The sequence below is a fragment of the Streptomyces sp. A0592 genome, assembly GCF_004795115.1.
Taxonomy (GTDB): domain Bacteria; phylum Actinomycetota; class Actinomycetes; order Streptomycetales; family Streptomycetaceae; genus Streptomyces; species Streptomyces erythrochromogenes.
This window is the reverse complement of the sequence record NZ_SSBM01000038.1, coordinates 1-54,606: the sequence shown is the minus strand read 5'-3', so window position 1 is coordinate 54,606 and position 54,606 is coordinate 1. Positions and strand designations below refer to the sequence as shown.

The 54,606-nt window shown below is 70.9% G+C and carries 51 protein-coding genes and 3 pseudogenes; 26 read left to right on the top strand and 28 right to left on the bottom strand.

Annotated features, from left to right (window positions below; all coding sequences use genetic code 11):
- The first annotated feature begins 622 nt into the window (after nt 1–622).
- The 3 genes from E6U81_RS41400 to E6U81_RS41390 are packed head-to-tail and all read left to right on the top strand — an operon-like array spanning nt 623 to nt 1,904.
- Nucleotides 623–1,087 carry a hypothetical protein gene (locus tag E6U81_RS41400; RefSeq protein WP_240804161.1) on the top strand — a complete coding sequence of 155 codons (465 nt, stop codon included), beginning with the start codon at nt 623–625 and terminating at the stop codon, nt 1,085–1,087.
- Nucleotides 1,084–1,611: a hypothetical protein gene (locus E6U81_RS41395; protein ID WP_240804160.1), complete on the top strand. Its 528-nt coding sequence runs from the start codon at nt 1,084–1,086 to the stop codon at nt 1,609–1,611. Before E6U81_RS41400 ends, E6U81_RS41395 begins: the two co-directional genes overlap by 4 nt.
- Before the next feature lie 11 nt (nt 1,612–1,622).
- Nucleotides 1,623–1,904 (top strand): hypothetical protein, encoded by a 282-nt coding sequence (locus E6U81_RS41390; RefSeq protein WP_240804159.1) that lies wholly within the window; start codon nt 1,623–1,625, stop codon nt 1,902–1,904.
- A 70-nt stretch (nt 1,905–1,974) separates the two neighbouring features.
- On the opposite strand, the gene E6U81_RS33385 is transcribed toward E6U81_RS41390, so the two are convergent.
- Both E6U81_RS33385 and E6U81_RS33380 read right to left on the bottom strand, forming a co-directional pair.
- A complete protein-coding gene (locus tag E6U81_RS33385) occupies nt 1,975–2,637 on the bottom strand; it encodes a response regulator transcription factor (RefSeq protein WP_136233752.1) in 663 nt (220 codons plus the stop codon).
- Nucleotides 2,634–3,761: a histidine kinase gene (locus tag E6U81_RS33380; protein WP_136233751.1), complete on the bottom strand. Its 1,128-nt coding sequence runs from the start codon at nt 3,759–3,761 to the stop codon at nt 2,634–2,636. Before E6U81_RS33380 ends, E6U81_RS33385 begins: the two co-directional genes overlap by 4 nt.
- Nucleotides 3,762–3,958: 197 nt before the next feature.
- On the opposite strand from E6U81_RS33380, the gene E6U81_RS33375 reads away from it, so the two are divergent.
- Nucleotides 3,959–4,381, top strand: a complete 423-nt coding sequence (locus E6U81_RS33375; RefSeq protein WP_136233750.1) for a DUF6223 family protein — start codon at nt 3,959–3,961, stop codon at nt 4,379–4,381.
- Between the two features lie 25 nt (nt 4,382–4,406).
- On the opposite strand, the gene E6U81_RS33370 is transcribed toward E6U81_RS33375, so the two are convergent.
- Nucleotides 4,407–5,678 carry an APC family permease gene (locus tag E6U81_RS33370; protein WP_136233749.1) on the bottom strand — a complete coding sequence of 424 codons (1,272 nt, stop codon included), beginning with the start codon at nt 5,676–5,678 and terminating at the stop codon, nt 4,407–4,409.
- 194 nt (nt 5,679–5,872) lie between these two features.
- On the opposite strand from E6U81_RS33370, the gene E6U81_RS40180 reads away from it, so the two are divergent.
- Nucleotides 5,873–6,040, top strand: coding sequence for a hypothetical protein (locus E6U81_RS40180; protein WP_168714803.1), 168 nt, complete (start codon nt 5,873–5,875; stop codon nt 6,038–6,040).
- A 15-nt stretch (nt 6,041–6,055) separates the two neighbouring features.
- Nucleotides 6,056–6,187, top strand: a complete 132-nt coding sequence (locus E6U81_RS41815) for a hypothetical protein (protein WP_276615834.1) — start codon at nt 6,056–6,058, stop codon at nt 6,185–6,187.
- Between the two features lie 5 nt (nt 6,188–6,192).
- On the opposite strand, the gene E6U81_RS33365 is transcribed toward E6U81_RS41815, so the two are convergent.
- From E6U81_RS33365 to E6U81_RS33350, 3 genes and pseudogenes are all read right to left on the bottom strand, one after another.
- Entirely contained in the window at nt 6,193–6,396 is a 204-nt protein-coding gene (locus E6U81_RS33365; RefSeq protein WP_136233748.1) for a hypothetical protein, read from the bottom strand.
- 127 nt (nt 6,397–6,523) lie between these two features.
- Nucleotides 6,524–7,135 (bottom strand): hypothetical protein, encoded by a 612-nt coding sequence (locus E6U81_RS33360; protein ID WP_136233747.1) that lies wholly within the window; start codon nt 7,133–7,135, stop codon nt 6,524–6,526.
- 383 nt (nt 7,136–7,518) lie between these two features.
- Nucleotides 7,519–8,470: pseudogene (locus tag E6U81_RS33350) on the bottom strand (ArsR family transcriptional regulator).
- Nucleotides 8,471–8,555: 85 nt separating this feature from the next.
- Between E6U81_RS33350 and E6U81_RS33345 the strand changes: the two are divergent.
- The 3 genes from E6U81_RS33345 (at nt 8,556) to E6U81_RS33325 (ending at nt 13,234) form a co-directional block, all read left to right on the top strand.
- The gene (locus E6U81_RS33345) at nt 8,556–9,629 is read left to right on the top strand and encodes an acetylhydrolase (protein WP_136233746.1); all 1,074 of its coding nucleotides are present in this window, start codon (nt 8,556–8,558) and stop codon (nt 9,627–9,629) included.
- Nucleotides 9,630–10,487: 858 nt separating this feature from the next.
- Nucleotides 10,488–11,876: a VWA domain-containing protein gene (locus E6U81_RS33335; protein WP_136233745.1), complete on the top strand. Its 1,389-nt coding sequence runs from the start codon at nt 10,488–10,490 to the stop codon at nt 11,874–11,876.
- A 1,091-nt stretch (nt 11,877–12,967) separates the two neighbouring features.
- Nucleotides 12,968–13,234, top strand: coding sequence for a hypothetical protein (locus E6U81_RS33325; protein WP_206310084.1), 267 nt, complete (start codon nt 12,968–12,970; stop codon nt 13,232–13,234).
- Nucleotides 13,235–13,586: 352 nt separating this feature from the next.
- On the opposite strand, the gene E6U81_RS41810 is transcribed toward E6U81_RS33325, so the two are convergent.
- The 4 genes from E6U81_RS41810 to E6U81_RS40175 form a co-directional block, all read right to left on the bottom strand.
- Nucleotides 13,587–14,747, bottom strand: coding sequence for a M23 family metallopeptidase (locus E6U81_RS41810; RefSeq protein ID WP_206310083.1), 1,161 nt, complete (start codon nt 14,745–14,747; stop codon nt 13,587–13,589).
- Nucleotides 14,748–15,012: 265 nt separating this feature from the next.
- Nucleotides 15,013–15,612, bottom strand: coding sequence for an STAS domain-containing protein (locus E6U81_RS33315; protein ID WP_136233741.1), 600 nt, complete (start codon nt 15,610–15,612; stop codon nt 15,013–15,015).
- Between the two features lie 243 nt (nt 15,613–15,855).
- On the bottom strand, nt 15,856–16,101 hold the full coding sequence (locus E6U81_RS33310; protein ID WP_168714802.1) for an ANTAR domain-containing protein: 246 nt from the start codon (nt 16,099–16,101) through the stop codon (nt 15,856–15,858).
- Nucleotides 16,098–16,301, bottom strand: a complete 204-nt coding sequence (locus E6U81_RS40175) for a hypothetical protein (protein WP_168714801.1) — start codon at nt 16,299–16,301, stop codon at nt 16,098–16,100. Before E6U81_RS40175 ends, E6U81_RS33310 begins: the two co-directional genes overlap by 4 nt.
- Nucleotides 16,302–16,725: 424 nt before the next feature.
- On the opposite strand from E6U81_RS40175, the gene E6U81_RS40170 reads away from it, so the two are divergent.
- Nucleotides 16,726–17,370, top strand: a complete 645-nt coding sequence (locus E6U81_RS40170) for a transposase (protein ID WP_168714800.1) — start codon at nt 16,726–16,728, stop codon at nt 17,368–17,370.
- Here the strand turns inward: E6U81_RS40170 and E6U81_RS33300 are convergent.
- Both E6U81_RS33300 and E6U81_RS41380 read right to left on the bottom strand, forming a co-directional pair.
- The gene (locus E6U81_RS33300; RefSeq protein WP_136233738.1) at nt 17,297–18,010 is read right to left on the bottom strand and encodes a hypothetical protein; all 714 of its coding nucleotides are present in this window, start codon (nt 18,008–18,010) and stop codon (nt 17,297–17,299) included. The two genes, E6U81_RS40170 and E6U81_RS33300, sit on opposite strands and share 74 nt — an antisense overlap.
- A 102-nt stretch (nt 18,011–18,112) precedes the next feature.
- A complete protein-coding gene (locus E6U81_RS41380) occupies nt 18,113–18,793 on the bottom strand; it encodes a transposase (RefSeq protein WP_240804158.1) in 681 nt (226 codons plus the stop codon).
- Nucleotides 18,794–19,014: 221 nt separating this feature from the next.
- On the opposite strand from E6U81_RS41380, the gene E6U81_RS33290 reads away from it, so the two are divergent.
- Complete coding sequence (locus tag E6U81_RS33290; RefSeq protein ID WP_136233737.1) at nt 19,015–19,593, top strand: hypothetical protein; 579 nt, start codon at nt 19,015–19,017, stop codon at nt 19,591–19,593.
- 697 nt (nt 19,594–20,290) lie between these two features.
- Here E6U81_RS33290 and E6U81_RS33285 read toward each other — a convergent pair.
- Nucleotides 20,291–20,716: pseudogene (locus tag E6U81_RS33285) on the bottom strand (hypothetical protein); the annotation flags it as partial.
- A gap of 373 nt (nt 20,717–21,089) precedes the next feature.
- On the opposite strand from E6U81_RS33285, the gene E6U81_RS42010 reads away from it, so the two are divergent.
- The 9 genes from E6U81_RS42010 to E6U81_RS33240 all read left to right on the top strand — a co-directional run bounded on the left by E6U81_RS42010 (nt 21,090) and on the right by E6U81_RS33240 (nt 30,242).
- Nucleotides 21,090–22,040, top strand: a complete 951-nt coding sequence (locus E6U81_RS42010) for a hypothetical protein (protein ID WP_346766191.1) — start codon at nt 21,090–21,092, stop codon at nt 22,038–22,040.
- Complete coding sequence (locus E6U81_RS33270; protein ID WP_240804157.1) at nt 22,037–22,390, top strand: transposase; 354 nt, start codon at nt 22,037–22,039, stop codon at nt 22,388–22,390. Before E6U81_RS42010 ends, E6U81_RS33270 begins: the two co-directional genes overlap by 4 nt.
- 138 nt (nt 22,391–22,528) lie before the next feature.
- A complete protein-coding gene (locus tag E6U81_RS33265) occupies nt 22,529–22,669 on the top strand; it encodes a DUF4259 domain-containing protein (RefSeq protein WP_136233735.1) in 141 nt (46 codons plus the stop codon).
- Between the two features lie 600 nt (nt 22,670–23,269).
- Nucleotides 23,270–23,641, top strand: coding sequence for a hypothetical protein (locus E6U81_RS40640; RefSeq protein WP_206310082.1), 372 nt, complete (start codon nt 23,270–23,272; stop codon nt 23,639–23,641).
- An 82-nt stretch (nt 23,642–23,723) separates the two neighbouring features.
- A complete protein-coding gene (locus tag E6U81_RS33255; RefSeq protein ID WP_136233734.1) occupies nt 23,724–23,927 on the top strand; it encodes a hypothetical protein in 204 nt (67 codons plus the stop codon).
- Between the two features lie 29 nt (nt 23,928–23,956).
- The gene (locus tag E6U81_RS40165; protein WP_168714799.1) at nt 23,957–24,106 is read left to right on the top strand and encodes a hypothetical protein; all 150 of its coding nucleotides are present in this window, start codon (nt 23,957–23,959) and stop codon (nt 24,104–24,106) included.
- Between the two features lie 470 nt (nt 24,107–24,576).
- Nucleotides 24,577–25,086: a hypothetical protein gene (locus E6U81_RS33250; protein WP_240804156.1), complete on the top strand. Its 510-nt coding sequence runs from the start codon at nt 24,577–24,579 to the stop codon at nt 25,084–25,086.
- A 51-nt stretch (nt 25,087–25,137) separates the two neighbouring features.
- Complete coding sequence (locus tag E6U81_RS41805) at nt 25,138–27,765, top strand: tetratricopeptide repeat protein (RefSeq protein ID WP_206310081.1); 2,628 nt, start codon at nt 25,138–25,140, stop codon at nt 27,763–27,765.
- Between the two features lie 512 nt (nt 27,766–28,277).
- The gene (locus E6U81_RS33240) at nt 28,278–30,242 is read left to right on the top strand and encodes an acyl-CoA dehydrogenase (RefSeq protein ID WP_136233733.1); all 1,965 of its coding nucleotides are present in this window, start codon (nt 28,278–28,280) and stop codon (nt 30,240–30,242) included.
- A 668-nt stretch (nt 30,243–30,910) separates the two neighbouring features.
- Here the strand turns inward: E6U81_RS33240 and E6U81_RS33235 are convergent.
- Entirely contained in the window at nt 30,911–32,461 is a 1,551-nt protein-coding gene (locus tag E6U81_RS33235; RefSeq protein ID WP_136233732.1) for a hypothetical protein, read from the bottom strand.
- An 88-nt stretch (nt 32,462–32,549) separates the two neighbouring features.
- On the bottom strand, nt 32,550–33,554 hold the full coding sequence (locus E6U81_RS33230) for a WYL domain-containing protein (RefSeq protein WP_136233731.1): 1,005 nt from the start codon (nt 33,552–33,554) through the stop codon (nt 32,550–32,552).
- 98 nt (nt 33,555–33,652) lie between these two features.
- On the opposite strand from E6U81_RS33230, the gene E6U81_RS33225 reads away from it, so the two are divergent.
- A complete protein-coding gene (locus tag E6U81_RS33225; protein ID WP_136233730.1) occupies nt 33,653–34,894 on the top strand; it encodes an FAD-dependent monooxygenase in 1,242 nt (413 codons plus the stop codon).
- Between the two features lie 86 nt (nt 34,895–34,980).
- On the opposite strand, the gene E6U81_RS33220 is transcribed toward E6U81_RS33225, so the two are convergent.
- The 9 genes from E6U81_RS33220 to E6U81_RS33180 form a co-directional block, all read right to left on the bottom strand.
- Nucleotides 34,981–36,618 (bottom strand): sigma-70 family RNA polymerase sigma factor, encoded by a 1,638-nt coding sequence (locus tag E6U81_RS33220; RefSeq protein ID WP_168714798.1) that lies wholly within the window; start codon nt 36,616–36,618, stop codon nt 34,981–34,983.
- A gap of 439 nt (nt 36,619–37,057) precedes the next feature.
- Nucleotides 37,058–37,432 carry a hypothetical protein gene (locus E6U81_RS40630; protein WP_206310080.1) on the bottom strand — a complete coding sequence of 125 codons (375 nt, stop codon included), beginning with the start codon at nt 37,430–37,432 and terminating at the stop codon, nt 37,058–37,060.
- 43 nt (nt 37,433–37,475) lie between these two features.
- The gene (locus E6U81_RS33210; protein WP_136233728.1) at nt 37,476–37,829 is read right to left on the bottom strand and encodes a hypothetical protein; all 354 of its coding nucleotides are present in this window, start codon (nt 37,827–37,829) and stop codon (nt 37,476–37,478) included.
- Between the two features lie 187 nt (nt 37,830–38,016).
- Nucleotides 38,017–39,471, bottom strand: coding sequence for an SDR family NAD(P)-dependent oxidoreductase (locus tag E6U81_RS33205; protein WP_240804155.1), 1,455 nt, complete (start codon nt 39,469–39,471; stop codon nt 38,017–38,019).
- Between the two features lie 230 nt (nt 39,472–39,701).
- On the bottom strand, nt 39,702–41,438 hold the full coding sequence (locus E6U81_RS33200) for an immunity 49 family protein (RefSeq protein WP_136233755.1): 1,737 nt from the start codon (nt 41,436–41,438) through the stop codon (nt 39,702–39,704).
- Between the two features lie 254 nt (nt 41,439–41,692).
- Nucleotides 41,693–42,337, bottom strand: a complete 645-nt coding sequence (locus E6U81_RS33195) for a GAP family protein (protein WP_136233727.1) — start codon at nt 42,335–42,337, stop codon at nt 41,693–41,695.
- Nucleotides 42,338–42,533: 196 nt separating this feature from the next.
- On the bottom strand, nt 42,534–44,138 hold the full coding sequence (locus E6U81_RS33190; RefSeq protein WP_136233726.1) for an MFS transporter: 1,605 nt from the start codon (nt 44,136–44,138) through the stop codon (nt 42,534–42,536).
- Between the two features lie 353 nt (nt 44,139–44,491).
- Nucleotides 44,492–44,965 (bottom strand): hypothetical protein, encoded by a 474-nt coding sequence (locus E6U81_RS33185; protein WP_136233725.1) that lies wholly within the window; start codon nt 44,963–44,965, stop codon nt 44,492–44,494.
- A gap of 63 nt (nt 44,966–45,028) precedes the next feature.
- Nucleotides 45,029–45,937: an endonuclease/exonuclease/phosphatase family protein gene (locus tag E6U81_RS33180; protein ID WP_136233754.1), complete on the bottom strand. Its 909-nt coding sequence runs from the start codon at nt 45,935–45,937 to the stop codon at nt 45,029–45,031.
- Nucleotides 45,938–46,004: 67 nt separating this feature from the next.
- Between E6U81_RS33180 and E6U81_RS33175 the strand changes: the two are divergent.
- A pseudogene (locus tag E6U81_RS33175) lies at nt 46,005–46,523 on the top strand (DUF1768 domain-containing protein); the annotation flags it as partial.
- A 450-nt stretch (nt 46,524–46,973) separates the two neighbouring features.
- A complete protein-coding gene (locus E6U81_RS40160) occupies nt 46,974–47,150 on the top strand; it encodes a hypothetical protein (RefSeq protein WP_168714797.1) in 177 nt (58 codons plus the stop codon).
- Here E6U81_RS40160 and E6U81_RS33170 read toward each other — a convergent pair.
- Nucleotides 47,147–48,418, bottom strand: coding sequence for a chloride channel protein (locus E6U81_RS33170; protein ID WP_136233724.1), 1,272 nt, complete (start codon nt 48,416–48,418; stop codon nt 47,147–47,149). The two genes, E6U81_RS40160 and E6U81_RS33170, sit on opposite strands and share 4 nt — an antisense overlap.
- A 256-nt stretch (nt 48,419–48,674) precedes the next feature.
- Between E6U81_RS33170 and E6U81_RS33165 the strand changes: the two genes are divergently transcribed.
- Nucleotides 48,675–49,676, top strand: a complete 1,002-nt coding sequence (locus E6U81_RS33165; RefSeq protein WP_136233753.1) for a zinc-binding dehydrogenase — start codon at nt 48,675–48,677, stop codon at nt 49,674–49,676.
- 69 nt (nt 49,677–49,745) lie between these two features.
- Here the strand turns inward: E6U81_RS33165 and E6U81_RS33160 are convergent, their stop codons facing one another.
- A complete protein-coding gene (locus E6U81_RS33160) occupies nt 49,746–49,913 on the bottom strand; it encodes an ATP-binding protein (RefSeq protein ID WP_136233723.1) in 168 nt (55 codons plus the stop codon).
- A 348-nt stretch (nt 49,914–50,261) separates the two neighbouring features.
- Here E6U81_RS33160 and E6U81_RS33155 point away from each other — a divergent pair, with 348 nt between their 5' ends.
- Nucleotides 50,262–50,984, top strand: coding sequence for an SDR family oxidoreductase (locus tag E6U81_RS33155; RefSeq protein WP_136233722.1), 723 nt, complete (start codon nt 50,262–50,264; stop codon nt 50,982–50,984).
- Nucleotides 50,985–51,138: 154 nt separating this feature from the next.
- Here the strand turns inward: E6U81_RS33155 and E6U81_RS33150 are convergent, their stop codons facing one another.
- Together E6U81_RS33150 and E6U81_RS33145 are read right to left on the bottom strand one after the other, a co-directional pair.
- Entirely contained in the window at nt 51,139–52,341 is a 1,203-nt protein-coding gene (locus E6U81_RS33150) for a DUF4241 domain-containing protein (protein WP_136233721.1), read from the bottom strand.
- On the bottom strand, nt 52,334–53,647 hold the full coding sequence (locus E6U81_RS33145; protein ID WP_136233720.1) for a DUF4241 domain-containing protein: 1,314 nt from the start codon (nt 53,645–53,647) through the stop codon (nt 52,334–52,336). Before E6U81_RS33145 ends, E6U81_RS33150 begins: the two co-directional genes overlap by 8 nt.
- Nucleotides 53,648–53,923: 276 nt before the next feature.
- On the opposite strand from E6U81_RS33145, the gene E6U81_RS33140 reads away from it, so the two are divergent.
- Nucleotides 53,924–54,292, top strand: coding sequence for a PRC-barrel domain-containing protein (locus E6U81_RS33140; protein WP_136233719.1), 369 nt, complete (start codon nt 53,924–53,926; stop codon nt 54,290–54,292).
- The last annotated feature ends 314 nt before the right edge of the window (nt 54,293–54,606 follow it).

Genomic DNA, 54,606 nt, shown 5'->3' with positions numbered 1-54,606 from the left:
TTGTACCCGACGATGTCGGTGCCCTGCTGGTACCCGATGCCCGGCCCGTAGCCCCAGATGTCGAACTCACTCACAACTGCTCCATTTCGGCGGATGTCACGACTGGCGTTCCGTCACTGAACGTATGGCCGGGCTCGACGGTCGGCGACCCGGAAGCATCCTTCGGGTAGGGGATGGTGCCTGTTCTGGTCGGGGGAAGCAGAACGCGCGAGCAGGCACTGACCGGCCGCGCTCGACAACCGTCCTCGTCCCTTCCGGCTGACGTCCGCGTACACGGCCCTGGACCTCGCCCGGGGTACGGCGGCCCGGTGCACCGGGGAACAGGCGGACCTGGTCACCCGCGCCGCCGACGGCAGCCCTGACATCTGCATCCGCTGCTACCGAGGCCCCAAAGGCGAATGCACCGTCTGCGGACGGATCCGCCATGGCGGCGCCGTCAGCCAGCGCGGCGGCCGCCTTCCACTGTCGTTCCTGCTGGCCCCGGCCCATCCGCGAATGCAGCAGCTGCCACATTCACGCCCACACCCACACCCTCTGGCCCCTTGGCCCGGTCTGCCGCGCATGCCACAGCCTGCGCCGCAAAACCCCACGGCCCTGCGGCTCCTGCGACCACCAAAGGGTGATGGTCGGCACGGGTCCCGACGGCTCCGGGCTGTGTGCCAGCTGCTGCGGAGACACCGGGCGGTGCCCCGCTTGCCGGGAGCCGGCCGATCTTCTGGGCGGCGGCCAGTGCGCCCGCTGCACCCTCGCCGACCGGGTCCACGATCTCTTCACCGGCGACCACGGTGCGATTCCCGCCCAACTGACGGCGCTGGCCGGCGTCCTCACCGGCGCCAAGAACCCCTACCCCGTATTGTCCTGGCTCCACCGCAGCCAGGCCGCCCGCCTTCTGGCCCACCTCGCAGGGAGTGACAGCCCCCTCTCCCCCGAAGTGCTCGACAATCTGCCTCAGAATGCCCCGACCCGCCACGTCCGAGGTCTGCTGATCACCGCGGGGGTCCTCGGCGCCACGAACACCTGGCTCACCTCGAACACTGGACCACCCACACCATGCCCGCGCTCCTCGCGCCTCACCACACCCCGGTGATCAGACCCTTTGCCGAATGGCAAGTCCTGCGTGACGCCCGCCGCCGCACCACCCGTAACCGCTACTCCGTCGGCGCCGCCAAAGCCGACGTCACCGAGATCCGGACCGCCATCGGCTTCCTGACCTGGCTCGACTCCCACCAGACAAGCCTCGCCGACGCCGATCAGCCCCTCTTCGAACGATGGATGACTGAACACCACACCCACGTACGGAAACTGACCCGCTTCATCCGATGGACCACGGCACGAGGCCTCAACACCACACTGGCGACCCCGAAACGTCCCCGCCAGTTTGCGGGCAGCTTCCTGGCCGAACACGACTACACCCACCACCTACGCCGCTGCCTGACCGACGGCACGCTGCCACGCGAAGTACGGATCATGGGCGTCCTCGTCCTCCTCTATGCCCTGCCTCTCAGCCGGATCTCGGAGCTCACGACCACCCAGTTCCGGCGTACGCCGGAAGGAGCGTTCCTTACGCTGGGCCGCCACCCCGTGCTCGCCCACCCCGCCTCGCCCTCCTGATCGAGGAACAGATGGAAGACCCTGGAACCGGATACTTCCGCCGCCAGCTCGACGACGGGACGCACTACCTGCTGCCCGGCCAGGCGCCGGGCCGCGCCCGCAACCCCCTCGGCGCCAGCGCCCTCCTGCGCTCACACGGCCTCCCCGTTCTCAGCGCACGCAATACCGCAATGATCGAAGCCGTCACCGACCTACCGCCGATCATCGTCGCCGACCTGTTCGGCCTGCACCCCAGCACTGCCAACCGCTGGGCCAGCTACGCCAACGAGGACCCACTACCTGGCGGCCCGTGACCGACAGCCTCCCGCGCCTTCGTGACCACGGCACTCAGCGAATGCGGTCCAGGGCGTTGCTGAGCGGACGTCAGGAGTTGCGTCGGGCTACCAGGCCGGATTCGTAGGCGAGGATCACGAGCTGGGCGCGGTCGCGGGCATGGAGCTTGGTCATGGCCCGGTTGACGTGGGTTTTCGCGGTCAGCGGGCTGATCACCATGCGGTCCGCGATCTCGTCGTTGGACAGGCCCTGTGCGACCAGTACGACCGCTTCACGTTCGCGGCTGGTCAGTTCTTCCAGTGCCGGCTCCGTGGTGCTGGGGAGTGGTTGGCTGACGTAGCGGTTGATGAGCTTGCGGGTGATCGAGGGGGCGAGGAGGGCGTCGCCGCGCGCGGCGACGCGTACAGCGTGCAGGAAGTCCTCCGGCTCGATGTCCTTGACGAGGAATCCGGCGGCCCCGGCGGACAGGGCGTTGAAGACGTATTCGTCCAGGCCGTAATTGGTGAGGATGACGACGTGCACCCCGGTCAACGCCGGATCTGCTGCGATGCGCCGGGTCGCTTCGATGCCGTCGAGGACCGGCATCTGGATGTCGATGAGTGCGATGTCGGGCACGAGCTCTCTGGCGAGCTCCAGGCCCTCCTGCCCGTTGGCGGCCTCGGCCACGACCTCGATGTCGTCTTCGAGGTCGAGGAACGCGCGGAATCCGCTACGGATGAGCGGCTGGTCGTCGACCAGCAGGACACGGATCACGAGGCACGCTCCACGGGGAGTTCGGCCTGGACAGTGAAGCCACCCTCGTCACGCGGTGCTGCCCGAAGGCGACCGCCGAGGACAGTGACGCGTTCGCGCATCCCGAGCAGTCCCATTCCTGGCACGGGGACGGCGTCTGGTGTGGCCTTGCCGTCGTCATCGACCTGGAGGGCGACAGCGTCCGGGCGGTAGTCAATGTGGACCGATGCCGTGGTGGCGTCCGCGTGACGGGCGATGTTGGTGAGGGACTCCTGGACGATCCGGTAGAGCGTACGACCCACCGCGGCCGGCACGTCGTGCTGCCGACCCTGGATCGTCAGGGTCGCCCGCACACCGGTCTTCCCGGCCCGCTCCACCAGTTCGGGGATGTGATCGAGACCGTGCGGCGGGGTGGTGTCGTCGTCGCGCAGGGCCTCCAGGGTGGCGCGGAGCTCCCGGGACGCCTCCCGGCCGGCCTCCCGGATGGCCAGCAGGGCCTCCGGGACCTCTGAGCCGCGCTTGCGGGCCACATGGACGGCGGCTTCGGACTGCACCTTGATGACCGAGATCTGGTGGGTGAGCGAATCGTGCAGCTCCCGCGCGATGTGCAGCCGCTCCTCGTCGGCCCGGCGCCGCGCGGTCTCCTCCCGGGTGCGTTCGGCTTCGTCTGCCCGCTGCTCGGCCTGCCGGAGCGCTTCACCGGCAGCTGCGGCGGCGATGAGCCAGGCGATCTGGAGGGCGCCGCGGGCCTGCGCGAACGCCTCGCCCGTGTCGTGCAAGCCCGAGGCCAGGGCCGCAAGGGGAAGCGCGGCCAGCACAGCCACGCTCACCGCCACCGTGACGATGCGGTGTCCCGCCCGCATAGCCGCGTACACCGCGAAGAGGAACGCGACGGCAGCCACGTCGAACCCTGCCGCCTGATAGCCCACCGCACACACCCCGGTGACGGCGAGGACGGCAACCGGAGCCCGGCGGCCCGCGGCCAGCGCCAGGCCGCCGACCACCAACAGCACGTAGCCGAGCAGGCCGACGCCCGTGGCGGAGTGCTGCCCCGACAGCCCGGTGACCAGCAGCGCCGCCGCCACCCCCACGGCGATCAGCCAGTCCCTGACACCGGCCCGTACGCGGAACCGTCGATTGCTCATGTGCGCACGGTAACCCGGGGCCGCCGTGGGCGAATCCCGCTCGCGAACGAGCACCCGACTACCACGCCCGCAGTAGCTCCGCAGGACCTGCCGCATCCGTGGTAGCGCGAAGTGCCTGCGCCTGCTGGACGACCTGCCAGGGCCCAGCCGACATGCTCGAACCACATCCAGTCCTGGGAAGAGAAGGAGCACCTCTGATGTCCGCTCGTCGACTGTTCGCCGCCTCCGCGACCGCCCTGCTCGCAGGCCTCGCTCTTGCCACACCAGCGGCAGCGCACACCTCGGTCCAGCCTGTGGCCGCCGGCGTCACCGACTTCAGCCTCGGCAGGCTCGGAGCCACCACCGGCGGGCTACTGGGGCTGGCCGCCGTGGTCATCGCCGTGCTGGCGCTGACCCGGCCCGCCGGTCGCCTCGGCATTGCCAACGGGTCGCTCGGAGCAACGGCGGCCATAGTGGCGGGGCTGATCGCCATGGCTCTCGGCGGGCTGGTCGCGGCCACCGCTGATGGTGGACTCGGCACCGGCAACGGGCTCGGCGGCGCATACGTGGCCCTGCTGCTCGGTCTGATCGGCACTGCCCTGGGCGGGCGGGCTCTGACCCGCTCCCGCCGCACCAGTTGACCGCCCGGATCCGTGTTCGCGGCGGTCACGCCCTGCGGGCCGTTACCACGCGACGCACCCCGTAGGCAGCGGCGCCGGCGGCCAGCACCGCGGCGCCGGAAAACACCGAAGAGGCCGGGAGGGCGAAGGCGAGGACGAGGCAGCCGGCCAGCCCGACGACCGGAATGATCCGCGCCGGTCGGCCCTCGTCCGGGGAGAGAGTCCAGGCGGAGGCATTGGCGATGGCGTAGTAAGCGAGCACCTCGAAGGAGGAGAAGCCGATCGTCATGTGCACGTCGGTGGTCGCGGCGAGCACGGCGACGACCGCGCCGACCACGAGTTCGGCGCGGTGCGGCACCTGGAACCTCGGGTGTACGGCGGCCAGGGCGTGCGGGAGGTGGTGGTCGCGGGCCATCGCCAGGGTCGTGCGCGAGACCCCGAGGATCAGGGCGAGGAGCGAGCCGAGTGCGGCCGCCGCGGCGCCCACCCGTACGACCGGCGCCAGCCAGTCCGCGCCTGCGGCCCGTGCGGCATCCGACAGCGGGGCGGTAGCGTCCGCCAGCCCCTGCGGGCTCAGCACGAGCAGGACGGCGACGGCGACGGCCGTGTAGACGACCAGCGCGATGCCGAGCGCGAGCGGGATGGCCCGCGGGATGGTGCGGGCGGGGTCGCGGACCTCCTCGCCGAGGGTGGCGATGCGGGCGTAGCCGGCGAAGGCGAAGAAGAGCAGCCCCGCCGCCTGGAGCACCCCGCCGAAGGTCGCGTCGTCACCGATGCCGAGCCGGGCAGTGTCCGCGTCGCCGGATGTGACAGCGGCGACCACGACTGCGGCCAGCACGGCCAGGACCACAGCGACGATGACACGGGTGAGCCAGGCGGACTTCTGCACCCCGGCGTAATTGACGGCGGTCAGCGCCACCACGGCCGCGACCGCGATGGCGTGAGCCTGGCCGGGCCACACGTAGGAGCCGACGGTCAGCGCCATGGCCGCGCAGGAGGCGGTCTTGCCGACCACGAACGCCCATCCGGCGAGGTAGCCCCAGAACTCGCCCAGTCTCTCCCGCCCGTAGACGTAGGTACCGCCGGAGGCGGGATACCGGCCGGCGAGGCGTGCCGAGGACGTTGCGTTGCAGTACGCCACCACTGCGGCCAGCGCCAAGCCGAGCAGCAGGCCCGACCCGGCGGCACCCGCCGCCGGAGCCAGGGCCGCGAAGATCCCCGCCCCGATCATCGAACCCAGGCCGATCACCACGGCGTCGAACACACCCAGGTGCCGCTTCAACTCGTCCGTGCCCGCAGGCCCCGACACCGCGCCCATCACTCGCTCCCCGACCACAATCCGGCAGATGTACCGGCGCACCGTATAGGAACAAGGTGACGAGACGGGGACCGCACCCGGCCGGGCAGAGACGGCAACGTGCTACCCCCGGCCTGGAGGAATAGCGCAGCCAACGAATACCGCCCCTCCACCAGTGCGGGGGCGGCGTCGAGCCGGCCGAGTACGAGACCTGGTTGACCGCCGCCCAGCTGCGCCCGCTTCCCGGTGTCGACCTGCGCGGCATCCCCGCCCGCCCGCGCACCCGCACTACTTCGACGCCGGCCCGGTGGTCGTGGCGGCTCGACGCCCGCGACCACGGCCGGCCCGCCACGGTGCACGCGGAGGGGTGCCCGAACGCCTAGGAGCGGACTCACCCGCTGGGCACGATGCAAGCGCTCGACGTCCTCGCGCGGCCCGGCACCACGGCCTGCACGGTGTGCGACGCAGCCGAGGCCCTCCTGCCGATCCTCGCCCACGGCCGGAACGATGTGCCCGACCCCGGCGACTGATCAGGTCAGACGGGCGGTGATGCCGTGAAGTCGTGGCGCCCGTTAGCCGCGGCCGTCGCCACGCCAGTCCAGAACAGCACCGCGTCTCCGAGCGCGGCCAGGCAGCCGCCGACAGGCGCTCTTACGTTCTCCCGGAACCGGCCGATGATGTTGCCTGCCGGGCTGTAGCTGCAGACGACTAACGCCTGGTGCGTCTCCTCGCCCTCCACGTGTCCCGAGGCTCGGCCACAGCCGAGCCGGTGATGTCCTTCCACACCACCTGCGTGAAGGAGCTGGTGTCGGGCGAATACACGGACGGTTCTACCGAATCCCAACCAGGCTCTGTGAGGTAGGGGGTCAGGGGAGGCGGAGGCTGTCGAGGAACCGCTCGTACGTCGCCTTCAGCGCCTTCTCATTCGCCTCGGGCCCGAGGGCCAGGGCCTGAACGAGGCGGGCGTCGTCGGCGGTGATGAGGATGAAACCGGCCAGCCGCTCACCATCTGCGACGGAGGCCAGATCCGCTTCGATGGCAGGACGGCCCTCGAACACCACCTTCCGCACATTGCTGGTGTCCATGGGCTCGGCGGTGGCCTGCATGTACGACTCGGCGAAGCCCTTGAGAAGGTCCTCGAGCGAGTATTGGTCGCCCGGCATGTCGTGCACGGTGAAGCCCACCGTGCCGTCCGGGGTGTCCACGCTGTACATGCGCGCGTCCACGTTCTTGCCCTCGATGGAAACGTTCTGCTTCCGCACGGAGGCTTTCCCGGGAAGCTCGGCGGTGATGCCACTGGGCGGATCGGTGGTCTCCACCCAGTCCACAGCGGGCGAAGCAACCAGAGCCGTGACGTGCAGGGGCCCGGTGGCGGCGAGCGCGGTAGCGGAAGCCGGGACACCTCCCGCGATCAGCCCTACGGACGCCAAAAGGATCACCAGGCGCTGTGTCCGAGAACGGCGGCTCATATAGATCACTTCCCCTGACGTGGACGCTGATCGGACCGGACTCCGGCTCCCGAGCCCCCTCCCAGCGTCTGTCCCGATCACCGTGGATGCACCTTGTGCGGTGGCGCCCCGCCTCCGTCGGTGTACGCCTTGTTCCCGTATAGCTAGGGCCAGGGGGCGTGTAGCGCGGGGTGACTCTTGGGCTGTGCAGGTCGGGCTGGATGGCCTCGGCGGTCTCGCCGTCCGCGGCGGCGGAGCACGGTGTGCCGCATGTCGCCGGTGATCACGGGCGGTCGGCCGCCGTGCGACAGATCGACCTGGACGAGGACGACGACGGAGGCGGGCAGGACTAAGGGTGGCCGACCAAGGCGGGGATGAGTTTGCGGGCCCCGTCTTAGAATGGACTACGGCGGTCAGGCGCCCGCAACCAACATGCCGAGGGCCGTGCGCTGGTGGGTGACCGAGCGGCCTGTGCGCCTCGTCGTCGCCATGCCTGCTGATCTGAGAGCCGCCGCGTGCGCCGAGGCCGTCGGGTTGCTGACGTGGAGGGCGCAGGCGAGGGATGTCGTGGTGTGAGGCTCCGCGAGGAGGCGCAGGGCGTCCAGCCGGGTCCGGCCCATGACGGCGGCCAGGGCCTCGGCGGGGTCGACCGGGCATTCTGAGCGGGAGCCCGGGACCGGCTGGGTACGTCAGGACTGCGGGACCGCCTGGGGTGTCCTGAACAAGCGGGCCCGCGGGGTGGTGGAAGGTGGGCAGCAGCACAAGGCCGCGCCCATCGAGGCAGACGTCGCGGTCCGGCGCTGCACCGGACCAGTGCCACACACCGTCGTGAAGCCGGTTTCCCGGGGCCAGGCCGGTCAGCGCGGCGGCCACGCCGTGCTCGGCGACCGCCAGGGCGTAGCGGGTGAACTCCTCACGGTGCAGATCCTGTACGACGGACCAGACCGGGGCAAGGACCGTCTCATACGCGGCCTGCTGAGCGCGGCGCAGGGCGTGCCAGGCTGTCTCGTCGCCCGCGTGCAGGCCGCGGATCCAGCGAGGGGCGGGCGCCGCCCCGTAGACCCGTTCCAGCTCGGAGCGGACGAGGCCGGGGCTGGTGGCGCGGATCTGTTCGAAGCCGTCGGCCATGGTGTCGCCGAGGACATCGAGGAAGGAGGGCGGGCGGCCCGCCGGAGCCAGGCCGGCGAGGGGGTCAGTCGTGGCCGGGAGGGAGCGCAGGATGCGGCCGCGCCACGGTGCGAACAGTGGCCCACCACGCCGGGTCACGGCGGTCGTCAGGGCGGCGTGCAGCTCCTGGAGCGGCGCCGGGCGGGGAGCGAACCGGGTATGGGCGAAGTCCTTCGCAGTGAAGTGGACTCGCAGCATTCTCACAGCTCCTCATCCCGGACCAGCCTTTCGGTCAGGCCCTGAAACCTTCGCGGCATGACGGCCTGCGCTCAAGGATGTTCGTATGACTTCCCGACGCACTCTTCTCAAGGGCACCCTATTCGGGAGTGCCGCCGCCCTGCTGCCCACGCCTGCGTCCGCCTCCGGCGGCGGCTCGGTCCTCCGGCTGCCCGAGCCCGCCGGCCCGTATCCGGTAGGCATGCAGACGGTCCATCTGACGGATCCGGCCCGTATCGACCCGTGGGTGGGTGGCGTGCGAGAAGTGATGCTGACCGTCCTGTACCCGGCCCGATCGGTACGCGGACTTTTTGGGGCGCCGCAGCTCACCCCGGTCGAGGCGTCTGTGTTCGGCGAGTACGCGCCGGGGCGCCACCCGGGGCTGCCGAAGCCGGGAGTGGTGGACTGGAGCGCGGTCCTTACCCACGGGTATGTGGGCGCGCCGTCGCTGCCGGGGCGGTGGCCGGTGCTGGTGTACTCCCCGGGCGGGGGTGATTCCCGCACGCTCGGCACGACGCTCGCCGAGGACCTGGCGAGTCATGGCCGGGTGGTCGTCCTTGTCGACCACCCCGGTGACGCCTCTCAGGTGGAGCTGCCGACCGGGTTGCGCACGACAGTGCTGGCCGGAGAGCCGGACCCCGCCACCTTCCGCACGATGGTGGAAACTCGGATCGCGGACCTCCGCCTAATCCTGGACCAGCTCGGCGACCTTCCGCTCGCACCGGTCATGGATCTCTGCCGTATCGGGCTGTACGGGCACTCCGCAGGCGGCACGGCCGTGGTGTACGCGGCCCTCCGCGACCGCAGGGTCGGCGCGGTGGCGAACCTGGAGGGCTATCTCGACCTGTACCCGAAGCCGGTCGTCCTGGACCGGCCCCTGTTGCTGTTCCGCACCGACGGATTCGAGGGTGCCGCCCGTATCGAGTCCTCCTGGGCGGGCCTTCCCGGCCGCCGAGTGCTGCTCGCCGACGCGAACCACTGGACGTTCACCGACTACGGCTCCCTCGTCCCGCAGCTCCAGACCGCTGGCCTCGTGACGGCGGCGGCGCGAGCCGCGCTCATCGGCACCAGCGATCCAGCGAAGACACTCGCCGAGGCACGGGCCCGGGTGGGGGCCTTCTTCGCCCGTCGCCTGTTGTAGCGGAACTACGAGGAGGCGGCGGCCGGTGCCCTGCTGTGGCCGCGTGGTGTCGGCCGATGAACCCGTGCCCCACCAGAGGCGGGATCTGCGCGCGAACCTGGCGGCCTGTCGCAGGAACACCTTGGTTGGCTCCGGCCGCTTCGGGCCGCTATCGATCGCAAGGGCCTCACGAACGACGCGACCGCCAGCAAGGTGTACGTGTCCAAAGGGTCGCTGTCGAAGACGTTGAACGGCAGGACCGTTCCGGATCAGGAGCGGATCTACGCCATCCTCGATGCGATCGAAGCTCCACCTCGCTTACGACGGACCGTCATCAAGAACTACCTGGCGGCCGCCGTCGCCACCACGGCAACGATCATCGCCGCCGTAATGGGCGTCAGGGCGATACCCGCAGAGGCACCGGAAATCTGTCACCTGTCGCCGCTCTGCGGCCAGAGCAACACGCCAGCCCCGCCCTGGGTGCTCCCCATGTCCACCACGCAAGCCGTCACGACGTGTGAGACCCAAGCCCTCGTTGGCCACTCGCCCGGAGGCCGCCAGTCACCAGCCCCCTCAGCCAGGGCACCCGGTTGATCGTGGAGTGCGTGAACGGAGCGCCAAACGACAGGAACGGCTACGTCCACGTCGTCCAAGCACTGCCCGAAGAGATCCACCTCAGGGAAGTCTGGGTTCTCAAGGACGGCATCTGGGCAATGAGTTGCCCCGTGGAGTGATGGCGACGGGCTACTCGGTCAGGCCACGCCGTGATCGTGTGCTCAGGGCCACCAGCGAGGTGGCCGCCAACCCGTGGACCTCGATCGCGGGCTCAACATCGGATACCGGCCGTAGAAGCGGGCTCCGGCAGGCAGACTGGCTGCCGTGACGACATTGCACAAGGGCGCCAACCTGCCTGTCGAAGCCACCTCCGTGCGGGCCGTGCTCGGCTGGGCGGCCGGGCCCGGTGTGCCGGACGTAGACGCGTCCGCACTGCTGCTGACGGCGGCCGGACGGGTCCGCTCCGACGACGACTTCGTCTTCTACAACCAGCCGCGTCACGCGTCCGGAGCCGTGCGGCACCTCGGCAAGCAGCCCGGCACCGACACCATCGGAGTCGACCTGGGATCGCTGGAGCCCGGCATCGAGCGCGTCGTGCTGTGCGCGTCCGCCGACGCCGGCACCTTCGGCCAGGTCCCCGGGCTGCACCTGCGGCTGCTGGACGCGGTGTCCGGGGCCGATCTGGCCCGCTTCGACATGGAGGCCGGGCCGGAGACGGCCTTCCTGAGCGGCGAGCTCTACCTCCGGGCGGGCGCTTGGAGGTTCCGGGCCGTCGGCCAGGGGTACGCGAGCGGTCTGGCCGGTCTGGCGCGGGACTTCGGCATCACGGTGGACGACGGGCCGCCGCCCGACGCCCCGGTGGTTCCTTCCCCGGCGGTCCCCGCGCCGGTCGTCTGGCCCGACCCGGCCCTGCCCGCGCCGGAACCGCCGCCGGCCCCGACGGTACGGATGGCCAAGGGCGAGGAACAGCTGCCGCCCGACGTGCGCGAACTCCTCTCCCTGCGTAAGCAGCAGGTTGCGGTCAGCCTGCGCAAGCAGGGTGTCACCACCCTGAGCGCCCGCGTCGTCCTCGTTCTCGACGCCTCCGGTTCGATGGCGGGCCACTACACCCGCGGCACCGTCGCTGGCGTCGCCGAGCGGATGGCCGCCGTCGCTGCACAGCTCGACGACGACGGGCAGATGCAGGCCTGGACCTTCGCCACGAACCCGGCCCGCCTGCCCGACCTGGAGATCGGCGAGCTGCCTGCATGGCTGCGCCTGCACGTACGCGTCGGCCAGATCGGGCTGTTCGGGCGCCGGAAACCGCCCAAGGGGCTGGTCGCCGGTCAGATCGACATGCGCGCAGTCGGCATCGGCAACGAGGAGCAGAAGGTCATCGCGCAGGTGCGCGCCTTCGTACGGAACCACCCGGTGCCCGCCCCGACGCTGGTGCTCTTCTTCTCCGACGGCGGCGTGTACCGCAACGCCGAGATCGAGCGGGAGCTGCGGGAGGCCGTCGAGGAGCCGCTCTTCTGGCAGTTCATCGGCCTGGGCCGGGCCCAGTACGGGGTGCTGGAGTACTTCGACACCCTGCCCGGACGGCAGGTCGACAACGTCGGCTTCTTCGCGGTCGACGACATCGCGCGGCTCTCCGACCCCGAGCTGTACGACCGGCTGCTGTCGGAGTTCCCGTCCTGGGTACGGGCCGCCCGCGCGGCCGGCATCCTGCGCTGACGGAACGCGGCCGGCACGCGTCCTTCAGGAGAATCCTCATGTCCAGAACCGAGCCCGCCACCGGTCACCGCCCGACTCCCGCGGTGGATCCGCGCCGCCCAGACCTCACCTGCGCCCTGACGGGCCTGGCCGGTTCGGTCAGCGTCTGGGCCCCGTCGACGGCAGCGACGTACCGGTCGAAACGTGGTCTCCCCGTTCGGGGCGAGCGGCATCCTGTGGCTCGGCCTGCTCACCTACCGACGCCGCGCCCTCCAGTAGCCCCAAACTGGAAAGGGCCCGCCCACCACCGTCTGGGGCTCCCTGTCCGGCCCGAGCCGGACGGGGAGCGGGTCTTCAACTCCGCGGTCGGACGGGCTCGTGTCGCCCGTCCGGTCACCGCGCCGAAGGCGACTGAGCGACACGGCGGCGGACCTCGCGCAGGCCGGGGCGCAGCGCGCGCACGACCGTGCGCAGCCTGTCCAGGGTATTCGCGGGCTGCGGACCCAGGCCGTCGAGCCGCACGGGACGCAGTACGGCCAGGGCCGTCCCACCGCCGGCCGCCGCATGACCCCCTGGACGACGTGGTGCTCAGACTTCTCGCCAGGGGCTGGAACCCGACGGGAGGAAAGCTGAGTCTGGCCTCGCCGGCCAGAGGGAACTTGACCTGGCTCCGTGCGTGGCTGAGGGTTGGGCCGGTCGGCCCGGAGTGGGTCTCGCCCCACCACCGCGAGGGAAGAGGTCTTTCGTGCCTGCACGCAGCCGGTCCGTGTTGGTCCGCCCAGACCCACGTCGCCTCCTGGTGGCTGCTGTCCCCGCAGTTCTCATGGCGCTCACGCAAGGTCTCACCAGCGAGGGCCAGGTGCTGCCGAGACCGGTCTGGCTGGCCGTCGGGGCCGCGTTCGTTGTCTTCGTCTTCGCCCTGCACTGGCTTCTCGCCGTCTCGATAGCGGACGGATACGTCGCTGTGCGCCGGGGCCTCACGCCACGGCGGCTACCGCTGGCCGACCTCGACAGCGTCGAGGTGCAGGAGGCGGGGCGCCTCGGGTATGGGATCCACTGCCGTCAGGCCGGCCAACCGGAGCTCAAGGTCCCGCTGAACATGATGCGGCCGAGTGACCAACGAACTTCGCCCCCGTCCACGGATGCCCAGCGCCGGCGGCGGTGAAGTGCTCGGCGACCAGGCGGGCGGCGTCGAGGCGCAGAGGGACGGTCCGGCCGACGGGGCGCAGTCGGCCGTCGTGGACGTGGCGGCCGAGGACGAGGAGCTGTGGGCGGGTCAGGGTGCCGGTGATCGCGCCGACGATCGCCTCAGTGGTGTCCCGCCTCCGGATCTTCGTCCATCCCCGGTAGCCGGGCAGGTAGCGGCCGTTCAGGCTTGATCAGGATCCCCTCCACCCCGGAGACGTCCGCCCAGGTCTCCAGCCATTCGCGCGCCTTGGCCAGGTCCGTCGTCTGCGGGACGAGTGTCCAGGGGGCCGTCAGGGCGTGGTCGGTGAACAGGTTCTCCAGCAGGACGCGCCGCTCGGCGTACGGGCGGGGCGAGGAGCTCCTGGCCGTCCTGCTGCAAGAGGTCGAAGGCGACGAAGTAGGCCGGCCACCTCGCGGCGAGGGTCCGGGCCGTGCTCGTACCCAGCGCGGTGGTCCTGCTGCAGAAGCAACGATTTACCGTCCCCCTGGTCTCGTTCAGGATTGCGGGTGCCGAGTACCGGGGCGTGCTGATCTGCCGTGCGATCACTGGCTGGTGCCGGCTTCGGGGAAGTCGACGACTGCCAGCACGAGCGGTAGCTCATCGGTGCGGGACTGTGCCTCGGGCAGCCTTCCCTGCAGGAAGGTGCCACTCAGGTAGTCGTCGGTGGTCACCCAGGTGGTGAAGGGGATCTGGCCCAGGTAGGTGAAGCGGTCGATGACGTAGGGGACGGCGTCGGCCTCCAGCAGCGACGGGTCGTCCATCAGCTGGAAGTGCAGGTGAGGGGCATTGGAGTTGCCGGTGTTGCCCAGATCCGCGATCTTCTGACCCTTCTTGACCGTGTCCCCAGGCTTGACCAGCAGACTTCCCTTGACCAGATGTGCGTACATGGCCCAGACACCACCGCCGAGGTCCTGGATGATGTTGTTGCCGTCCACGTTCTGGACGGTGATCTTCGGACCGAGAACCGGGTCGTTGGCGGGCAGGATGCCGGGGGTACCCGCCTCGACCGTGTCGAGCGTCGAACTCACGGTGCCGTCGGCGACCGCGTACACCGCCTCGCCGTAGCTTGCGTAGCTCTCGTTCTTCGTCTTGTCGCCGCTGTAGAACTTGCCGTCGTCGGTGAGTTTCATCCAGTCGATGGCGAAGCGCTGGGAGTTGGCCAGTTTGCCGTTCAGAGAGTTGAGCGCGATGCGGTGCGACCCGCCGGTGCCGCAGCAGCTGTTCAGGGCGACCCAGTCGTCCCCCTTGAGCGGGGGTGTGATGATCCGCGGCTTGCCGGAGGAGATGTTGTACGGCGCGGCGAGGTAGTTGACCGGGCTCGGCTTGGTGGCCGGGGGAACGGCCTGCCCGGTGAGGAACAGCCGGTGCATGACCTCGGCGGGCGCCTGGTCCAGCGAGTCGAAGGTCAGGTCCACCATCAGGGCTCGGGACTGGCCGGGAGGCATGACGGTGTCGGTCGCGTTCGACGAGGGCAATGTCCGCAGCAGATTGCAGGCTCCGTACTCGCATTCGGGATTCACCAGTTGGCGGCTGGAGAGGGTGGCGAGAACAGTGTCAGGTCGTTTGGCGTCGACCACCTGCACCTTGGTGAGCGTGGCCGGCAGCCGTGAGGCGTTGGTCAGCTGCAAGTCGTAGGAGACGTGGTACTTCTGGTCGCTGCCCAGCCAGGGGAACGTCGGATCGCTGATCGGTGTAACGACCACGGGGCTGAAGCTGTCCGGCACGGTCACAGCGGCCCGAACGCCGGCCGGAGGGACCCGCCCGCTATAGCCCGAGGACGCTCCTACTGCGGACGCGCCTCCCGCGACAAGCAGCCCCGCGACCAGCGTCGCGGACAGCGCCATCGGGCTCGTCCGCCGCCAGCCCGGAAGCCACCGCTTCCGTCGTCCTGACTGGCGCGCTGCTCGCGAGGCCAAATGCCGGGTAATCCCGTTCGAGTCCGGACGGGAGCGCTGGATCTTCATCACTTCACCTCACATGGCCAGGTGTCCTGATACACGCCGCGAAGCGGCAGATTGCTGTACGGCGGGCTGGACGAAGGCTTGGTGTCAGCAGGGCGCCGACGTCATCGAACAGTTGAGCGTGCGCAAACTCCCCCGAACCGGATCCCCGGACCGGCCGTGAGTCCCGGCCCTGCTGGGACAGCACGCTCCTGGCCCGGACCGTGCGTGCTCCTGCCTCCCGGCTCGCCCCGGCAGCCTGGCTCAGGGTCCGGCGCAGCAGCGCTGTCGGCTCCGTGCCCGGCGCGGGATGCGGACTGGCGGGCTGGTGGGTGCTGTCGACGAGGTCGAGGAGGCGCAGTGGCTGTGGCTGCCATCCGTAGGTGAAGAACGCGATGCGCCAACGGTGGAGGCGGCCGGCGAGGGTCACGAGGCCGTGGAGGCCGGTGACGTCGCAGAACGTGAGCCCGTGCATGTCGCAGACCACCACGTCAACGTCGAGAAGGCTCTCAAGAGCTGCCGTGATGTCGCCGAGAGTCGTTCGCGTGTCCAGATCGAGTTCGCCCGCCAAAGCCACGTGCATCGTGGGCCCGAATCGCTGCACCATGATCTGGAAAACGTCGTCCATGGGTCTCACCTCACCCAGACGGCTTGCGGTCTGCGCGCCTGCCCCCGGGGGCAGGCGCCCTCCACACCGATGGTCGCTCTGGCCGTGGAGTGCTCGCAAGACCGCTCGGCCGCAGCCAGCACGGCGGGGGCACGCCGGAGAGAGGGGTTGGCCGGGCGGGCCAGGGCAGATGGGCCGTATCCGGCTCGGGGAAGGCTGCGGTCCGCTGGGATTTCGAGGCTGCTCGGGTGCGGGCAGCGCCGGTCAGGGGGCGGGAGTGGTCTCGGGGCCGGGGCTGCTGGCTTCGTGCAGGACTTCCTCCGGTGTGAGTGCCCGGCGGACGAGGCGGTCGGCAACGCTGGTGGGGCGATGGTGGTGGTGGTGGGCGGCGTAGGCGTGCAGGTAGCGGGCGGCCTCGTGGGGGGTGATGCCAGCGGTGGCGGCGAGCATGCCGCGGGCGGTGTCCACCACCGCTTTGCCCGACAGCACGGCCTGAGTGCGGCTGATCACATCAGTCGGGCGCAGCGGCTCTCGGTCCAGGTCAGGACCGCGGCGGTGGCCGCATCGGTGAGGACCGTACGGCACGGGCCGTCACCGAGGGTGTACTGGGCTTCGGCGAGACGACCGGCCACGGTGCCGCTCGACCACCACAGCATCCGCACATCCGGATCGTCCCCTCCGAGCGACATCGAGGCCCCGGTGATATCCATGAGGTCCACACACGCCCGGCACAACGCCGCGGGAGCATCCACGGACGTCGTCTCCCGGGCGGCACCGGAAAAAGGATCCCGCACTCCCGCGCCATCACGCGGAGCCCAGGAGCCGGCACCCTCGGCTGCAGGGGGCCAGGACTCGGGATCATCGGGAGTAAGAGGGTCCACGGACATCACCTCCACCTCTGGCGCAACCTCGGCGAGGCCGCGGAGCGGTGCATCTCCCGCCACCGCTCGTGCCTGCGTGCGCCCCCTACCGAGGCGGCCCCGGAGAAGGCAGAAGTCCAGGCCCCGGCAGGCGGCGGGGCGCCATGGCTTCACTGGGCATCGGTTCGCCGACCGCACCCGCGCCAAGCACGCCACCGTCCACGCGATGCCGGCCGCTGGCCATGGCCGACGCTCGATCCAGCGTCAGCTCGGCATGACCTATCGCACCGCCCAGCGGCTGGCCGACGCCGTGATGCCGGAAGACCTGTTCCAGGGGCAGTGGCAGAACCGGAAGACCAAGCTCGATGACTTCAAGCCGTACCTGAACGAACGGTGGGCCGAAGGCTGTACGAACGCCTGGACCCTCTGGGAAGAGATCAAGACCCACGCCTACCGCGGCGGCTACGGAGCCGTCCGCGCCTACCTGCGACCGTTCCGCACCATTCCGACCGCCCCGGCTGCCCGTCCACCGTCGCCGCGGACCGTCGCCGGGTGGATCCTGACCCACCCCGACACCCTGCTGGAGAACGATCGACTCAGGCTGAAGTCAGTGCTCACACATTGCCCTGAGCTGGACGCGCTCACCGGTCACGTCCGCGCGTTCGGAAGGATGATCACCGAACTCCAAGGCGACCGGCTCGCGCAGTGGATCGAAGCGGTCCGCGCCGACGATTTGCCGAGTCTCCACACGTTCGTCAACGGCCTGGAACGAGACCTTGCCGCTGTTACCGCCGGCCTGACCCTGCCCTGGAGCTCGGGCGTCGTCGAGGGCCACGTCAACCGGATCAAGATGCCGAAACGACAGATGTACGGCCGGGTCGGTTTTGGCCTGCTACGGAAGCGAGTCCTGCTGGCCTGACCGCAGTTCTGAGCGGCGCAGGATCCAGTGCCAGCTTCCTCCTGCATGAGGCGACGCGCCGCCCGACCCATGCGGTCACGGCGTCGCGATCTGCCGCGATCGCGTGAAGCTCACGTGCCTTCTCCTGGGCTTCGACCATCCACGGGGCCAGCGGGTCGTCTCGAAGGACTCGCTCGAAGTGATTGCGGGCCGTATCCGGATCACCGACCAGGGCGGTCGCGATCCCGGCGTCGAAATCGTCCCAGAGGAATCCCCGGCGCACCGGCCTGGACGCCAGGTATCGGGCGACATCCGGCAGAGCTGGGAACTTCTCCCTCAGCGCGGTCACGCTCGCAGCAGCCTGACGGCTGAGTTCGAGTGCCAGCGGCGTGAACCGGTCCTCTGTGCGGAACAGCTCGGAACCGACCTGGACAGCGTCCACGTGGAAGGCCAGGTGGTCCACGTCGTGCCACAGCCACATCGCACCGACGTGCAGACCGCTGCCGGCAGTACGTGGCGGGGTGAACTCCACGACTCCCAGCCACCACCCGTGATCATCGATCCACAGCCGCGACCGCCCACGCTGGGCCAGGCCGAGCGGCTTCAGGGACTCCCGCGCCGCCGAGGTGATGATCCGGGGAACCGGACTGCGATCTGCCATGACCGTATTATCGACCGTCCTACCGACACCCCGTCGGTACTGAGCGTCACCAGTCCACAGAAGTTGACTCTGTCGCTATTTCGGTGGTTTGCAGTTTCTTGATCAAGTTGACAGCAGGATGCGGCGTCGGAGTAGTTCGAAGTTGGCGCGGCCGTACATCTGTCTCTTCAGCAGCTTGATCCTGGTGACGTTTCCTTCGACTGCTCCGGATGTGTAGGTCGTGGTGAGGGCGGCCTGGACGACCGCGCGGTCGCGTCGCATGCCGTTGGCCAGGGTTCGGAGTTCGCCGAGCAGGGCGGCGTGGGCGAGGACCGGCGGGGTCAGAAGGCTGGCGGCGGCTTCGCGGGCGGCCGGGTCGCGGTGGTGCCTGCGGTGCGTGGCCAGGGCGTGGGCGAGCCAGGCGTCGACGTCGGCCTGGACGTACCCGTCCTCGCGCCGGGTGAGCTCGTCGCCTTCGGCTGGCTCGGCCTGGTCCAGGGTGCCGAGGTCGCGCAGCACCTGGAGGTGGTTGGCGCGGGCCGCGATCCGGACGGCTTCGCGCAGCTCGGCCTCCCGGGCGGCGGCGGCCGCGGCGTCGGCGGCGAGCTCGGCCTGGACGACGTCGTCGGCGTCCGGGTCGTACACGGCGCCCGGACCGGCAGCGTCGAGCAGCTGGGCGATGCGCTCCCACTCCGCAAGCTCCGCCGGGCCACGGAGGTCGTCGGCCAGGTCCTCGTACCAGGACGCCTGCCGCGCGTCGAACCGAGCCTCCTCGAGAGCCGTCGCGACAGCGCCAGCATCCATCCCCATCGCCTCGCGCCGTACAACACGGCGGCCGATCCGGGCCGGGTCAACCGGCTCGCGGGGCGCAACGCGCCGTACGGGCGCAGTTGTAGGCTCGCCGGGTCCTGGCCCGACGAGTCCGTCCATGGCAGGCAGATCGCGTTGGAGGAACTCCTCTGCGCCTACTGCCCTCATGGCTCACACGTTCGCGCCCGAATCCGACACTGAAGGGGGATCTGCCGATGGCACCGTCCACCATGACCCGAACCCGCGCCCTGCGCATGGCCGGCACCGCTCTCACATGCGCCGTGGCCGCTGGATCGCTGGCCGGCTGCAGCTCCGGCAACGCGACGAGCACAGCATCGTCCACGCCTTCCGTGTCAGCGTCCAAGCCGCCTCCCAGCGATCCCGGCCAGGCCGCGAAGGACAAGGTCTTGGCCGCCTACACCAACACGCGCGAGATACAGATCAAGATGGCCGCAGACGGAAAGGTGCACACCGAGGACCTGGCGAAGTTCGCCAAGGGGGACGCAGCAGCCGACCTGAAGGGATCCGCCCTGCTCAATACGTCGGAAAACATCAAGTACACCGGCCGGCCGGAGATGAGCCCGACGGTTACATCCGTCGACACCAAGAACAAGACCGCCACGCTCTCCGACTGCTTCAACACAACCAACTGGAAGCCCGTCGACAAGGACTCCGGAAAGCCCGTTCAGCTGGCTGATCAGCGTCTGAAATACCCGGTCAGGTCCCAGGCCACGTTGGAGGGCGACACATGGCTCATCACTGAGATCACCGCAGACCAGACGAAGGGCTGCTGACCCGAGCTGTCCGCGCGCTGAGCACCACCGCTGGCGGCGCCATGTTCCAAGCCGGTCCGGCCTACGCCGATCCCCCGTGTTCTGACGTGGACGTTTGCATCGGCGTCGGAACCCAGGCGTTCGGACTGGCGCAGTCGGCCGATGCCCTGGCGGCGAACGTGTGCAGCTCCGCCCGTGCGGTCGCGGCGTCGCGGGGAAGGCCGGTGAGCTCGGCGGCGTCGGCCACTGCGCCGACCAGCCGCGCCGCCGCGGGCCGGGCCGGATGCGATGTCGACCGGGCGCAGTTGCACGCGGTCGGCAAGGGCCAGCTCTCTCGTGTCGCCAGACTCCGGGCGCAGCCGGCCTGAGTTCTGCGGCCGGCCTTGATGTACGACCTCTTCCCCTCGGCTATCGCGTGGGTAAGAGGTGTCGTTTTCCGATGGGGGCTTGCCCACAGCATCTGACCTGCCCGAATGCAAGATCACCGGACTCGGAGGGTCCCACCCCCGGTCGCACCTTCGGTCCCCCGCCTCATGCAACCATGCAGACAACCCTCCAGCCGCCCTCCGGTGCAACCCTCCAGCGGGTCGGAGTGCGCGGCCTCCCCGGTCGGTGTGCCGAGACACGTTAGATGTCACCTGGACACGTGTGTTGTCACCGCGTGATTGCGTAGGCCACGGCGAGGAAGAGTGCATTCGCCTGCTGAACCGCTGTCCGCTCAGTCGTCAAAGTGGAGTTCAGGTCGGGTCCAGAGGGTGAGGTCGCTGCAGGTGGCGACCACCAGAGTCAGGCCGGAGGGAGAGAACCCGGCTGCGCGGAGTTCTGAGTACTCGGAGTGGAAGATGTGCCACCACGTCCCTCCCGCCGGGCCTTTGTGGGACCCGCCGTCGGCGGAGAGGATGACGCGGTCGTGGGGCCACTCGGGGCTGACTACGTCCAGGGTCCAGCTGTCTGGAGTGGTGCTGTGCAGGCCACCGCCGAAGAGCCCGGCGATACGTACCGGCGTGCCCTCGATCGGGCCGAGCCCGGGGCAGGTGAGATCCGGCGACGCGTCCGGAGTGCTGGTGTCGGGGTCTGGGTCCCGATCGCGGGCGACCTTCTCGCCGGTGACCGCATCAAAGCGTCCATGGCCGTCGCTGGACACCGCCCGGACGCTGGGCAAGCCCTCCGTGGCGGGGGCTTGCCCAGCAAAACCCGTGACCGGTCGGCGGACCGGTCGTGACCGATCCGCTACCGCGATCGGTCAAACAGCACGTCAGCGCCATGACCGATCCATGCAACTCCCGCCCAAGGCGGTGACCGGTCATCGGTCACCCGGCATCGGTCAGCCGGGCCCTGGCCGTGACCGATTCCGCCCCGCCGACGAGTCCCGGCCGGGTGGGCAAGCCGTGTTCCGCGGGGCTTGCCCAGGCTCCCCTTAGGCTTGCCCAGCAAGCTGCACGGTTCTCCAGACACTCGGAGATGCCTCATCTGGGCGGGCCTTTAGAGTGGCGGCAGTCAAAAGAAGAGATCCTCCGATGGACTCCCGCATATCCCGCATACGCTCCAAGCTGGCTAAGGTCCCATACCAGGCGCAGTGCAGCTACTCGGCCGGCGCCTGGCGTCACCAGTTCCGCGTTGGCCCACGCCTCAGTTCCGCGCAGGCGGACGCTTTCGAGTCCGAGCACCACATCGAACTGCCTTTCGCCTACCGGAAGTTCCTTGTCGAACTCGGGGGCAGCGGTGCCGCCCCCTTCTACGGTTTGCTTCCGCTGGAGGAGTGCAGGCTGTTCACCATGGATCGACAGCCGCCGGACGGCACCCCGCGGGGGTTCCATCACGTGAGCCACGCGGACGCGCTGCAAGGGGATCTGTTCCTCGAAATCATCGGGATGGGCTGCTCCGACCTGTGCCTCATCGGTGTGACCGGGCCCCTCACCGGCCGCATGGTCACCGGCAATGCGGATGGCTTCTGGCCTCCGAACGTCTCCTCGGCCCAGGACTTCCTGAGCTGGTACGAACGGTGGCTCAACCACATGCGGGACGGCAAGGACAACAAAGCGTTGGGGCTCACCTCCCCGGCGACCGTCGCAAGCGCCCCCTGGGGCCCCGGGCCAGAGCTCGGAATACTGTGTGGTCGCAGGCCGCAGAGGGGTAAGGCGGCGGAACTCGGAACCGAGATCACCCCAGCGCCCCTGTCTCATGAGACAGGGCGAAATCTGGAGAACGACGGGCACCGGGCGCTCCTGTTCATCGCCGCCGGCCCGGGCGGCACGGTGGTGGTGCGGACCCGTCGCGGGGCGCTGGTTCAGGACCGGTGGCCGGATCTGGTGGCGGCCGCCGAGACGGGTCTGCCGCACGATCGGGTGACATCTGAACTGGCTTGTCCTGTCGGGCAGGTGGGAAGGATGTCGCTGTGCCCAAGCCCTATCCGGAAGAGTTCCGTCAAGACGTCGTGCGGGTCGCGCGGAACCGTGGTCCGGGTGTGACGGTCGAGCGGGTCGCCACCGACTTCGGGGTCCATCCGATGACGTTGTGGAAATGGATGCGCCGGGCGGACATCGACGACGGGGCCAAGGGCGGGAGCACCCGTCAGGAGAACGCGGAGCTGCGGGAGGCACGTCGTCGGATCAAGCTGCTGGAGCAGGAGAACGAGGTCCTGCGGCGGGCCGCGGCGTATCTGTCGCAGGCGCATCTGCCGGGAAAGGATCTACCCGCTCGTGAAGGAGCTGGCCGCGGACGGAACGCCTGTCGCGGTGACGTGCCGGGTGCTGAAGCTCGCCAGGCAGCCGTACTACCGCTGGCTCGACAAGCCGGTGGCCGACGCCGTCCTCGCTGAGGCGTATCGTGCGGACGCGCTGTTCGACGCCCACCGCGAGGACCCGGAGTCCGGCTACCGGTTCCTGGCCGACGAGGCACGCGATGCCGGGGCGTCGATGGCGGACCGCCTGTCACCCGAACCTGCACCAGACCCTTCATGGGAACGTGGGGAACCGGTCCGTTCGACAGCGACCTCGCCGCAGACTTCATCGATGCACTTGAGGGACTCACCCACCAGCAGGTCATCGACGTGCTGGAGCGGGCCTTCCAGCGAGTCACCGACTCGGGACCTCGGTGAGGGCCGCCGCCGCATCGACGTCAGTCTGTTCACCACCGACGACCCTCGCCTACCTCACCGCATCCCTGAACGCCCAAGGGCGCACCGAACCCGCCGACCAGCTCGCCGCCCTCGCGCACGACCTCGGACACCTTCCCCTGGCGCTGGCCCAGGCCGCCGCGTACATCGTCGATCGGGTGAGAGCGCGGCCGCCTACCGTTCCCTGTTGGCCGACCGGACCACCACCCTCACCGACCTCACCCCGGAAGCCCTGCCCGACGAGCAGGCAATCGCCCTCGCCGCCGCCTGGTCCCTCTCCATCGACCGCGCCGACACCCTGCGCCCTGTCGGCCTGGCCCGCCCCATGCTCCACCTCGCCGCGCTCCTGGACGCCAACGGCGTCCCCCAGGACGTCCTCTCCAGCCCGTCGGCCCGCACCCACCTCGCCGCCCACCGCACCCCGGCGGGTCCCACCCACCCGTGGCGGCCGAAGTGGTGGCCGGGCAGACGGTGGCGGCCGTTGACACCGGTCAGCCCCAAGGAAGCGCAGGGGGCTCTGCGCGCACTGGACCGGCTCAGCCTCATCGACCACCAACCCGGCACCCCCCACCAGGTCGCCGCGTGCACCAGCTCATCCAGCACGCCACCCGCGACACCCTCACGCCCAACCAGCAGTACCACGCTGCGCGCACCGCGGCCGACGCCCTCATGGACACCTGGCCCGAGATCGAGCGCGACACCGACCTTGCCCGGATGTTCCAGGCCAATGCGCACGCTCTCACCCGCCACGGCGAAGAAGCCCTGTACTCGCCGGACGCACACCCGGTGCTGTACCGCCTCGGTGTCAGCCTCGGCGACTCCGGGCAGGTGACCCGCCGCCATCGACCACCTCCGGAACCTTGTCACCGCGTGTGGCAGCACCCTGGGCGAGGACCACCCCGACACCCTCAGCGCGCGGAACAACCTCGCAGCCATGCGAGGGGAGGCCGGTGATGCGGCCGGAGCCGCGCAGGCCCTCACCGGTCTCCTGGAGTCCTGGGACGGGTAGGGGGCTCGGACGGTTTCGAGGTGCTGATTGTTCGACAAGACCTCGGCCACGGGGGGAGACAGGCGTAAATGGCCCCCGGGCATCGAGGTCCGGATCACGCTGCGGTACGTCATCGCCCGGACCGGCCAGGACGCTGCGTACGAAGTCATCGCCCGCGACGTTCCGCTCGAGGCGGTGGCCACCACCCTCAGCACGGTAGAGAGAGGGATGGAGGCGAGGCCGGGCGCATGAGGGCGGGCCGGTAGACGCATACGGGCTGGGTGAAGATCATCACTCCGGGCCGGACGCCGGGCTGGATCTCCGCGGTGTACGTCGGCGGTGGCTCGAACAACACTCCGGTCCTCGGCGCACCGGTCAACCGCCCCGGGGACGCCACCGTGCACTACGAGTTCATCCGGATCCGCTCCTGACGGCGCCCGTCAGCGCCGTACGTCCGGTCAGCCGACTGCGTCGACCAGCCTCCCGCGCCTCGTGCGTAAAGATCGTCGACAGCGGGTGCCGCAGCCGCTGGTGGACGCTGGTCGAGCTGCCCGACGGCAGGATCGGCTGGTGAACAACATCTACGTCCTCGCCCCCGGACGACGCACACCCTCCACTTCCCCCTGCCCTCTCCCGTTCACCCGGGAGGGTGAAAGCCGCGCAGCCTGCCCGACCGGGCTCTGGGTGCCATCTCCTCTCGTCGAAGAACCGCTCAGGGGGCCGGGACGGCGGCTTCTATCACTCGGGTACGGGCGGGTGCCGGTACCAGCAGCCGAACCAGGGCCGCTCAGCGGGAACTTGCCGCGGTTCTCAACCGTGTTGATGGGCAAGGACCCCGGATGCGTGGCTGCCTGGTTGCGAAGAGTGATCGACAGTCGGACATGGATACGAAGGAGACGACATGTTGATGGAGGCGCTGGCGGCGTTGGCAGCGGCGGGTGGTGGCGCGGTGGTTCAGGCCGCGGGGACGGATGCGTGGAACGGGATGCGACAGCGGGTGGGGGAGATCTTCGGCCGCGGTGATGCGGCGCGGATCCCCGCCGAGCTGGAGCGCCTGGACCACACCGCACGCGTTCTGGCGCCGGGCGATAGGGACGGCACGGCCCCGACGCGGCTCCGGGAGGAAGGCGTGTGGGCGGGGCGGTTCGAGGCTCTGCTGGAGGGCCTGGACGACGCAGGGCGGGAACAGGTGGCCGGGCAGCTGCGGGACCTGCTGGCGTTCGTGGCCGCCTCGGCGGGGGACACCGCCGTCGCGACGGGCACGGCGGTGGCCCGTGACGGGGGCAGCGCCGTCACGGGCGTCAAGCACAGCAGCGGCGGCCGCAGTGGTACCGCCCGGGCCGCGCACACCGGGGACGCGGAGGCCACCGGCCCGGGCTCCACCGCCGTCACCGGCATCGCCACCGGATAGTCCCTCCACCCTGCATCGCAGCCGTTCGCAGAACGAACCGAGGGGGATGGTGTGGCCCGCTGGCGGTGGCGCAAGAAGGGATCCGGCGAGGACGTGGCCGCGACGATGCCGGCTGATGTCGCGGACGTTGGCCGAGCATCACGGGCGACCACCTGGCAGAACGCGTTCGCCAACGTCGGGGACGCCGACGCCGTGGCCTACCGGACGGGGAACGCCCAGGCCATCGGGGCGGGCGCCATCGCCGTCACCGGCGTCTACAAACCCACCGTACAGCTACCATCCGAGGCGCTGCGCCCGCCCGCCGAGGTGGATGCCCCGATAGGCCTGAACGACCTGCCCTACCAGCCGGGCCTGTTCGTCGGACGCGAGCGCGAACTCAACCTCCTCGACACCGCGCTCGCCTCCCCCGGCACGGCCTTGGTCCAGGCAGTTGCCGGACTCGGCGGGATCGGCAAGAGCACCCTGGCCGCGCACTGGGCCGCCACCCGCCCCCACGGACGCGTGCCCGTCCGGTGGATCACCGCCGACAGTCCCGCCGCCGTCCAGAAGGGCCTGGCGGACCTCGCCACAGCCCTGCAGCCCGTACTCGCGTACGCCCTGCCGGTCGAGGCACTCGCCGAGTGGGGCCTGCAGTGGCTGGCCAGCCACACCGGCTGGCTGATCGTCCTGGACAACGTCAACGATCCCGCCGATATCGCCCCCCTGATCGCCCGCGCCCCAGGCGGCAGGTTTCTGATCACGAGTCGGCTCGCCACCGCGTGGACCGACGCCGCCACCCTCGTCCGCCTCGACATCCTCCTACCGGCCGAGTCCCTGGCTCTGCTCACCTGCATCACCTCCGGCCCGCATCCCGGCCGGGACCTGGACGGGGCGGCCGACCTGTGCGAAACCCTCGGCCACCTCCCCCTGGCCATCGAACAGGTCGCCGCCTACCTGGCGCAGAACCCGCTCACGACCCCGCGCGCCTACGTGCACCTCCTCGCCCAGCACCCCGCGCAGATGTACCGCGCCGGTGCGGCCACCACTGCCGCCTCAGCCACCATTGCCCGCGTCTGGAACATCACCCTCGACCGCATCACTCGCATTCAGCCCCACGCCGCCGACCTGCTGCGCACCCTCGCGTGGTACGCCCCTGACCACATCCCCGCCGTCCTGCACCACGCCGGCACGGTCGACCCGCCCGCAGACAGCGCCGCCCTCGGCCTCCTGACCGCCTACAGCATGATCACTCCCGACCCCGCAGCCAACACCCTCGCCATCCACCGGCTCGTCCAGGCCCTCGCACGCACCCCCGACCCCGAGGATTGCCACCGCACCCCGCAACTCATCGACCAAGCCCGCGAACAAGCCACCCAGGGCCTGTACACCAACCTCCCCGAGGCCTGGAACACCCCTGACACCTGGGACACCTGGCGCACCCTGCTCCCGCACATCGACGCGTTCGCCACCCACACCATCAACACCGAAGGCACCATCAATGCCGCCCGCATCCTCAACGAGACGGCACTCTTCCTCGGCAACCAAGGCCAGTCCGGCCCTGCGACCACCTACTTCCAACGCGCCCTCACCGACACCGTGCGGCTCTTGGGCGAGGACCACCGCTCCACCCTGACCTACCTCAACAACCTGGCCAGCGCATACGAATGGTCGGGGGACCTGGAGCGGGCCATCCCCATGTACGAACAGTCACTCACCGACACCGCGCGGGTCCTGGGTGAGGACCACCCCGACACCCTGACCTCCCGCAACAACCTCGCCGGCGCGTACGAATCGGCAGGGGACCTGGAACGCGCCCTCCCCCTGTACGAGCAGACCCTGGACGATCGGGTCCGGGTCCTGGGTGAGGACGACCCCGCCACCCTGACTTCCCGCAACAACCTCGCCTTCGCCTACGAATCGGCGGGGGACCCGGAGCGGGCCATCCCCCTGTACGAGCAGACCCTGAGCGACAGCGTGCGGATCCTGGGCGAGGACCACCCCTCCACACTGACCTATCGCAACAACCTCGCCTACACCTACGAATCCGCGGGGGACCTGGGGCGGGCCATCCCCCTGTACGAGCAGACCCTGAGCGATCGGGTCCGGGTCATGGGTGAGGACCACCCTGACACCCTGACCTCCCGCAACAACCTCGCCGGCGCGTACGAATCGGCGGGAGACCTGGAGCGGGCCATCCCCCTGTACGAACAGTCGCTCACCGACACCGAGCGGCTCTGGGGTGAGGACCACCCCTCCACGCTGACCTACCGCCACAACCTGGCCTCCACCTACGAATCGGCAGGGGATCCGGAGCGGGCCATTGCCCTGTACGAGCAGACCCTGGTCGTTCGGCTCCGGGTCCTGGGTGAGGACCACCCCGACACCCTGACCAGCCGCAACAACCTCGCCTACACCTACGAAATGGCGGGGGATCTGGAACGGGCCGCTTCCCTGCACGGACTGACTCTCAGCCATCGGGTCCGGGTCCTGGGTGAGGACCACCCCGACACCCTGACCAGCCGCAACAACCTCGCCCACACCCACGAATCGGCGGGAGACCTGGAGCGGGCCATCCCCCTCTACGAACAAACCCTGCGCGACACCGTGCGGATCCTGGGCGAGGGCCACCCGTTCACCGAAATGCTCCGAGGCAATCTCGCCAGGGCCATTACCGAGCGGGACAACGTCGAGCCGTCATGACCCGGGCCGACCGCGTACGCGGGCAGGTGGACGGGCCGGCCGGACGCCACGAGCCCGGGAAGACCGTAAAGATGATCAAGCAGAGGGGGGATGCGCGGCCCAGTGGGCTTCGAGGCTGCTCCAGTCGAAACGCGTCAGCGTCCACCTCGCCGGCCAGGACGACAAGATCCTCGTCATGGCCCTCAACCACCAGGCCGCCGGACCGGATGCGGCGGGAGCCGTGCCGGCGGAGGTGGCGGTCCTGCGGACCGTGGATGCCTGCGGCGCCCAGACCGACCACGACGGTCACGCCTCGCGGGCACTCCTCGACGCCCGACCCCGGCCGAAGAAGCGTCTGGCGTGGCAACCCTCGGCAGATCACTGCTCCGTCACACCACGGCCCGGTCGTCCAGGCCCAGAAGGCCAGCACGGCGCAGCCCGGCCAGCAGACGCGGCCAGACGCCGGCCCCGGTCCATCCCCGGTCTCTTCGTCACTCCTGGTTGATCCTTTCGCGCCGGGGTAGCCAAGCCCCATGGCCCTCAACAACACCTCCGCCCCCACCACGACCGGATACGTGCAGCCCGGCATCGACGTCCGGGCACTGTCCGTCATGCTCGACGGCGAGTACGCCGAGATCCGCAGTCTCGTACGGCATAACCTGTCCAGGTACGCCTCTATTCTCGAAGAAGCCGAGGAACTCGGCCTCGACGCGTTCCGCGAGCGGGTGCGGGAGGTCGTGGTCGAGATGGCCGCGACGGGGCAGACCGGCATGGGGTTCCCGGCCTCCTACGGCGGTGGCGACGACGTCGGTGCCTCGATCGCCGCGTTCGAGACGCTGGCCTTCGGCGATCTGTCGGTCCTGGTGAAGGTCGGCGTCCAGTTCGGTCTCTTCGGCGGCGCGATCCTGCACCTCGGCACCCAGCGCCATCACGACGCCCATCTGTCCAGGCTGATCACGGGCGAGCTGATGGGCTGCTTCGCAATGACCGAGACGGGGCACGGCTCCAACGTCCAGGCGCTCGCCACGGTCGCCCGATACGACGCTGCACGCCAGGAGTTCGTCATCACCACGCCCGGTGACGAGGCGCGCAAGGACTACATCGGCAATGCCGCCTGCCACGCCGAGTTGGCGGTCGTCTTCGCCCAGCTGGAGGTGGCCGGAGAGTCCCACGGCGTGCATGCCTTCGTCGTACCCGTCCGGGTCGGCGGCGAGACCGCGCCCGGCGTCCGCATCGAGGACGACGGTCTCAAGATGGGGCTCAACGGCGTGGACAACGGCCGGATCCGGTTCAACGACGTGCGGGTGCCGCGCGAGGCACTCCTCAACAGGTTCGCCGAAGTCAGCCCGGAGGGCGTCTACGAGAGCTCGATCGACAACCCCCACCGGCGCTTCTTCACCATGCTCGGCACGCTGGTGCAGGGCCGGGTCAGCGTCGGCGGCGCCGGCATCAGCGTCTCCAAGGTCGCCCTCGTGGTCGCCACCAGGTACGCCATGCGACGGCGGCAGTTCTCGGCGGGCTCTGGCGCCGAAGAGCAGGTGCTGCTCGACTACGGCCTGCACCAGCGCCGGTTGCTGCCGCTGATCGCCCGGACGTACGCGCTGCACTTCGCCCAGGACGTGGTCCGCTCACAGCTGCACGACGTCTTCTCCGGCATCACGGACGATGCCGAGGAGCGGCGGCGCCTCGAGTCCCGCGCCGCCGGGCTGAAGGCGCTCGCGACCTGGCATGCCACCCGGGTCGTCCAGGAGTGCCGCGAGGCCTGCGGCGGCGCGGGATACCTCGCGGTCAACCGGTTCGCCGCGCTCAAGGCCGACAGCGACGTCTTCACCACCTTCGAGGGCGACAACCACGTCCTTCTGCAGCTCGTCGCCAAGGGGCTGCTCACCGACCAGGCGAGCGCGTTCGAGGACCTCGACCAGGCGGGCATGGTCCGCTTCGTCACCGGCCTCGCTGTCGAGACGCTCCTGGAGCGGACCTCGGTCCACAAGCTGCTCGAACGCGTACGCGATCTGCTGCCCGGCGGCGACGCATGGGACCGGGAGGCCGGGCTGCTCGACTCCGACTACCAGCTCGCCATGGTCCGCTTCCGGGAGGAGCACATGCTGGCCGGCCTCGCCCGCCGAATCAAGAACGGGACCGACCAGGAGCGCGATCCGGGTGCGGTCTTCTCACAGGTGCAGGACCATGTCGTCGCGCTCGCCCGCGCCCACGTCGAGCGGCTGGTGACGGAGGCGTTCGTCGAGAAGGTACGCGCAATGCCCGAGGGCGACCAGAAGGTCGCGCTGGCCCTGCTGTGCGACCTGTTCGCCCTGTCGACGATCGAGGCGGACCGGGCCTGGTTCATGGAGCACGGTCGGCTGACCGTGCAGCGCTCGAAGGCGATCAGCCGCGAGGTGAACGACCTGTGCCGCAAGGTCCGACCGCTCGCGCTCGATCTGGTCGACGCCTGGGGCGTCCCGCCAGAAATGCTGCGCGCGCCCGATCTCCTGGGTTGAGCCGAGCGGGCCCGCGCCGCTGCGGCGGGGCGGCACGAGCTCGGTGCGGTTTCGGCGGGCGATGACGCTGCCCGGCCTCGGCGGGTAGCAGCCCGGAGCCACGTACGCCAATGACCTGGCGCTGTCATCCGTCACGGGCTGACGTCCCAGCGGGTGGCCTCGCCGCTCTCCTGGGCGACGTAAAGGGTGCCGTCGGGGGCGAAGGCGAGGCCATGGGGTTCGCAGGCGGGGGTGGGGAGGGGAAACGCCATGACGGTGCCATCCGGGGTGATGCGGCCGATGCGGCCGGTGGCCCATGCCGTGTACCAGCAGGACCCGTCGGGGAGGGCGTGTTCGGAGAGCTCGCCGGACGGGGTGAGGCGGGTGAGGGTCGCACTGTGCAGGGTGGTGAACCACAGGGCGCCGTCGGGGCCGGTGGTGATCAGGGTCGGGCCGCAGCTGGGGGAATCCAGGGGGAACTCGTCGATCCGGCCGTCAGGGGTGAGGCGGGCGATGCGGCCGGCGTGGACCAGGGTGCACCAGATGTCCCGTCGCTGGTCGGACCGTTGAGAGTCGGGATGCCCCCTTCACGATCCCCGGACACCGTCCCGTGCGGGGGCGTTGAGCCGCCCCCGCACTGGCTTCTCCGACGCCCTCGCGGGCGTCGGCGCCGTGCACGGTGTGTGCCGTTACGCCGAACGGCGCCGACGGGCCATGGCGTACAGGGTTCCGCCGAGCGTCAGGGCCCCGGCAGCGAGTCCACCCGCGGCCAGCGCGGCGGAGCCGGTGTTGGCCAGGTTGCCGCCGGTACCGCCGTTCGGGCCGGGGGTGTTGCCGGTACCCGGGGCGGTGCTCGTGGAGGCCGAGGGCGAAGTCGAGCCGGACGGGCTCGGGGAGGCCGAGGCGGACGTCGACGTGCTGGGCTGCGGGCTGCTGGCCGGCGTCACGGTGATGGTGAGCTCGGCCTTGTTGTTGCCGAGGTTTCGGTCGATGTCAGCGATCTTGAGATGGCCCGGACCGCGGTCGGCCTTGTACCGGTACTCGCCGTGGTAGGTGCCCGGCTTGACCCACGACTCGATCTTGAAGGTCCCCTTGACCGAGCCGCCGGTCCCGCCGAACACCCGGCGCCCGTCCGGGCCCGGGCGTCCGCCGACGAAGCTGATGCCGGGCGGTAGCACGAACTCTGTTTCCACCACGTTGTCGTCGATGGCCGTAGTGGCGACCGACCCGGTGCCCTTGATCTGCCAACCCGGGTCGAGCAGCACCTGGCCGCCGGCCGGGCCACTGCCGGTCGCCCCGTCCACGGTGAAGTCGACCTGGTTCGCGGGGTTTTCGACCGCAACCTCGCGACCCCAGAAACCCCACTCCTTGAACGGCTCGGCCGGTGCGACCTTGATGGCCGCGGCGGTTCCCTTGACCCCACCTTGCTGCGGCTTGTAGATCGGCTTGCCGCCCGGAGTCCAGGCGGCGTAGAAGAGGTCGCGCCAAAGCTCCGGGGTCGCGGTGATGTTCAGCCCCGTGTCGAGCCGGTAGTACTTACCCGGCTCAAAGGTGCCGGTGAAACTGCAGAACAGGTATTCGTCACGGTACTCCCGCACGGGGTCGACCTTGAAGTGTTCGCAGTTCGAAGGCCGTTCCTGAGAATTCAGTTCCAGGCCCGGCGGCAGGTGGACGCCCAGCTCCGCCCCCTGGACCGGCTTGTCGCCGGTAACTTTGAAGCCCAGACGGAGGCTCTGCTTCTGGCCGTTCTCGACCGCGGTGTCGAGAAGTTCCTCGGAGGCTACGAGCCCGCCGAACGGGTCCGGGTTCCCCTCAGCCCGGTTCGGGCCCTGCTCACCGATGGCGGCGCCCGGCGTCACCGGGGTCGGCACCGCCGCGGCCTGGGCAGTGGTCGCGGCGCCCAACACGACCGTACCGGCGGCCAGAGCCGCCCCGATCCGCCGCGCGGCAGTGCTGTGTGTGCGGTTCAACCGCATCAAAACGGTCCCCCTCATGTCACATAGGTCAGGCGTTCGAGCACGCCCGACTCCTGTACGCCTGCCAGAGGGCCCGATCGGTTGCCCGCAATGATCAAGAAATCGGCGGGCAGGACCTCGACGACCGGCCTGGCATACGGGTGTTGGGCGCACGCGATGTCCGTCCGGCTCGCCCGAACCGACCCGGGGACCCGACCAGCCGACCGTGCACCGAGCGGCCAGGACCTCGCCGGTGGCCGCCCACTCGAGCGTGGTTTCGAACACGCCGGTACAGGTGGCGACTACGGCGTAGCCCTTGCTCGACTTCGCACGCTGTTCGGCTTGTTCGGTCGGGCCCCCACCGCACCGCCGGCTACGGCCTTCCCCCGGTGTCCGCGACGACGGTCAATCGGTCGGCCAGTCGGCGGCATGCCTGTGCGAGTTCGGGCGGGTGGAGGTCGGTGAGTTCGGTGTCGAAGGTGGCGAGTATCCCGGCGATGCCGGCCCAGGACCAGGCTCCGAGAGTGAGGCGGCAGTACTCGGTGTCGAGGTGTTCGACGACCGAGCCGCTGGGTGCCCAGCGGGCCACGACGCCGGCCGGCAGGTTGAGTCGGGCACTGCCGGTGCACTCCCAGGCGGCCGGAGCATCGCCGCGGTCGTGACTGCTCATGACGAAGTGGGCGCGGTCGTCGTGGGGCAGCCGGCGAGGAGAGAATCGGTGTGTCGTGGGACGGGGGCGGAGCCGGTCGACACGGTGCACTCGCCACTGGTGGTCCCCGAGGTCGTAGGCGACCAGATACCACCGCCCGGCCCAGACCACCAGATGATGGGGCTCGATGCGGCGGGCGGCCACGAAGTCGTCGTCGCCGGTTCCGGGGCGGGATCCGTCGGCACGCAGCGTCTCGGTCACCAGTGCGTGGCGGTGGCGCACCGCAGCCCCCACGGCGGTGAGCACGGTCGAGTCGATGGGGGGCGCCGCAAACTCCCAGTAGTTCTGCAGTTTGGTCAGGCGTAGGGATTTCATCGATTCCCGCAGCGCAGCGGGCATGGCCTGCTCCAGGGTGACCAGTGCACGCGCCGCGTCGTCACTCAGACCGAACACCGTTCCTGGCGCGGTTTGCAGGGCCACCGCGACCGCCAGGGCCTGATCGTGGTCGAACACCAGCGGAGGGAGGGTGTGCCCTGCGCCGAGCTGGTAGCCGCCATCGGGCCCGTGGACGGTGGTGATCGGGTATCCGAGCCCGCGCAGGGTCTCGATGTCACGGCGGACGGTGCGCTCACTGACCGCGAGCGCGGTGGCGAGTTCGCGCAGTGGCCACAGGCGGCGCGATCCGAACAGGGACAGTAACCGCAAGGCCCGCCGTGAGGTGCTCGCCATCGTCCCATCATGCCCGGTAGTGGCCACTCCGTGTCCACTACCGGTGCCACTGTTGCGTTGATGCGCAGGCGAGCAGCGGCGGAAGGGAACGGTCAGGTATGCGTGTTGTCGTGGTCGGTGGCGGGATCGGTGGACTCGCGCTGGGGGCAGGGTTGCGCCGCAGGGGGTTCGAGGTGGCGGTGTTCGACCGCGACACCGATGTGGCGGCGACAGGCGGTTACCACATCACCCTGGACGAGCGGGCCCAGTCGGCGTTGCGGGAGCTGGTGGCGCCGGAGACCATGCGGCGGCTGCTGGCGTCGGCCTCGGCGCTGCGGCTGCGCGACCGCGATGCGTTCTGGGACCGTCACGGCCGGCTCCTCGGCCGCGGGCCGGATCTCAGCGCCGATTCCAGCATCGATGTCGATCGCATCACTCTGCGCATGCTGCTGGCCGAGGAGGTCGGCGATGACCTGCATCTGGGGCGGACGGTGTCCGACGTGGGTCAGGGTGACGACGGCGCACCACTCGTACGGTTCGCCGACGCCGCGACTGTCTCGGCGGATCTGGTGGTGGGCGCGGACGGCACCCACTCCTTGGTTGCCCAACGCCTGGCGGGAGGCCGGACCAACAGCCCGGCAGGCATCATCGGGTTCTCCGGCCGTACCCTCCGCGCTGACCTGAGTCCCGGTGAGCAGCAACGGCTCGGACCACGATCAGGGCTGGCGATCGGCCCTCGGGGGGCAGCCCTGTACGTCGGCTTCCTCGACCCGGTCGGCAACGCGGTACTCGACGCCCCCGAACTGCGGATGTCCGTCACCACCGCTCCCACCTACATCTGGGGCGCGATGTTCCCCGAATCCGACGCGACCGACTCCCTGCGCGAACTGCGTGTCGGCGAGTTGCAGGCCGCGCTGCTGGGACCGTTCCGGCAGCAGGGCTGGGCCGAGCACACGCTGGAAGTCATCGCCCGCGCCGACCCGCACAGCGTGGCCGCGTACCGCTTCAATGCCGCCTCGACCCGTGCCACCGACCTCGCGCCATGGCCTGCGGGCCGTATCACCGCGCTCGGCGACGCCGTCCACGCGACACCGCCCACGGCCGGAATGGGGGCCGGCGCGGCCATACGCGATGCTGCCGCCCTGCTTCAGCACCTGAGCCGCGTCACTGACGGCGATACGACGACGGCCGAGGCCGTGAACCAATTCGAGGCGGGCATGCGCCAGCGCGGCGGCGAGGTCCTCACCCTTGCCATGAGAACGGTCCGTCTGATCCTGGCCACCGACACCGCACTCGGCGCCGCCGCCACGACCGTGACCACCCCGATCCTGGCCGCTGCCGCCCGGCTGCGTCGTCGGTGATCAATGTTGGCGTCGGCCGCACGGCTCGGTCTTCTCATCCGTCGTCATCATCGTCCGGCTCTACCGTGTCCGGGTCATGCGCGGACTCACCTCATGGTGAAGAGCATGTTGACCGAGTTGTAGTAGTTGGGCAGGTGCACCATCTCCGATCCCGGACGCGGTGGGTCGGCCTTCGGCCAGTTCCGCGGGCCGAGAAGATGGTCGGCGTAGTCGCTGTGCGGGACCTTCGGCACGAACCAGACGCGGTACGCGCCGGGTCGCGGGTCCTGCTCGAACCGCCAGAGTTGCGTCGCTCGGTCCGCACCGGTCCGGCACGCGCGGAGGGTGACCTCGGCCACATTCCCGCCGCTCGTGGTTCCGTCGAGGCAAGTACCGGTGCCCGCGTTGCGTAGCTGGTACGTGTTCTGCTGGGCGGGGAGCCGCTGCCATCCCTGGTCGGCCTTTCCGGTGCACTTCTGGAGCTGCAACGGGCCGTCTGAACCGCCGCCGCCGAGGCCGACGCACAGCCCCGAGGCCACGTGGACCAGGGCAGCGCCTGCGCGATCCGGCGAGGGCGCCGCCGAGGTCGGCGTGGCGGACGCGGAGGCCGAGGCCGAGGCGGACACGGAGGCCGAAGGCAGACCCGTGGCGGGGGCCGTGGCGAAGGCCGCCGAGCCGATGGCCATGATCGGTGCTGCCGCCGGGAGCGGGCTGCTGCCCGGGACCGCGGGGGTTCTGGCGGGGGCTGCGACCTTGGCGGACCCGTTGCTCTCGGAGTCGGCCGGCAGCAGGACTGCCGCGGTGGCCGCCGTTCCCACCACGGCTGCCGCAGCCACCCATTTCACTGCGCCGGCCTTGGTTCCGGCGAGCTGCGTCCCGTTCAGTGTCGCTGCGGCGAGCTGTGCGCCGTTCCCGCCCAGGGCCGACAGGAAGGAGGCGGGGTTCCACAGCAGGATTCCACCCAGCAACAGCACGCCCAGGCGGCCGTTGACGTCGCGCAGGTCGCGCTCGGCCCGTGCGCAGTCGTCGCACCCCTGGAGATGGCGGCCCAGGTCCCGTGTGAGGCGCTTGCCCGGCCGGCGCAGCCTGGCGGCGATCTGCCCCCCGTAGTGCCGGCACTCGTCGCTCGCGCTCTCGTCCAGATGGGCGCGCAGGTACGCCTCTTTGAGGCCTTCCCTTGCCCGCGCGACCAGTGAGCCGACGCCTCCCGCCGATATCCCGAGGCGCGACGCGGTCTCGGCCGCCGGCTCGCCCTCGACGACGGAGTGCCAGAGCACGGCCTGCCAGCGCTCCGGCAGCGATTCGTAGGCGCGCAGGACCAGCGATCCCTCTTCCGCCGTGAAGACGGCGTCCTCGGCGTCCTGGCCGTCCGAGAGTTGGGCGGCCCACTCCTCGAAGTCGTCCGACAACCGGGTACGGGCGGCGTCCCGTGCCCATGTGGCCGCCAGACGGCGCACGCAGGTCAGCAGGTACGGCCGCCAGGCGTACTCGGGGCCGGCACCCCAGGCGATGGCACGGTAGGTACGCGCGAAGGCCTCGGCAGCGAGGTCCTGGGCGGTGGACAGGTCTCGGCAGCACGTACGGGCGTAGGCGAGCACCGAGGAATGGTGACGGGCGAACACCTCGTCCATCACGTCGCTGGCGGCCGCGTCGGGCTCCGAAGTGTGCCCACGCAGCAGGGCACAGAGCTCCCCGTCGCTGAGGCTTCGTAGATTCTGCTGACCGGCGGTACCCGGTGTACTCAACACGCGCTCCCGTGTGGCTCGCTGGTGACCCGGGCGTCGGATCCGGGTACATCTGTCATGGGGGTGCGGCGCTGCGCCCGACCGGAATTCGCGCAAGTGTGCACCGTCGCCGGGCTGCAAGCAAACGGGCCTTCGCCCGCGCGAGGTGCGGACGGCGCAGGTCGACGCGGCTCGGCCGACCGGAGCAACACGGTCTGCCAAGCAGGTCCCCGTGGGGGCGACATACGCTGTGGACCAGCCAACTAGGCTTCCAAGCAACTTCGTTGAGAATCCCGACGGGATTGTTCGGATGCGATCAGAAGAGGATCGATCGGTACCGTCTCCGCTCTGGTGCGCGACGGCAGCGCCTTCCGGGGCGGGCTTGCGTTTCGTGGACTCCTCCCATCCGGAAGCCGTTTCAGTCGGGATGATCACACGAACCGGAATGTCCGGCATGCCGCTATGGGGTGTCGGGGCTTGCCGCGCCGCGCGCGCCCACACCCCGGACCGCCATGTCGGACCGGTGTCGGCACACCCCCCGCATGCGCTCAATCCGGTACAGGTGAGCGTGCTCAATCGCCGTCGTGACGTCACCGGGGGTGAGATCGGACAGCCGGCTCCGCACTTCGGCTTCCTCGGCTTCCTCGGCTTCCTGGAGGCCCCTGATGGCGGCTTCCCCTTTCGGGGTGAGCCGCATCAGGTGCGGGCGCCGGTGTTCCGGGTTCGGGGCGCCCTCAGCCAGCCCCAGGCCTGCCTCAATTTGAGCGCCGATCGGGCCGGCGGCCGAGTGAGGGATGCCCTCCAGAACGTAGCCATCGCGCCGGCCGCGCCGCATCGGCGTAGCGGGGCGGCCTGCCCCGCTGGCAGGCCGCCCGGCTTCAGCGGAACTCGTGGACCACCTGGATCTCGCCGACGATGTGGGCGTTGAAGTCGTCCAGCTCCTCCGCCGGGACCCACAGCTCGAGGATCGTGCGGCCGCCGGCCTGCTGGACGGGGTACCGGCTCAAGAACTCCGACTCGACCTCGAAACGGGTGACGAAGCCGACACCGCTGTGTTTCACGTTCCAGTCCCGCGCAATCCTGATCGCGTAGTCCTCGTTGAGGACCGGATAGAAGATCGGCTGCTCCGGGAGCCGAGGCGGCCAAGCACGCCAGTGCAGCTCGCGGACCAGGGCCAGCTCCTGGGGGCCGGTGGGGCGCCACAGGGTCGTCGTTGCTTGCCGGCTGGTCATGGCAATCCGCTCTCCGAATCGGGGAGGCCGCTGGTGCGGCCGGTCTGCAACCGGACGATACCCGCGCCGGGACCCGGCGAGCTACGTGGTTTCCGCACCGGGGCATGGCCCGTGAGCAGCGGTTACGCGGCGGCCCGGAGGATCGCGGGGATGACCGCGGAGGAGCTTCGGGGCGTCCCTTGTACGGCTACCAGGCGGCAGGGCGGTAGTCCTTGAGGAACACCGCATGCAGGGGCCGGCCCGCCTCACCCTCGCGGATGGGGTGGTAGATCCGGGCCGCGCCGTCGACGACGTCCAGCGGCGGCCTCCATCCTGTTGCCGCGTGTCGCGCACGGGCGGCTGCGGGTTTCTCGTCCGTGACCCAGCCGGTGTCGACGGAGCAGCAGTGGATTCCTCGTGCGGCGAGAGCGGAGGCGCTGGTGCGGGTGAGCATGTTCAGGGCGGCCTTGGCCATGTTGGTGTGCGGGTGGTCGGGCGACTTGTTGAGTGCGCCGAACTGGCCCTCCACCGCGGAGACGTTGATCAGGTAGCGGGTGGGGTGGGGCGAGGCTTCCATCAGCGGCAGCAGCCGGTCGGCGAGAAGGAACGGGGCGACCGCATTGACGAGTTGCACTTCTATGAGTTCCGCGGCGCTGATCTGGCCGAGCTGCAGGGTCCAGGAGTTCATCGGGGCGTTGTCGGGCAGCAGTCCTGCAGCATCGACCGCAGTGCCGATGCCCGCGGGTATGTCGAGTGCGGTGGTGGCGGGGGTGCCGCCTGTGGCCAGGGCACGGTCCGGATGGCCGGGCACGACGAAGCCCGGCGCCGCCCAGTGGCGTGCGGTCGGCAGCCCGGCCGCCTCGGTGGCGGCCAGGGCAGCGTACGCCTCGGGTGCGCGGCGCAGCGTCTGGGCCGCGTTGTTGACGAGGATGTCCAGCGGGCGGGCGCGGGCCAGCTCCTGTTCGGTGAAGGCCAGCACTTGACGCGGGTCCCGCAGGTCGAGCGCGGCTACCGTCAGCCGGTCCCACCAGCGGTCGCGGTCCGGAGCGGCGGCGAAGCGGGAGGCGGCATCGCGGGGGAAGCGGGTGGTGACGGTCAGCTCGGCGCCGTCACGCAACAGCATCAGGGCGAGTTCGTGGCCGATCTTGACGCGGCCGCCGGTCAACAGCGCGCGGCGTCCGGTGAGGTCGGTGCGTGCCGTGCGCTGGTCGAGGTTGGAGGCGGCGCAGGGCATGCACAACTGGTGGTAGAAGGGGTGCACTTCCCTGTAGTGGTCCTTGCAGATGTAGCAGCGTTGGCCGCGGCGCAGGATGCCCAGGGCTGCCGGTTCGTGTGCGGCGGCCGTCGGCCCGTCCGTGGAAGGCTCGGGCGCGGGTCCGGCCTCCGTCAGCTGCTGCGGGCCGGCTGCCCGGGTGGGTAGGGCCGTGTCCATGAGCCGGTCGCCGGCTCCGGTGACGGTGGCGGCGAGGAGCGTGGCGTCGATCTCCCGGTCCCGTACGCGTGCCTGGGCCCTGCGCTCGCGACGGCCGCGCCGGAGAAGGTTCTTGGCGGCGCCCTCGATGCGGCGCCGCTGTGCGTCCTGCACCGGCAGCCCGGCGGCCTGATCGAGCAGCGCCAGCAGGTTCTCCACCGACTCGCTGTCCATACACGTCTTCGCGTTCACCGCCCCATTCTCAGGGGCGGGTGGCCTGCCCCCACCTGCCGCCCCCTCCGAGGCGAGGGCATGCCGGCGGGCCGGGAAACACACCTCAGGCTCAGCCCCGAGTGCAGCACGGGCCGAATGGTTCGCGTGGGAACCGGGAGCACGGTGGCCCGTCGGCACGCATGCAGCGCGCTCACCCATGCCTTCGCCGGACAGGCCCGCGCCCAGGACGGGTGCCGCTCCGGCTGGCTTCAGAAGGGCTGGGCGGCCCGTATGAGGTCGGCCGGGAGGTAGCCGGATTCGACGCGGACGGCCCAGCCGCGGCGGCGCGCATGGCAGGCCAGGCCGAGGATGCCGAGGTTGATGGAGGCGGCCGGATCGTCGGCGCGGTCGGCGACCTGGTAGTGGGCGCGGTGGGCTTCGAGCGCGTCGGCCAGGGCCAGGTTGAAGCTCTCCTCGTCGCCGTCGACGAGCTGCGAGAGCAGCACCGCCGGCGGCATGGCGAAGCCCCAGTCCTTGGCCTTCTCGGCCTGCTGGAGCGCTCGCTGCGCGGCCGGTCCGGCGTCGACGCCCTTCAGGTAGGCGTGCAGGGCCTCGCGGTACGCGCTGGATGCGGAGCCGTCCGGGCGGGCGAAGGCGGGGCCGGTAAGGACCAGAGGGGCGAGGTCCTCGCGCTCTCCGGTGATCAGGGCCAGGGCGACCGCCCTCTCCCAATTGTGGGCACCGGCCTCCTCGCCCCGCTCGGCCGGATAGCGCAGAGTGCGGCCGTCGATGGTCACCTCGGCCTCGGTTCCCGGCTCGGCGAGGGCGATGCGGAACAGTGCCGCCCCCATCTGGGAGGCCAGTCGCAGGGGCGCGAGTCGGGCGGCCGTGAGGTCCCCGGGATCGCCCGCGTCCCAGGTGAACAGGCGCTCCTGGTCGCCCATGACCCAGTCGAGCCGCCAGACCTCGAGAGGTCGTCCGTCGACTGCGGTGAACGCCTCCTGGACGCTCTCCTCGTATATCGCCCGGGTCTCGGGGTGCACGGTCCGCTCGCAGGCCGGCCGCTCCACCACAAGGGGGCCCGCTGCGAGTGCGGCGACCGCGTCAGGTCGCCGCTCACGGCCGAAGCCGCCGACCCGCGGGCCCCGTGTCTCGAAGCCGGTGATCAGCGCGTGCGGGAGGTAGTCGCTTCGGACGGCCGGCGACCAGCCCAGTGTCCGGTACGCGAGGGCGGCGAGGGCGATGGGGACGAGTGGCAGGAGGGACCTCGCGGGTGCCGAGGGGCCCTGCAGTGCCCTGTGCCTGACGAGGAGGTCGGCCAGAGCGGCGTCGAAGGCGGCCCGGTCTTCCGCGGCCAGGGCGCGCAGCGTTCGCAGCGCCGCGCTGCCCGGCGGGCCCTCCAGGGGTTCGCCCGTCTCCTCGGCGCGGGTACGGATGCGGTCCAGGGCCGCGTCGACGGCGGCGAGCTTGGCCCGGGCGCTCGGCGGGTACTCCTCGTCGCTGCCGGTGCTGTCCAGGACCACGGCGTTCAGTGCAGTGGCGAGTTCGCCGGTGGGCGTCCCCTGTGCCTTTGCCGCGAACTTGGCCCGGGCGAAGTGGAAGGCTTCGCCGTGCCACTTGGCCTTGTCCCTCAGGACGGCCAGGCAGAGTGCGTCGATCCACTCGCCGGGCGTGACGCTCTCCTCGGGCCCATCGTCACCCGGGTCGTAGCCCATCCCGATGTTCGGGTACTGCAGGAAGACATGGAAGCTGCAGTGGGGGTGGTAGGCGGCGTAGGCGACGGCTCCGGCAGCGGCTTCGGAAGCATCCTTGAGGACGGCTTCGGCCTCCGGGGTGTCGAGGTCGGGTGACGTGACGGACAGGGCGGCGAGGTAGTCGAGGAACTCGTCGGCGATCGACTGCCACTCGTACGTGGCCATCCGGCCGGCCCTCGACATGGACGACACCTGCCCCCCGATGCGGTTCGCGAAATCCTCACGTGCTGTCGACACGACGGCCCCGCCCACCTGATGACGCTCTATTCGCACTGCCCTGCTCCTTGATCGACAACATGCGGCAGCCTAGTGCTGTGGCCGGAAAGGTTTGCCGGGTCGCGGTGTCCGGTGCGGTGGATCGCAAGGCGGAGGGCCACGGCCCGTACCGGACGTACTCGCGTGGTCCGACAACGCGGCGAGGTGCCGTGCCGGGCGCCGCGACACGGTGAACCTTCCCGGTCACAGCACTAGGTGCGCGATCCGGCACCCGGGTGGCCGTCCGTGTGTCAGGCGATCAGTTCGTAGGTGCTCCGGGCCGTCAGCCACAGGCCGGCGAGGAGGGAGAGCGTGACGATCAGCTGCTCCTGGTGCTGCTCCAGCCAGCTCCGCAGGGCGTTCAGCCGGGCGTCCGCGGCCTCGGGTGCTCGGAGTGCGTACATCTCCATGAGGATGAGGCTGAGCGTGGCCAGCAGGCAGTAGCCGGTCAGTGCGAGCCAGTCGGTGGGGGTGGAGAGGTCCGCGTCGATGGCGGTCGCGGCGCCGGCGCCGACCAGCGCCCAGGGTTGCAGCAGCCAGGCCAGGCCGGCCGCCGTGGCCGGGGAGGCGTTGTCGATCCGGGCCGCCCAGCGCGGTGGGCCGTGAGGTCGGGGCGGGCGGCGGTGCCGGTGGGCGCCGTACAGCACCAGAGCCACGCCGATGGCGAGTTTCACAGCGATCGCGGCGGTGGAGGGCACGCTGTGGCGGGCCGGGGGCTGTCCGCCGGTCAGCAGCATCACGCAGGCGATGACGGCGACCAGGTTGGCCAGCCACGACAGGAGGAATGCCAGGCCCTGGCGGGCGCCGCGCCGTGAGGAGAGAAGCAGGATGAAGGCGCTGTTGTGCAACGGCCCCAAGGTGACGGCCGTACCGATCACCACCAGGTCGAGGACCATAGGATCAGCCGCTCCTGGGTTTCAGGACCGTTTGCCACGTGGGGACGGGGCGGGACCGGTCGACAGAGTCGGGCGGCGCTGCGGTGCTACGTGCTGCGGTGCTGCGGTGCTGCGGTGCTGCATGCCGACTCTGCAGGTGGCGGCCCGTCCGGTCAAGCAGGCCACGCCCGCGTCCTCGCCCGCGTCCGTCCGGTCCTCAGACCTGGGCGGAGGCGGAAGCGGAGTCCTCGCTGTAGTAGCGCCGCAGGAGTTCCCGCTCGGCGTCCCGGTGCGGGAAGAGGAAGAAGATCAGCAGCGCACCCAGGGCGATCGCGGCCAGGCCGACCGTGTACGCCCAGTCGTCGCCGTGGAGGAACGACTGGCGGGCCGCCGTGACGATCTCGTCGGCGTACTCGGGGTGTTGCTGGGCGACCTGCCCCGCGGAGGCGAACGACTTCGTCAGCTCGCTCTGGACCTGGTCCGACACGTCCTTGCTCTCGGGGGAAGCGGCGATCGCCGCGCTGAAGGCCGAGGCGTAGCCGGCGGTGAGGAGCAGGCCCATGATGGACTGCATGACGGCTCCGCCGAGGTCCCGTTGCAGGTCGGCGGTGCCCGAGGCCATGCCGGCCCGCCGCACGGGCACCGATCCGGTCAGCGAGTGGGATGCGGGCGTCCCGGCCAGGCCGGCGCCGATGCCGATGAGCACGTAGGCGAAGCCGATCTGCCAGTAGCTGCTGTCCTCGCCCCAGAACAGCAGCATCCAGGCGAAGGCGAGGAAGAGGAACAGATAGCCCCTCAGCAGGGTCGTGCGGGCGCCGCGCGTCTCGACCAGCTTCGCGGACCGCGGTGCCACGAGCACGATCATCACGACGAGCGGGAGGATGGCGGCGCCGGCTTCGACGGGGTTGTACTCGAGCACGTTCTGCAGGTACTGCTGGCTGATGAACGCCGACCCCATCATGGAGCCGTACACGATGATGCCCGCGCACGCGGCGACCCAGAACGTGCGCCGGCCGGCGATGTGGAGGTCGTACAGCGGGTTGGGAGCCCGGCGCTGACGCCAGAAGAACGACGCTCCGGCAGCCAGGGCGACCACGACGAGGCCGGCGACCACTGCCCCCTGGCCGGGGACGGCGGCGAAGTTGATCGCCAGGACCAGTCCCGCGACCAGGAGGACGGACAGGATGCCGCCGAGGTTGTCCACCGGTTCGACCGACTCGTTGGCGTGCGCGGGTACGAACAGCAGGGCCATGACCAGCGCGACGACGGCCAGGGGCAGGGTGACCAGGAACACCGACCCCCAGTAGAAGCGTTCGAGCAGCGCGCCCGCGATCACCGGCCCGAGCAGGGAGATGCCGCCGCCCAGGGCCGACCACAGGGCGATCGCCTTCGTCCGCCCCGGCCCCGCCCACAGGGCGGTGATCAGCGCCAGGGTGGTCGGGTAGGCCATGCCGGCGGAGAGCCCGCCGAGGATCCGGGCCAGCACCAGGACGGTGTCGCTCGGCGCGTACGCGGCGAGGAGGCAGGCGGGGACGGACAGTGCGACGCCGAGGAGCAGCAGCAGCTTGCGCCCGTGGCGGTCGCCGACCGCACCCAGATAGAGCACCGACGCGGCCAGGCCGAGGGAGTACCCCACGGCGATCAGGTTCAGCGCGGTCTGGGAGGAGTCGAAGGCCTTCCCGATCGCGGGCAGCGCCACGTTGGCCACCGACAGGTTCAGGTTGGCCACCGCGGCGACGATGATCAGGGACGCCAGAACGAGCGGCGCCCGCGCCGGGGCCTCGTGCGGAACGTCGATGCGTGGCGCGCCGCTTTTCGACATGGAACCTCCGGGGCGAAGTCGGTCTTGTCGAGAGTCTTGCCTGATCCGCCGTGCCGCACATCGCCCCATTGGGATGACACGCCTCCCGCCGCTGCGGTCGCCCGCGCGGGCAGGGTGAGCGAGGTCGAGTGCGAGCGGGTGGTCGGCAGGGGCATCGCGTGCGGGGGCGGCGACGTTGCCGTTGTGGAGGTCGCCTCGGGCCGTACTCCAGCGGCCTTCGACCAGCAGGCATACAAGGATCGCAACGGAGTCGAGGGGCTTCGATGAGCTCGCGGCCCGCTACCAGGCTGGCCGGCACAGGGCCTCACTCGTCCTGTGGCTCCGCGTTCCGTCGTCGTGACGACGGGTCTGGGCTACTTGGCATCGACGATGAAGGCAGTGGGCGCGATTCCATGCGCCATGAGCCGCGACATGAGTTCCACCTCTTGTTGCTGCGTGACGGCGACCCACAGGGCGGTTCCCGTGTCGCTGGCACTGAAGATCTGTCGGCCCCCACGCCAGCCTTCGGCGTGGATCGTGTAGGGCGCCAAGTCCAACAGCACCTCGAACTGTGCGTCATCGCGAACATCGACGTCGATCCCCATGGGATCGTCCTTGGCCGATCGTGCTCCACGGGCCGCCTCGTCCCGACCCATGGACAGTGCACGTTCGTAGGAGGACACCACTTCCTGCGGCCACGCGGCGTCGCTATAGGCATCGATGTGTGCCGTCTCGATGCTGGACCGCAGCACGAGAAGCGCCTGACGGTGGGCACGCGCGAGTTCCGCCGGCTCCAGAGAATCTCCGAGGAGCAGTGCACGACGCGGGCCATCGTCTCGTTCGATCATGCGGCCCAGCCTCTCACGAGCGACGGAACCCCAGGTCACCAGGTGAGGCGGACCTTGTCCTGATCATTTGTCAGGCGCGGCCTGGCCCCGGTTCAGGTCGGTGTACAGCAGGTGGTGGTCCGAGTACGGGCTGGGGCGGATGTGGTGCGTGCCCGGGGGGATGCCGCGCAGGAACACGTAGTCGAACTTGCTGTCCCAGTCGGTGGTCGTCGTGCAGGCGGCCGCGGCCGCGTCGGCATCGGTGGTCGAGGGGCGGCAGCCGGGGTCCGTGTCGGGGGCCAGGGCCCACATGGGGGCGAGTTCGGGCGAGTTCGGCACGGCGTTGAAGTCGCCGAGGACGAGCGCACGGTCGTGGCGGGCGACTTCCGCGGCGAGCACCTCGATCTGTCCCGCGCGCACCTCACCCTGCCGGCGCTCGGCGAGGTGGGTGTTGAAGACGCGGACGGGCCGGCCGTCCACCAGCGTGGTGACGGCGAGGTAGCCGCGGTCCTCGGAGCCGCCGTCGGGGTACTCGACGCTCACCCGGTCCGTCATCGGCGCCGCCGAGAGGATCGCCTGGCCGTAGCCGCCCGGCCGCCACGGCAGGCCCCCGCAGCGGTTCCAGTTCCGCAGGACCGGCCCGTACGCGACCCGGTAGTCCAGCCCGTAGACCTCCTCCAGGTACCTGCGGATCCGCTCGACGTCACGTACGCACGCCTCCTGCAGGGCAATGACCTGCGGCGCGTACGTGGCGATCTCCGTCGCCCGGCCGAAGTCGTTCCCGCTCCCGCAGGGATTGCAGATGTTCCATGTGGCGACCCGGTCCGGTACAGCCGCCTCGGCAGCGCCCGGCGGCAGCGGCCCGGCGGGGGAAAGGCCGCCGTTCGGCGGGCCGGCGCCCTGGAGCAGCCCCAGGCAGACCGCGGTCACCGCGGCCGCGATCCACCGCGCGCCCCTGCTCAGCACGATCGCCTCCCCGGAGTGGACGCACATCATCACACGGCGCCCTCGATCCAGTATCCAGGTGCTTCCCGACCTGTCCGTCCGGCATCATCACCGCGTGATCGACCATCGGATCACCCATCGAACGGCGGACGGCGTCCGCGTGCCCGGCACCTGGCGGCACGCGTTCATATGCAACGGCGGCTCGTACTTCCGCACCGACCTCTTCACTTACGCCGACGGCCTCGTCGACTGCTGGGGGCTGGTCACCCTCGACGAGTTCGAGCACAAGCTCCGCCACGGTTGGGTGGCCACCAGCCTTCCGGACGGCGGGCGCGCTTCCGCGCACGACCTGGCCTCGTGGACGTTCGGGGAACCGGACAGCCGGCTGACTCCGGAGCTGCTGCTCGCCGAAGTGCGCGACACCGTCGACGAGCTGAACGGCCGTCCCGATTCGACCGCCCGCTGCCTCGCCGCGGTGGACGTCTTCCTGGCGGACCGCACGGAGGAGAACCGGGCCGCCGCCCTGGCCGGCTATCTGGCGGTCCCCGAGAGCGTGCGGCGCTACGCGCTCGGCGACATGGACCACAAGGACCGCCCCCTCAAGCTGCTGGTGGCCGGGCCGGGCGGCAGGACCCCGGACGGGCGCGGGGGAACGGCCTTCGGCCTCGCCGGAACGGCATCCAACGCCTCCGCCGCTCCCGCCGGCACCACCACCGCCGCCTCGGTATCCGTGCACGGCGCACACACCGGCGGTCAGGTACTCGCCTCCCGGCCGGCCGCGTGCCCCAGGTGCCACCCCTGACCCGCCCCGACCCCGCCACAGCGGCTGCCCCCACCTCCGGGGGCAGCCGCTGCCGTGCGTCCGGAGCCCCTGCCCGGGCCCGGCTTCCGGTCCTCGGCAGCGGTCCGCGGCGTGTCCCGGACGACCGTCCGGACGAAGGAGGCCTCCTCCGGCCGCTCCCCTGCCTTCCTCCGCGGCTTTCCTCCCCTCCGTCCTCCGTTCCGCCGCTGTGCGCGGGCCGCGGGTACCGGCAGGCTGGAAGGGACCAGGAGGACCCGGGGGACGCCGGAGAGGAAGAGAACGATGAAACTGCAGCGCCCCGCCCGGATCAGCGCCCGTACCGCCGCCGGCCCCCGGCCCCTCGCCCCCGCCGAACGGGCGGAGCGCACGCACCGCGAGGTCGTCGCGGACGCCTACGACTACATCGTGGAGTCCTACCCCACGCAGGTCACCGCCCGCTCGACCCGCCGCACCGCTTAGCCACCGGGGCCCTTCCTCCGTGCCGCCGGTGCGGCCGCGCCGCGCAGCAGTGCGCCGGTGGCGGTCGCACCGGCGACGGCGAGCAGGAGCGGAACGACTGCTTCCTGCTGGGAGCCGGTGAATTCCAGGGCGAGGACGACCGCCGTCACGGGCATCCGCTGGGACACCGCCAGGAACGCCCCCGCTGCCACGACCGCGTACGCCGCGAGGAGGGTGCCCGGCCACATCAGTTCCCAGAGCCGGCCGACGACGATGCCGAGGAGTGCGCCGTTGGCGAACGACGGCGTCAGGAGCCCCCCGTAGGCGCCGGCCCGGAGGCACAGGGCGACGACCGCCGTCCGCAGCACCAGGAGTACGACCGCCAGCGCGAGGGTGGGCTGCTCGGTGAAGGCGACCTCGGCGGGCCCCTTGCCGTTGCCCAGCAGCTGCGGGAAGGGGATGGACAGCAGGCCCAGGCACAGGAACGCGGCGGGGGCGGTCCACAGCAGGGCGTTGCCGCGCGGGGCCCGGTCGCTCGCGGCTGACATGAGCCGGGAGAAGCCGTACGCGCACGCCCCCACCAGCGGTCCGGCGAGGAAGGACCACAGCAGGAGGGAACCGCTGAAGGTCAGTGCCGGAAGCTGGTAGACCGGTTCGTCCGGCACCACCAGGCGGGCGACGAGCGTGGCCACTGCGGAGGTCAGCACCGCCGGTACGACGGAGCGTAGGGCCCAGGTGCCCAGGAGCACCTCCAGCGTGAAGACCACGCCGCCGAGGGGTACGTCGTAGACCGCCGCGAGGCCGGCGCCGGCCGCGCAGGCCACGAGGGTGCGGCACTGGGCGGAGCTGAGCCCGGTCCTGCGGACGATGCCGGTCGCGAGCACGGCGGCGAGCTGCCGCGGCGCCACCTCCCGGCCCAGGGGTGAGCCCAGCCCGATCGTCACCACTTGGAGCGTGGCGTGGGCGGTGGTGGTGAGCGCCGGCATGCGGGGCCGCTCCATCCGCAGCGCCTGCCCGATCTCGACCAGGGGGCGACCGTAGCGGTGCAGCAGCCACCATCCCAGGCCGGCCACCACGCCGGCGAGTGTCACGCACACCAGCCGGCGCTGCGGCGAGGCAGCCTCGACCCCGGCGAGGAAGGTACCCCGGTCGTACCCGAAGGCGAGGTGCTGCACGGTGTGCAGGAGCAGGGCCAGCGCGGCTCCTGCCGCCCCGGCGGCCAGGCCGACGGTGAGGACCGCGGCGGCGAACCGGAGCCGCCGGGCGGCGGGGCTGTGATCGACCGGCATGGAGGAACAGTAGACGCAGCCCGGGGGCCGGACGGGGCGACGCTCGGGCCGGGCCCGAGCGAGTGTGGCGGGCCCGCGGACGGCGGGGTCTGCGTACCGCGCGCCGCCCCGCCGTGGGCCCGCGCGGCCGAACAGTGCCGAGCTCCGGCGCGTCCCGCGGCCGGTGGACGTGCCGCCGGGGCCCGTTGAGCTTCACTCGGTGCAGGCGCGCCGCCGAGTGGTGCGGGGACGAGGAAGGACGACGGACGTGGCGACGATGCTGGCCGGAAGGCTCACCACGGGAGGGGGCGGCTTCGCCGTGGAGGAGGTGCCCGTCCCCGAGCCCGGGCCGGGCCAGGTCCTGGTCCGGGTGCGCGCGGCGGGTGTCTGCCTGTCGGACGTCCACCTCATCCAGGGCATGCTCGCGCCTCAGCCCCTGACGGGCAGCAAGGTGACGCTCGGTCATGAGACCGCGGGTGAGGTGGCCGTTCTCGGTGAGGGGGTCACCGGTCTCGCCGAGGGTGACCGCGTCGTCCTCCAGGCCGGTGAGGTCCGCGGCGGAATCTCCTGCACGCGGGGGGTGAGCATCGACGGCGGCTGGGCCGAGTACACCGTGGCCGCTGCCGATGCGGTGGTCCCCCTGCCGCCCGGGGTCCCCTTCGAGCAGGCGTGCGTCATCCCCGACGCGGTCTCCACCCCGTGGGCGGCGATCACTTCGGGTGCGGGCGTACGCCCTGCGGAGGCCGTCGCGGTGTGGGGTGTCGGGGGTCTCGGCGCGCACGCCGTGCAGTTGCTCCGGATGGTGGGTGCATGCCCGGTCATCGCCGTGGATCCGCTGCCGGCCGCCCGCGAGCGGGCCATCCGGCTGGGGGCCGACACCGCCCTGGACCCGGCGGACCCCGAATTCCCCACCCGGTTGCGCGCCGCAGCCGGGACCGGGGGCGTCGCCGCCGCCTTCGACTTCGCCGGCGTGCCGGCCGCACGGGACCAGGCGCTGGCCGCTCTCGCCGAGGACGGCCGGCTGGTCCTGGTCGGCCTCACCGACCAGCCCTTCACCATCCGGGACAACCTCTGGTTCTGCCGTTTCCGGCAGCGGGTCCTGGGCCACTACGGCTCCCGGCCCGAGGACCTCGTCGACCTGGTCCGCCTGGTGGGCATGGGCCGTCTGGACCTCTCCGGCTCCATCAGCGGGATCCATCCGCTGGCCGACGCGGCGCGGGCCGTGGAGGCACTGGAACGCAAGGAGGGCAATCCGATCCGGCTGATCCTCAAACCCTGACGGCCCCGCACCGCACCGGTCCGGTTCGGTCCGGTCCGGTTCGGTCCGGCCTGAGCGGAGGGAGAGGGCTCAGCTGAATTCGGACCAGACGGCCTTGCCGACGAGGGCGTGGGTCTCGCATCCCCAGGCGGTGGCGAGGGTTGCCACGATCGTCATGCCGCGTCCACCGGTGTCCTCCTGCTGCGCCCTGTTGACGCGGGGAGTGGTGAGCGCCAATTTCATGGAGCTGCTCGACACGCGGGACGGTGCATCGGATCGGCCGAAGAAGGGCTGTGCCTTCTGCACGCTCTGCATCGCGGTCGCCCGTGACGTGCCGTCTCCGCACCGCAGGGACGGTTCCCCGCCCCGGTGACGGACGTCGGGCCGAGGGCCCGCGGGAGGCGGGCCCTCGGCCGCGGAGTTCGAGTGCGCGGAATCGTTGCGTCCCGCAGGCGACCCGGGCCCCCGGCAATCCGCTCCGGTGCGGCGCGGGAGCGGAGGTGCGGGCCCGGAGATAGGTTGGGCCGCGAGTGCCCGGTGTTCTCGGTGGCTTGCTCTCCGCGCCGGGTCCACACGCACGCTCAGCCCCGCACCGTGGAGGGAACCGTGTTACTGACCGGGAAGACAGCGATCGTCCATGGCGGTTCCGGGGCAGTCGGCGCGGCTGTCGCTCGCGCCTTCGCGCGCGAAGGCGCCGCCGTCCATCTCACCGGACGCACCGTGCCGCTCCTCGAAGACGTCGCGCGGCGCATCGAAAGCGCCGGCGGGGTCGCTCACGTCGCGCAGCTGGACGCGACGGACCGCGCCGCCGTCGACCGCCACGCCGATACGGTGGCCGCCACGGGCAACGGCATCGACATCTGCTTCAACGCCACGTCCAACGACGACGTACAGGGGAGTCCGCTCCTCGAGATGGCCGTCGCGGACGTGACCCGCCCGGTCGTCAAGGCGGTGACGACGACGCTCACCACGGCCACCGCTGCGGCCCGGCACATGATCCGACGTGGCAGCGGCGTCGTCCTCGTCATGGCCGGCGGTCGAGAGACCATCCCCGAGCTGGGCGGATCACACATCGCCTGGTCCGCGCTGACAGGCGTCTGCCGGCAACTGGCAGCGGAACTCGGCCCGCAGGGCGTCCGCGTGGCCTGGCTGCTCTCCCCCGGCTCGCCCGCACCCGGCGACCTCGACCGGGCCGACGAGGGGGCACTCCTGACCGAGCGCCCCCGCTACGACGACGTGGCCAACGCCGCGGTCTTCGCCGCCTCGGACTGGGCCCGCACGATGACCGCCACCGAACTCAACCTCACCGGCGGCCTCGTACCCGACTGACCGCCGCGCGGCCTCGCAGGAGACAGCCTCGCCGACCGCGGGCGGTGCGCAGCACGCCGGGAAGGCGCGCTCCTGACGCCGTGCGGCGCCGGCCGTCCGCGCGGCTCTGGACGCACGTGGAAATGCGTGACCCACGGCGGCCGGTTGCTGCCGGTCAGGCGCCGAGGTCCACGTCGAAAGCCGTCTGCACGGCCACCCGGACCACCTCCCCGGACGCGGACCGGCCCACCCACACCGGGTACACCCCGTCACCACCGGTGGCGAAGACCGCCATGTCCGCGCCGAGGCTCCCGCCGTCCAGTTGCATCCCGGCGGCGGAGTTCGAGAGGCGGTCGTGGTCCGGGGACCCCGCCCACCGGGCCCGGGCCAGCAGGTCCCGCAGCTCCGGCCAGGCCTCGGCGTCGCCGAAGGCGCCCGTGGCCGCATCCGTACCGAAGCCGAAGGCCTCCCCGGCGCCCAGCCGGAGGGTGTCGTCGCCCGGCCCGAGAGCCATCTCCCAGGACGCCGCGGGGGCTTCGCCGACCCGCAGCCGCACGGCGACGACGTCCGTGTACGAGCCCCAGTACTCCTCCTCGACCTCGGCCCAGGCCGCCTCGACCGGGTACGTGCCCGGCGGCACGGCCACGGTGACCCCGGACAGTCCCTCCCCGGTGTCCGGGCAGGCCACGGCCAGCACTCCGCTCGGCACGCGCAGGTTCCCGCACGGTACCGGCTCCAGGATCTTCAGCCCGGGCATCCGGGTGCCGGGCCGGAACGCCCGGTCGAAGTCGGCGGCGCACCGGAGCCGGGAGGCTTCCCGGCGCCAGCCGGACCACTGGGGGTCGAGCAGTGCGCCGACCCAGTCCGGGAGCGCCCCGGCCACCGGCAGCGTCGGCCAGTCGTCGAAGCCCGGGCGCACCGTCCACAGGTCCTCTTCGGTGACTTTCACCCGGGCCTCCAGGGAGTCTCCCCGCATGCCCGCGGGCTGGTGCGAGACACGGGCCGTACCGTCGGCGGACAGCTCCACCGCCGTCCGGGGACAGTCGACCGCGAACTCCGCCGTGCGCTCGTCCGGGTACCGCCGCACGAGCAGCCGCCGGACCAGCAGCCGCTCCTCGTCGTCCCGCAGCCGCAGCTCCGCCTCGGTGGTCCGGCGGCCCTGGCCGTCGTACGCCCAGGAGTCGACGCAGCCGGCCTGCCATGCCACCACCCGCACCCCGAGCGGCACTTCACGGCCCGGTGCGTGCTGGATCACCGCGTACGGGAACCCGGCCGCGTCCCGGGCGCGCGCCTCGTCGGCGGACAGCTCCCGCCCGGCCGTGCGGGACTGAGGGTCCCAGGACTCGGCGTAGCGCACGCCGTACGCCGGCTCAGACATCGGCGGTGGCCTCGTCCCGCTCCGGGAGGAGCTCGGGCATCCCCTCGAACAGCACCACCACCGCGACCACGTCGCCGGCCTCGGAACGCCCCAGCCAGACGGGGTACGTCCCGTCGCCGGCCGTCGCGAAGGCGAGCAGCTCGCCCCCGGAGGCAGCGTCCCATGTGCGCTGCATGATGAGGGAGCCGTCGTCCACGTCCTCGTACCCCTCCAGGTCCGGCTCCCCGTGGATCAGCCCCCGCTCGTAGAGTGCGACGAGCCGCTCCCAGGCGCCGGCGTCGGCGAAACAGCCCGTGGCGCCGTCGGTGCCGAACCCGGCGATCTGCCCCTCGATGAACAACCGGGGGTCGTCGTCGACGCCGAGGGCCATCTCCCAGGTCGTGGCAGGGGTGTCGGCGACGAGCAGGCGTACCGCCGTGGCCTGCGTGGTGGTGACCTCCCTGTCCCGCCACGGGCAGTGGTAGCTGTAGCGGACCCGTGCCTCTTCGAGCGCGTACTCCCCCGGCGGGACGGGGACAGTGATCGCCGGCTCTTCGTCGACGTTGTCCGGCCCGGAGACGGCCAGCAGTCCACCGGGCACACGCAGGGTGCCGACCCGGCGGGCTTCGACGACGGTCTGCTGGCGGTACCCGTCGGTCACCCGCACACCGGGCCGGAACAACTCGCCGATGGGCCCGGGCCGTGCGGGCTGCGGCGGCCGCCAGCACGTGGCGGGGGCGCTCCCGCGAGCGCCGTGGAAGCCCTCGACACCTTCGACGGCCTCGGCGGCCTCGGCGGATTCGGCGACCTTCGCTGCCACGAGGACCGGCGGCTCGCTGAACCCGTGCACCCGCGCGGAGAGCAGCGGCCACTCCCCGAAGGCGGGACGGACCATCCACCGCTCGTCGTCGCTGAGGGCGGGTGTGGTGGAGGTCCCCCGGGGCTCCTCCGTCCGCCGGCCCCGACCGTCCGGGAAGAGGTCGACGATCACGCGCGGGCACGCCGGGTCGAACTCCGCCGTCTCCGGGGCGGTGTAGTCCCAGGTGACCGCGTACCGGCGCAGCAGCCGCCCCGGAGCGTCCAGCAGCCGCATGTCCACGTCGTGGGTGCGGCGGCCCTGCTGGTCGTAGACCCACACGCCGGCGAAGTGGTCCCGCCAGGAGACGAGCCGGACCTCCAGCGGCGCGTCACGGGCCGCCGTGCGGTACACCACCACGTACGGCAGCCCCGCGTCGTCCCGCTCCCGGGCCTCCCCGGCGGACATCGGCCGCCAGGCCTCGCGTGCCTCCGGGTCCCACGCCCGCGCGTACCCCACCTCGACGACCATGACCGTTCCCTGTTCCTGTGCCTCGTGCCCCGTACGTGTGCAAGGTAGCCGTCGGCGGTGACAACGACCGGACGGGGTCTCACGCCGAGGCGGCCACCGTGACCGCGGTCACCCGGGCGCGGGTGCGGATGCCCGCTGCAGTCCGGTTTTCGGATAGTTGCGGAGCGTGTGAATGGACCGGCCGAACCGGGGCACAGGCGAACAGGTCGCCGCAGGAACATGAGGGCAGCGGTGGTCACCTCCGGCCCTCGACCACTTCTGAGGAGTTGATTTCCCATGACCGAGAACGTGTGGAGCTACAAGCCGACCGCCGGCCGTCTGACCGGCACGGACCTGACCGGCTACAAGGTCGAGGCGACCGACGGCAGTATCGGCAAGGTCGACAAGCACTCCGACGAGGTCACGGACGCCTACCTGGTCGTCGACACCGGCGTGTGGATCTTCGGCAAGGAGGTCCTGCTGCCGGCGAGCACGGTGATCCGGATCGACACGGCGGAGGAGAAGGTCTACGTCGACCGCACCAAGGAACAGATCAAGGACGCGCCCGAGTTCCACCGGGACAAGCACTTGGGCGATGCCGGCTACCGGGCGGAACTGGGCACCTACTACGGCACCGGCGCTCCCTTCGGCGGCCGCCCCGCCTGACCCGCGCACCGAATCGCAGCGGCCCCGGCACCCTTACGAAGGTGCCGGGGCCGGCCCGTGCCGGTGGGGGGCCGAGGCTGCATGGGTATCCGTTCTGGTCACCGGCAGACGTCGTGGACCCGGACGACGGGCACGAACCACGGGCCGAGGGCGCCGTCCCGGCAGACACCCCGTCCGCCTCGACTAGCCTCAAACGCGTGATCGAGTACATCAACCACCTCGGGGCCACCCCGCCCGTCCCCGGACCCGCACCCACCCCCACCACACCCGTCGTCTGGGCCCTCAACACCACCATCGACACCATCGGCGGCCAC

What these genes read in the sequence shown, in the direction of transcription:
- E6U81_RS33290 (WP_136233737.1), top strand. Translation starts at nt 19,015, where the DNA reads ATGGCACCGTCCACCATGACCCGAACCCGCGCCCTGCGCATGGCCGGC.
- E6U81_RS40160 (WP_168714797.1), top strand. Translation starts at nt 46,974, where the DNA reads ATGAAACTGCAGCGCCCCGCCCGGATCAGCGCCCGTACCGCCGCCGGC.
- E6U81_RS42010 (WP_346766191.1), top strand. Translation starts at nt 21,090, where the DNA reads ATGGACTCCCGCATATCCCGCATACGCTCCAAGCTGGCTAAGGTCCCA.
- E6U81_RS33315 (WP_136233741.1), bottom strand. Translation starts at nt 15,612, where the DNA reads ATGGACGACGTTTTCCAGATCATGGTGCAGCGATTCGGGCCCACGATG.
- E6U81_RS33145 (WP_136233720.1), bottom strand. Translation starts at nt 53,647, where the DNA reads ATGGTCGTCGAGGTGGGGTACGCGCGGGCGTGGGACCCGGAGGCACGC.
- E6U81_RS33230 (WP_136233731.1), bottom strand. Translation starts at nt 33,554, where the DNA reads ATGGCGAGCACCTCACGGCGGGCCTTGCGGTTACTGTCCCTGTTCGGA.
- E6U81_RS41390 (WP_240804159.1), top strand. Translation starts at nt 1,623, where the DNA reads ATGGAAGACCCTGGAACCGGATACTTCCGCCGCCAGCTCGACGACGGG.
- E6U81_RS33250 (WP_240804156.1), top strand. Translation starts at nt 24,577, where the DNA reads ATGTTGATGGAGGCGCTGGCGGCGTTGGCAGCGGCGGGTGGTGGCGCG.
- E6U81_RS33345 (WP_136233746.1), top strand. Translation starts at nt 8,556, where the DNA reads ATGACTTCCCGACGCACTCTTCTCAAGGGCACCCTATTCGGGAGTGCC.
- E6U81_RS33240 (WP_136233733.1), top strand. Translation starts at nt 28,278, where the DNA reads ATGGCCCTCAACAACACCTCCGCCCCCACCACGACCGGATACGTGCAG.
- E6U81_RS33185 (WP_136233725.1), bottom strand. Translation starts at nt 44,965, where the DNA reads ATGATCGAACGAGACGATGGCCCGCGTCGTGCACTGCTCCTCGGAGAT.
- E6U81_RS33165 (WP_136233753.1), top strand. Translation starts at nt 48,675, where the DNA reads ATGCTGGCCGGAAGGCTCACCACGGGAGGGGGCGGCTTCGCCGTGGAG.
- E6U81_RS33180 (WP_136233754.1), bottom strand. Translation starts at nt 45,937, where the DNA reads ATGTGCGTCCACTCCGGGGAGGCGATCGTGCTGAGCAGGGGCGCGCGG.
- E6U81_RS33210 (WP_136233728.1), bottom strand. Translation starts at nt 37,829, where the DNA reads ATGACCAGCCGGCAAGCAACGACGACCCTGTGGCGCCCCACCGGCCCC.
- E6U81_RS33370 (WP_136233749.1), bottom strand. Translation starts at nt 5,678, where the DNA reads ATGGGCGCGGTGTCGGGGCCTGCGGGCACGGACGAGTTGAAGCGGCAC.
- E6U81_RS33375 (WP_136233750.1), top strand. Translation starts at nt 3,959, where the DNA reads ATGTCCGCTCGTCGACTGTTCGCCGCCTCCGCGACCGCCCTGCTCGCA.
- E6U81_RS40170 (WP_168714800.1), top strand. Translation starts at nt 16,726, where the DNA reads ATGACCTATCGCACCGCCCAGCGGCTGGCCGACGCCGTGATGCCGGAA.
- E6U81_RS33225 (WP_136233730.1), top strand. Translation starts at nt 33,653, where the DNA reads ATGCGTGTTGTCGTGGTCGGTGGCGGGATCGGTGGACTCGCGCTGGGG.
- E6U81_RS33300 (WP_136233738.1), bottom strand. Translation starts at nt 18,010, where the DNA reads ATGGCAGATCGCAGTCCGGTTCCCCGGATCATCACCTCGGCGGCGCGG.
- E6U81_RS33265 (WP_136233735.1), top strand. Translation starts at nt 22,529, where the DNA reads ATGGGAACGTGGGGAACCGGTCCGTTCGACAGCGACCTCGCCGCAGAC.
- E6U81_RS33170 (WP_136233724.1), bottom strand. Translation starts at nt 48,418, where the DNA reads ATGCCGGTCGATCACAGCCCCGCCGCCCGGCGGCTCCGGTTCGCCGCC.
- E6U81_RS40630 (WP_206310080.1), bottom strand. Translation starts at nt 37,432, where the DNA reads ATGCGGCGCGGCCGGCGCGATGGCTACGTTCTGGAGGGCATCCCTCAC.
- E6U81_RS33140 (WP_136233719.1), top strand. Translation starts at nt 53,924, where the DNA reads ATGACCGAGAACGTGTGGAGCTACAAGCCGACCGCCGGCCGTCTGACC.
- E6U81_RS40175 (WP_168714801.1), bottom strand. Translation starts at nt 16,301, where the DNA reads ATGGATATCACCGGGGCCTCGATGTCGCTCGGAGGGGACGATCCGGAT.
- E6U81_RS33195 (WP_136233727.1), bottom strand. Translation starts at nt 42,337, where the DNA reads ATGGTCCTCGACCTGGTGGTGATCGGTACGGCCGTCACCTTGGGGCCG.
- E6U81_RS33380 (WP_136233751.1), bottom strand. Translation starts at nt 3,761, where the DNA reads ATGAGCAATCGACGGTTCCGCGTACGGGCCGGTGTCAGGGACTGGCTG.
- E6U81_RS41380 (WP_240804158.1), bottom strand. Translation starts at nt 18,793, where the DNA reads ATGGATGCTGGCGCTGTCGCGACGGCTCTCGAGGAGGCTCGGTTCGAC.
- E6U81_RS41400 (WP_240804161.1), top strand. Translation starts at nt 623, where the DNA reads ATGGTCGGCACGGGTCCCGACGGCTCCGGGCTGTGTGCCAGCTGCTGC.
- E6U81_RS33190 (WP_136233726.1), bottom strand. Translation starts at nt 44,138, where the DNA reads ATGTCGAAAAGCGGCGCGCCACGCATCGACGTTCCGCACGAGGCCCCG.
- E6U81_RS33150 (WP_136233721.1), bottom strand. Translation starts at nt 52,341, where the DNA reads ATGTCTGAGCCGGCGTACGGCGTGCGCTACGCCGAGTCCTGGGACCCT.